The 57671-nt window shown below is 45.0% G+C and carries 46 protein-coding genes and 3 pseudogenes (1 of these 49 running past the window's edge); 29 read left to right on the forward strand and 20 right to left on the reverse strand.

Features of this window, described 5'->3' with window-relative positions:
* Nucleotides 1-74 precede the first annotated feature (74 nt).
* The 3 genes and pseudogenes from AB4503_RS07850 to AB4503_RS07860 all read left to right on the forward strand — a co-directional run.
* Complete coding sequence (locus AB4503_RS07850; RefSeq protein ID WP_004730320.1) at nt 75-323, forward strand: type II toxin-antitoxin system Phd/YefM family antitoxin; 249 nt, start codon at nt 75-77, stop codon at nt 321-323.
* A pseudogene (locus AB4503_RS07855) lies at nt 313-610 on the forward strand (type II toxin-antitoxin system RelE family toxin). The gene AB4503_RS07850 and the pseudogene AB4503_RS07855 overlap by 11 nt, the downstream one beginning before the upstream one ends.
* A gap of 82 nt (nt 611-692) precedes the next feature.
* A pseudogene (locus AB4503_RS07860) lies at nt 693-842 on the forward strand (IS110 family transposase); the annotation flags it as partial.
* 199 nt (nt 843-1041) lie between these two features.
* Here the strand turns inward: AB4503_RS07860 and AB4503_RS07865 are convergent.
* Nucleotides 1042-1332 carry a hypothetical protein gene (locus AB4503_RS07865; RefSeq protein WP_122047095.1) on the reverse strand — a complete coding sequence of 97 codons (291 nt, stop codon included), beginning with the start codon at nt 1330-1332 and terminating at the stop codon, nt 1042-1044.
* Nucleotides 1333-1488: 156 nt separating this feature from the next.
* Nucleotides 1489-1857, reverse strand: a complete 369-nt coding sequence (locus AB4503_RS07870) for a VOC family protein (RefSeq protein ID WP_122047096.1) — start codon at nt 1855-1857, stop codon at nt 1489-1491.
* Nucleotides 1858-1967: 110 nt separating this feature from the next.
* On the opposite strand from AB4503_RS07870, the pseudogene AB4503_RS07875 reads away from it, so the two are divergent.
* Nucleotides 1968-2206 (forward strand): annotated as a pseudogene (locus AB4503_RS07875) (transposase); the annotation flags it as partial.
* Between the two features lie 1186 nt (nt 2207-3392).
* On the opposite strand, the gene AB4503_RS07880 reads toward AB4503_RS07875, so the two are convergent.
* On the reverse strand, nt 3393-6002 hold the full coding sequence (locus AB4503_RS07880) for a molybdopterin oxidoreductase family protein (protein WP_372114204.1): 2610 nt from the start codon (nt 6000-6002) through the stop codon (nt 3393-3395).
* A 473-nt stretch (nt 6003-6475) separates the two neighbouring features.
* On the opposite strand from AB4503_RS07880, the gene nirB reads away from it, so the two are divergent.
* From nirB to AB4503_RS07900, 4 genes are all read left to right on the forward strand, one after another.
* Nucleotides 6476-9058, forward strand: a complete 2583-nt coding sequence (gene nirB / locus AB4503_RS07885) for a nitrite reductase large subunit NirB (RefSeq protein WP_372114206.1) — start codon at nt 6476-6478, stop codon at nt 9056-9058.
* Nucleotides 9059-9152: 94 nt separating this feature from the next.
* Nucleotides 9153-9497, forward strand: a complete 345-nt coding sequence (gene nirD, locus AB4503_RS07890; RefSeq protein WP_012600889.1) for a nitrite reductase small subunit NirD — start codon at nt 9153-9155, stop codon at nt 9495-9497.
* Nucleotides 9498-9640: 143 nt separating this feature from the next.
* The gene (locus tag AB4503_RS07895; protein WP_102479073.1) at nt 9641-11110 is read left to right on the forward strand and encodes a NarK family nitrate/nitrite MFS transporter; all 1470 of its coding nucleotides are present in this window, start codon (nt 9641-9643) and stop codon (nt 11108-11110) included.
* A gap of 167 nt (nt 11111-11277) precedes the next feature.
* Nucleotides 11278-13068, forward strand: a complete 1791-nt coding sequence (locus AB4503_RS07900) for a protein kinase domain-containing protein (RefSeq protein WP_372114208.1) — start codon at nt 11278-11280, stop codon at nt 13066-13068.
* Nucleotides 13069-13118: 50 nt separating this feature from the next.
* Here AB4503_RS07900 and cra read toward each other — a convergent pair whose 3' ends face one another.
* Nucleotides 13119-14123: a catabolite repressor/activator gene (cra, locus tag AB4503_RS07905; protein ID WP_102576688.1), complete on the reverse strand. Its 1005-nt coding sequence runs from the start codon at nt 14121-14123 to the stop codon at nt 13119-13121.
* 364 nt (nt 14124-14487) lie between these two features.
* On the opposite strand from cra, the gene fruB reads away from it, so the two are divergent.
* From fruB to fruA, 3 genes are read left to right on the forward strand one after another with little or no spacing between them, the layout of a single operon-like run.
* A complete protein-coding gene (gene fruB / locus AB4503_RS07910) occupies nt 14488-15621 on the forward strand; it encodes a fused PTS fructose transporter subunit IIA/HPr protein (protein WP_050646611.1) in 1134 nt (377 codons plus the stop codon).
* Nucleotides 15622-15630: 9 nt separating this feature from the next.
* The gene (gene pfkB / locus AB4503_RS07915; RefSeq protein WP_017060871.1) at nt 15631-16608 is read left to right on the forward strand and encodes a 1-phosphofructokinase; all 978 of its coding nucleotides are present in this window, start codon (nt 15631-15633) and stop codon (nt 16606-16608) included.
* A gap of 15 nt (nt 16609-16623) precedes the next feature.
* A complete protein-coding gene (gene fruA / locus AB4503_RS07920; RefSeq protein ID WP_372114210.1) occupies nt 16624-18366 on the forward strand; it encodes a PTS fructose transporter subunit IIBC in 1743 nt (580 codons plus the stop codon).
* Nucleotides 18367-18531: 165 nt separating this feature from the next.
* Here fruA and AB4503_RS07925 read toward each other — a convergent pair whose 3' ends face one another.
* The 5 genes from AB4503_RS07925 to yghU all read right to left on the reverse strand — a co-directional run bounded on the left by AB4503_RS07925 (nt 18532) and on the right by yghU (nt 23056).
* Nucleotides 18532-18855, reverse strand: coding sequence for a DOPA 4,5-dioxygenase family protein (locus tag AB4503_RS07925; protein ID WP_017060873.1), 324 nt, complete (start codon nt 18853-18855; stop codon nt 18532-18534).
* A 166-nt stretch (nt 18856-19021) separates the two neighbouring features.
* The gene (locus AB4503_RS07930) at nt 19022-19819 is read right to left on the reverse strand and encodes a metal ABC transporter permease (protein WP_372114270.1); all 798 of its coding nucleotides are present in this window, start codon (nt 19817-19819) and stop codon (nt 19022-19024) included.
* A 2-nt stretch (nt 19820-19821) separates the two neighbouring features.
* Nucleotides 19822-20727: a metal ABC transporter solute-binding protein, Zn/Mn family gene (locus AB4503_RS07935; RefSeq protein WP_108189298.1), complete on the reverse strand. Its 906-nt coding sequence runs from the start codon at nt 20725-20727 to the stop codon at nt 19822-19824.
* A gap of 16 nt (nt 20728-20743) precedes the next feature.
* A complete protein-coding gene (locus AB4503_RS07940; RefSeq protein ID WP_372114211.1) occupies nt 20744-21880 on the reverse strand; it encodes a hypothetical protein in 1137 nt (378 codons plus the stop codon).
* Nucleotides 21881-22198: 318 nt separating this feature from the next.
* Complete coding sequence (yghU, locus tag AB4503_RS07945; protein ID WP_372114213.1) at nt 22199-23056, reverse strand: glutathione-dependent disulfide-bond oxidoreductase; 858 nt, start codon at nt 23054-23056, stop codon at nt 22199-22201.
* Nucleotides 23057-23340: 284 nt separating this feature from the next.
* Between yghU and AB4503_RS07950 the strand changes: the two genes are divergently transcribed.
* Nucleotides 23341-23685, forward strand: a complete 345-nt coding sequence (locus tag AB4503_RS07950; RefSeq protein WP_017060876.1) for a YajD family HNH nuclease — start codon at nt 23341-23343, stop codon at nt 23683-23685.
* Between the two features lie 180 nt (nt 23686-23865).
* Here the strand turns inward: AB4503_RS07950 and AB4503_RS07955 are convergent, their stop codons facing one another.
* On the reverse strand, nt 23866-24246 hold the full coding sequence (locus AB4503_RS07955; protein WP_017064770.1) for a hypothetical protein: 381 nt from the start codon (nt 24244-24246) through the stop codon (nt 23866-23868).
* 594 nt (nt 24247-24840) lie between these two features.
* On the opposite strand from AB4503_RS07955, the gene AB4503_RS07960 reads away from it, so the two are divergent.
* The 3 genes from AB4503_RS07960 (at nt 24841) to AB4503_RS07970 (ending at nt 30364) form a co-directional block, all read left to right on the forward strand.
* Nucleotides 24841-26079, forward strand: coding sequence for an OFA family MFS transporter (locus AB4503_RS07960; RefSeq protein WP_372114215.1), 1239 nt, complete (start codon nt 24841-24843; stop codon nt 26077-26079).
* 57 nt (nt 26080-26136) lie between these two features.
* A complete protein-coding gene (locus AB4503_RS07965) occupies nt 26137-27801 on the forward strand; it encodes a VRR-NUC domain-containing protein (protein WP_372114217.1) in 1665 nt (554 codons plus the stop codon).
* A gap of 208 nt (nt 27802-28009) precedes the next feature.
* Nucleotides 28010-30364, forward strand: coding sequence for a fatty acid cis/trans isomerase (locus AB4503_RS07970; RefSeq protein WP_372114219.1), 2355 nt, complete (start codon nt 28010-28012; stop codon nt 30362-30364).
* 101 nt (nt 30365-30465) lie between these two features.
* Here AB4503_RS07970 and AB4503_RS07975 read toward each other — a convergent pair whose 3' ends face one another.
* Nucleotides 30466-31404, reverse strand: a complete 939-nt coding sequence (locus tag AB4503_RS07975; RefSeq protein WP_372114221.1) for a LysR family transcriptional regulator — start codon at nt 31402-31404, stop codon at nt 30466-30468.
* 93 nt (nt 31405-31497) lie between these two features.
* On the opposite strand from AB4503_RS07975, the gene AB4503_RS07980 reads away from it, so the two are divergent.
* Genes AB4503_RS07980 through AB4503_RS07990 form a run of 3 tightly spaced genes read left to right on the forward strand, consistent with a single transcriptional unit; the run spans nt 31498 to nt 35538 of the window.
* Nucleotides 31498-32823: a cytosine permease gene (locus AB4503_RS07980; protein WP_017064775.1), complete on the forward strand. Its 1326-nt coding sequence runs from the start codon at nt 31498-31500 to the stop codon at nt 32821-32823.
* Nucleotides 32824-32828: 5 nt separating this feature from the next.
* Entirely contained in the window at nt 32829-33953 is a 1125-nt protein-coding gene (locus AB4503_RS07985; protein WP_372114223.1) for a DUF917 domain-containing protein, read from the forward strand.
* Between the two features lie 4 nt (nt 33954-33957).
* The gene (locus tag AB4503_RS07990; RefSeq protein WP_372114224.1) at nt 33958-35538 is read left to right on the forward strand and encodes a hydantoinase/oxoprolinase N-terminal domain-containing protein; all 1581 of its coding nucleotides are present in this window, start codon (nt 33958-33960) and stop codon (nt 35536-35538) included.
* Between the two features lie 135 nt (nt 35539-35673).
* On the opposite strand, the gene torS is transcribed toward AB4503_RS07990, so the two are convergent.
* Complete coding sequence (torS, locus tag AB4503_RS07995; protein WP_017060885.1) at nt 35674-38679, reverse strand: TMAO reductase system sensor histidine kinase/response regulator TorS; 3006 nt, start codon at nt 38677-38679, stop codon at nt 35674-35676.
* Nucleotides 38680-38771: 92 nt separating this feature from the next.
* Here torS and torT point away from each other — a divergent pair, with 92 nt between their 5' ends.
* The gene (gene torT, locus AB4503_RS08000) at nt 38772-39800 is read left to right on the forward strand and encodes a TMAO reductase system periplasmic protein TorT (protein WP_029235253.1); all 1029 of its coding nucleotides are present in this window, start codon (nt 38772-38774) and stop codon (nt 39798-39800) included.
* 60 nt (nt 39801-39860) lie between these two features.
* Nucleotides 39861-40316: a methylglyoxal synthase gene (locus AB4503_RS08005; protein WP_017064778.1), complete on the forward strand. Its 456-nt coding sequence runs from the start codon at nt 39861-39863 to the stop codon at nt 40314-40316.
* Between the two features lie 121 nt (nt 40317-40437).
* On the opposite strand, the gene AB4503_RS08010 is transcribed toward AB4503_RS08005, so the two are convergent.
* Together AB4503_RS08010 and helD are read right to left on the reverse strand one after the other, a co-directional pair.
* A complete protein-coding gene (locus AB4503_RS08010) occupies nt 40438-40788 on the reverse strand; it encodes a VOC family protein (RefSeq protein ID WP_017060889.1) in 351 nt (116 codons plus the stop codon).
* An 87-nt stretch (nt 40789-40875) separates the two neighbouring features.
* A complete protein-coding gene (gene helD, locus AB4503_RS08015) occupies nt 40876-42951 on the reverse strand; it encodes a DNA helicase IV (protein ID WP_372114227.1) in 2076 nt (691 codons plus the stop codon).
* Nucleotides 42952-43128: 177 nt separating this feature from the next.
* Between helD and yccS the strand changes: the two genes are divergently transcribed.
* The 5 genes from yccS (at nt 43129) to AB4503_RS08040 (ending at nt 48683) form a co-directional block, all read left to right on the forward strand.
* Nucleotides 43129-45312 (forward strand): YccS family putative transporter, encoded by a 2184-nt coding sequence (yccS, locus tag AB4503_RS08020; protein WP_372114229.1) that lies wholly within the window; start codon nt 43129-43131, stop codon nt 45310-45312.
* A 332-nt stretch (nt 45313-45644) separates the two neighbouring features.
* A complete protein-coding gene (locus tag AB4503_RS08025) occupies nt 45645-45830 on the forward strand; it encodes a hypothetical protein (protein ID WP_017064780.1) in 186 nt (61 codons plus the stop codon).
* A 121-nt stretch (nt 45831-45951) separates the two neighbouring features.
* On the forward strand, nt 45952-46272 hold the full coding sequence (locus AB4503_RS08030; protein WP_102332914.1) for a hypothetical protein: 321 nt from the start codon (nt 45952-45954) through the stop codon (nt 46270-46272).
* A 161-nt stretch (nt 46273-46433) separates the two neighbouring features.
* The gene (locus AB4503_RS08035) at nt 46434-47696 is read left to right on the forward strand and encodes a hydroxymethylglutaryl-CoA reductase (protein ID WP_372114231.1); all 1263 of its coding nucleotides are present in this window, start codon (nt 46434-46436) and stop codon (nt 47694-47696) included.
* 75 nt (nt 47697-47771) lie between these two features.
* Nucleotides 47772-48683: a LysR family transcriptional regulator gene (locus AB4503_RS08040; RefSeq protein ID WP_372114233.1), complete on the forward strand. Its 912-nt coding sequence runs from the start codon at nt 47772-47774 to the stop codon at nt 48681-48683.
* Nucleotides 48684-48758: 75 nt separating this feature from the next.
* Here AB4503_RS08040 and AB4503_RS08045 read toward each other — a convergent pair whose 3' ends face one another.
* The 3 genes from AB4503_RS08045 to AB4503_RS08055 all read right to left on the reverse strand — a co-directional run bounded on the left by AB4503_RS08045 (nt 48759) and on the right by AB4503_RS08055 (nt 52225).
* A complete protein-coding gene (locus AB4503_RS08045) occupies nt 48759-49673 on the reverse strand; it encodes a YjjW family glycine radical enzyme activase (protein WP_372114235.1) in 915 nt (304 codons plus the stop codon).
* A gap of 56 nt (nt 49674-49729) precedes the next feature.
* Nucleotides 49730-51295 (reverse strand): YjjI family glycine radical enzyme, encoded by a 1566-nt coding sequence (locus AB4503_RS08050; RefSeq protein ID WP_372114237.1) that lies wholly within the window; start codon nt 51293-51295, stop codon nt 49730-49732.
* Nucleotides 51296-51625: 330 nt separating this feature from the next.
* Entirely contained in the window at nt 51626-52225 is a 600-nt protein-coding gene (locus AB4503_RS08055; protein ID WP_017064785.1) for a class I SAM-dependent methyltransferase, read from the reverse strand.
* A 161-nt stretch (nt 52226-52386) separates the two neighbouring features.
* Between AB4503_RS08055 and AB4503_RS08060 the strand changes: the two genes are divergently transcribed.
* Nucleotides 52387-53265: a LysR family transcriptional regulator gene (locus AB4503_RS08060; RefSeq protein WP_016797108.1), complete on the forward strand. Its 879-nt coding sequence runs from the start codon at nt 52387-52389 to the stop codon at nt 53263-53265.
* A gap of 57 nt (nt 53266-53322) precedes the next feature.
* Here AB4503_RS08060 and AB4503_RS08065 read toward each other — a convergent pair whose 3' ends face one another.
* The gene (locus tag AB4503_RS08065; protein WP_017060899.1) at nt 53323-53673 is read right to left on the reverse strand and encodes a hypothetical protein; all 351 of its coding nucleotides are present in this window, start codon (nt 53671-53673) and stop codon (nt 53323-53325) included.
* Nucleotides 53674-53991: 318 nt separating this feature from the next.
* Here AB4503_RS08065 and AB4503_RS08070 point away from each other — a divergent pair, with 318 nt between their 5' ends.
* The gene (locus tag AB4503_RS08070) at nt 53992-54888 is read left to right on the forward strand and encodes a cation diffusion facilitator family transporter (protein ID WP_017064786.1); all 897 of its coding nucleotides are present in this window, start codon (nt 53992-53994) and stop codon (nt 54886-54888) included.
* A 47-nt stretch (nt 54889-54935) separates the two neighbouring features.
* On the opposite strand, the gene yddG is transcribed toward AB4503_RS08070, so the two are convergent.
* Complete coding sequence (gene yddG, locus AB4503_RS08075) at nt 54936-55868, reverse strand: aromatic amino acid DMT transporter YddG (protein WP_372114239.1); 933 nt, start codon at nt 55866-55868, stop codon at nt 54936-54938.
* A gap of 173 nt (nt 55869-56041) precedes the next feature.
* Complete coding sequence (gene yjjG, locus AB4503_RS08080) at nt 56042-56716, reverse strand: pyrimidine 5'-nucleotidase (RefSeq protein ID WP_017060902.1); 675 nt, start codon at nt 56714-56716, stop codon at nt 56042-56044.
* A gap of 213 nt (nt 56717-56929) precedes the next feature.
* Between yjjG and AB4503_RS08085 the strand changes: the two genes are divergently transcribed.
* Nucleotides 56930-57082, forward strand: a complete 153-nt coding sequence (locus tag AB4503_RS08085) for a hypothetical protein (RefSeq protein ID WP_017060903.1) — start codon at nt 56930-56932, stop codon at nt 57080-57082.
* Between the two features lie 260 nt (nt 57083-57342).
* Nucleotides 57343-57671 carry the 5' portion of an L-threonine dehydrogenase gene (yiaY, locus tag AB4503_RS08090; protein ID WP_017069430.1) on the forward strand. It continues 820 nt past the right edge of the window, so only the first 329 of its 1149 coding nucleotides appear in the window; it begins with the start codon at nt 57343-57345; its stop codon lies beyond the right edge, outside the window.

The raw sequence follows: 57671 nt of genomic DNA on the forward strand, positions 1-57671 counted from the left end.
TTAATCCTTATTTGTTATACCGCTTGGTTGAGGCTAAAATGACCAAAATAAAGACCACTTAAGAGACCTATTAAATGACCACTAGAATTTTAGCCGATGTTGCTGCAAGCATTACTGAGTTGAAAGCTAACCCTATGAAAGTTGCAACTAGTGCTTACGGTGAACCTGTTGCTGTACTGAACCGAAATGAGCCAGCATTTTATTGCGTACCAGCCGAAGCGTACGAAATGATGATGGACAGACTCGAAGATCTTGAACTACTAACTATTGCGAAAGAGCGTGAATCTGAAGAGAGTATTTCAGTAAATATTGATGACCTATAAACTCGACTTTAAAAAGAGTGCACTCAAAGAGTGGAAAAAGCTTGGCTCAACGCTTCAACAACAATTTAAGAAAAAGCTAATCGAGCGTTTAGATAACCCGCATGTTCCGGCTTCACAACTCTCTGGAGCTGACAACATGTATAAGATTAAGCTGCGCCAATCGGGCTACCGTCTCGTCTACAAAGTTGAAGACGATGTCATCATTGTAACCGTCTTAGCAGTCGGAAAACGGAAAACGCGAACGTAGCGATGTTTACCGTAAAGCTATGAAAAGGTTAGATGATTGATTGCGGTATCAACGAATGACATGGATTCCCCCTACCGTGGATCTGCCACACTTGTGTGGTACTTAAATGCATCGGAGGCACCATGTCTGATTATTCTTATTTCTGCGGTATCGACCTAGCTAAAAACCACTTTAGTCTTCATGCCGTAGACCAAAATGGTAAGGTCATACTTCATAAGTCAGTAACTCGCTCTAAACTACTGACTAAAATAGAAAATATGCCACTGATGCGTAGATCCACATGATGACACAATCTTATCTTGGCCTCGCTCGCCTTGAGAAAAGCCTCAAAGCGGTGTGCCCTTCAAGTTCAATCGTACAATTTACTTAATAAAGTGGCTTCGGGCTTGTTCAACACTTGGGATTTAGTTTTGGCTGCGCAACACCTTAATCCTTATTAGTTGGACGTAGATACACTAAGCGAACGAGTCTCTATGTGACAGAATCGAGCATTGCTTTCAGTTGACTCTTGCTCTTTTCATCTCCAAATGGAAATCGTTCGCAACTATATATATAGTAAAAGCAGTCAGTTACCTCTCCAGTATTCTTTCCTACTTCGTGCCAACCACTAATGGTTTCAATATTTCGTTCTTTTGCGCTATTTACTACTATCTCTCGATATTTTTTTATTTTGTCTTCTGAGCCATTAAAAGCAACAAAACCATGTTGGATTAAAAATGCTAATGCATCCTCCACCGGATCTGAATTATGATATGATCTCAAATTTATTCTCCTATAATTACCTAATCCCAAATGAAGGTGTGAACAACGCCTCCACCCAAACCTAAAGCATTGTGCCATAAACACTAAACTGGCTGAAATGAAAGCGCCAAGCGTTGTGAATCACTCTTAAATTTATTGTTATATGCGTACTCGAAGCTACATTGAAACTGCTTCGATTTTGTTTCCGTCTAAGTCACGTACGAATGCTGCGTAGTAAATTTCACCATACTCTGGTCTTAATCCTGGCTTACCTGCACACGAACCACCTAACTCAATGGCTGTAGTATAAAACTGGTCAACAGCTTCTTTTGAAGGCGCATTAAAAGCAATATGAGCACCATTACTTGATGTAGCATTTCCTTCGCAGGGACTTCCGACCCAAAATTCAAAGTTTTCACCATAAGCCGCTGCAATATTTTCTATATAGTGAGCACGCTTAATAGACAACGTAGAAAGAACTGAGTCATAAAAACCAACTGCTTTTACCACATCAGAAGCGCCAACTGAGACGTGATTTAGAATCATTTTTAAGTCCTTTTATTGTTTGAAACTTGAAAGCATACAACGAATGACATGGATTCCCCCTACCGAGGTTCTGCCACACTTATGTGGTACTTAAATGCATCGGAGGCACCATGTCTGATTATTCTTATTTCTGCGGTATCGACCTAGCTAAAAACCACTTTAGTCTTCATGCCGTAGACCAAAATGGTAAGGTCTTACTTCATAAGTCAGTAACCCACTCTAAACTGCTGACTACAATAGCAAATATGCCACTCGTGCGTATAGGCGTTGAAGCGTGTGGTGGTGCACATTATTGGGCAAGAACACTCATAGACAGGGTTACGACGCACGACCTATGAATGCTAGCTTTTCGTGCGTTGGGGTGAGCCGCCCCACCTAGCCGAAAGGCATTTGATAATAAGGAGAATGGCATTGACGAAAACAGAGGAGATGTGACGAAAAAAGAAACGAAAAACAGCTAACTGCTTGATAATATGACTATCACAACCTTGCCTCACTCACCTTGAGAGAACCTCAAAGCGATGTGTCTTTCAAATGTAATCGTACAATTTACTTAATAAAGTGGCTTGGGCTTGTTCAACACTCAGGATTTAGTGTTGGCTACGCAACACCTTAATCCTTATTTATGATGAAGCAACGTCCAGATCACAGGTATAAAAAAGCCTCCGGTTGGTAAACGGAGGCAATTTTATTGGGTACGCAAGCGTGCCCTTCCAAACACTGTCAGTTTAGTGCTAAGAACTTTAATTTACAAGTTGTTTGAAAGTCTCGTTGCATATACAATACTTAACTGTTTGAGAGGACACGCAAAAAATGGACATCCAACTCAAAAACCTCATTTTGGTTTTTGTTTTAATATATAGAAATTCCGAAACGATAACCATCGTGAGGAAAGTTTTAATATTACTAACGGAGTAAGAAGGAAGCGAATTCGCTACATACCTTCAACATAATGTCCCACAAGGTCTAGCAACATCAGACCGAGTCAACTTGTACCGAGTGGTGTCGGCAAGTACCCAAACCGGAAGTCTAAGCGTGCCCTTCCAAACAAAGAGGATAGCTAACTTAGGCGCGAACAAGGGTTGAGTTAGTTAGCTTAGTCTTCCTCGTACCAGAGGAAGCTGTTATGTTACCTTACCCAAAGTGGAAAGATGACCTAGCTAAGTTGTTGTGTGGAGTGCTCTTTAAAGACATTCTGACTCAACTTTTAAAAACGCTAGTGCAGTAAAGACGAGATAACCCCCAACCAAATCGGAAGGGGGTTTATTTTTTCTTCATAACGCTTAAATATTTATCCGTTGTCGTAGCACAATGGATAAATACCTGTTGGATTTGGCCGCTTCTATCTATGGAATTTGCTTTTTAAGACTGACTTGCGTTCCACCCTTATCATTAAGACCGGTACCCCGTCAGCCGTTCACTTTCCACTTCTAGCCACCAATTTATCTACAGCGACTTACCCGTTGAATAATATTTTTAAAAGCGAACAATGCCCCTCTCTCGCCATGACATAGCGATAGTTTTATTCTTTATATTCAAGTAACTAGGTCGGTCGGTGCTCTCTGCCTCGCCAAGGCACTCAAAAACTCGGCTTCGAACTCTTCATCGGCTTCTCGGGTTAGGCATTCCACCAGCCAATCGATGCTTTGATGGTCTAGCTTACTGTTCACCACGAATGCTTGCTTTACACCAGATTGACCCAGCTTGGCAGAGCCGTAGTTCTTGAATGATTTATTGCCGTGGTAATGGAGTGATTTGATCGCTTCTGCGTTAGGTTCTGGCAAGGCATCGAGGGTATTAGCAAGCTGAATCACCAACTCCATTGGGTTCTTAGAGGAAGATATTCGATACAGAAAACCGCCCTCTACTCTTTGGCGAACCCAATAATCAAAGCCGCTGCAATCCATCACCTTGTCACTGACCAGTGCGGCTTCGCTGCGATAGCCACACGGTTCAACCACCACTGGGGTGTGTTTGAATTCTGGCTGGCCTGATGCGGCATCGGTATGAGGCAAGATCAGGTCACATGGTTTACTGTCTTTGGCGGTCGGTGCGTTCCAATGAATCGGCATGAAAACTTGTTCACGGCGCATCTCTTTGGTCACCACTAATCGCGCTTGGCACTCCCCTTGTGCGCTGCGCACTTTCACCACTGGATTAATAGTGGCGTGGTTGAAAGCATCTAGCCCAAACTCATCCAAGTTCAGTTCTGAAACGGTATCTGGGTGCATCGCAACAAAAGGCTCAGGGGTATGCTCACCTAAACCTGCCGCCAAGCCTGTGCGGCTCATGGTGTGCCATTGGTCTCGGATTCGGCCTGTGTTCATGATAAGTGGGAATTCAAGGCTGGTATCGGCAATCGGTTTGTCGTGCTCAACTGCAATAAACTGCGCTTTGCCTGATTCAGTAAAGAACTCGCCATTGGTGAACATGCGTTGCTCAATGATCTCTGGTTGATACTCTAACACTGGCCATTGCTGTGGAGTGAGTTCGCCATAGCCTTTTTCATCCAGTTTGGTTAATCCAATTAAGCACAAATCACGCGCTTTGCCCGTTTCATTGCCGAGCGCTGTCATCTCGCAATACTCTTTGAAGATCTCACCTTCGTGACGGAACTCAAATTGCTCTTTGAATCCCATTTTTTGTGCGACTTCTTTTAATATCCACCAATCGGGTTTGGCTTCCCCTGGGCTTGGTAACACGCGGCGTTGACGTGAGATTCGGCGTTCAGAGTTGGTCACAGTGCCCGATTTCTCGCTCCACCCTTGCGCGGGTAGCACTACATCGGCCAAGCGAGTGGTTTCCGTATCGGCAATGCAGTCCGACACCACCACAAATGGGCACTTCTCTAATGCAGTTTTGATTTTTTCGCTATCAGGCAGGCTCACAACTGGGTTGGTTGCCATGATCCACACGGCTTTGATTTTGCCTTCATTCATGGCATCAAACAGGTCAATCGCTTTTAAACCCGCATGTGTGGCTAAGCTATCGGTTTGCCAGAACTCGCTGACGGTTTGGTGTGATTGCGGATCACCAAATTCAAAGTGCGCCGCTAAGGTATTGGCTAAACCGCCCACTTCTCGCCCACCCATCGCGTTCGGCTGGCCCGTTACAGAAAATGGCCCCATGCCCGGTTTACCGATTTTCCCGGTGGCTAAATGGCAGTTAATAATGGCGTTTACCTTGTCGCACCCTTGTGTGGATTGGTTCACGCCTTGGGAGTAAATGGTCAGCACCTTCTCGTTCGATGCAAACAAACTGTAGAACTGTTTTAGCTGCTGCTCTGTTAACCCTGTCAGCTCAGGAACGCTTTTGTCGCCCCAGCCTGATTCGGTATAGCGATATTGAGTTGCAGATCGAATCGATTCAGTAAAGCCTTGAGTGTGGTTTTCTATGTAGTCTGCATCTAGCTTGTCGTTATCGTCGAGATAGCCCAATAAGCCGTTAAACAGCGCCACGTCTGAGCCAGATTCCAATGCCAAGTGAATATCTGCAATTTCACAAGTGTCGGTATAACGCGGGTCGATGACGATAACTTTCAATGCGGGGTTGGCTTGTTTCGCGGCTCTTAATCTTTGGAAAAGTACCGGGTGACACCATGCTAGGTTAGAGCCTGTAATCACGACTAGATCGGCTTGCTCGAGATCTTCGTAGCATACCGGTACGGTGTCTGCGCCAAATGCACGCTTATGCCCGACCACAGTTGAAGCCATACATAGCCTAGAGTTACTGTCGATGTTGCCACTACCAATGAAGCCTTTCATCAGTTTATTGGCAACGTAATAGTCTTCGGTAAGCAGCTGACCAGACACATAGAACGCAACCGAATCGGCCCCAAATTCTTCGATGGTTTGATTAAATTTGTCTGCGACCAACTGAGTGGCACTGTTCCAATCTAGCTCTTGTTTTTGCTCATTCTGAATATGAGCAGGCTGTGTAAGACGACCTAAAGGCGTGACGGTGTCGCCGAGCGCAATCCCTTTAGTGCATAGCTTTCCATAGTTTGATGGATGATCTTTATCACCACGCACTTCTAGTTTTCCTAACGATGTCGGTCTCGCTTCTATTCCACACCCTACACCACAATAAGCACAGGTCGATTTTATCCAGCCGCTGTTTGAATCGGTCATCCGTTTCTCGCTCAATTATCCATAATTGTAATAACTGAAAATAAGCAAATAACACGCCACTTCATAGCAATCAACAAGCAAGAAATATTTAACTATAAAAACAAGAACTTAATAAACACAAACCTATCAGAAATGAGCAAAATAGAAATTAACCACGATAGAAACTTAATTTTTGCACCATCTTGCAGAAAGTTGCACCACAAATGCTCATTTGTATAAATCTAACAAAAAATTTACATACTACTTTAGGGGTAATTATGTGTTACCCGTATTTTTTAAGACATTGAAAAAAATGCATTAATTTTTATTTAAATGAACAAACCGTAATCTGGCACCCTCCTTGCTCAACTAAAAACCAAGAGTTGGAAAAAACATTTTTTGTTTTTCTTGATGATTATGAATTGAGTGGAATCTCAACCCGGTATTCATCTGCTAACTACTAGAAATTAGATGCTAGTGATGATAATGCCGAGAATAAGGAATGGATTATGAGCAAGAAGAAAATCGTCGTTGTTGGTAACGGCATGGTTGGACACAAATTTATCGACAACATCCTGCAATCAGACAGTGATGAATTTGATGTGATTACTTTTAGTGAAGAGCCAAGGTTAGCGTACGACCGTGTTCAGCTGACGGCTTACTTTAATGGTAAAAGTGCTGATGACCTGTCATTGACCAGTGAAGAGTATTACCAAAGCAACGGCGTGAACTACTTGTTGAACCAGAAGGTTGCCAAGCTAGACACTGCCAATCAACAAGTCATCACTGAAAGTGGTCACGTTGAAAGTTACGACAAGCTAATCTTGGCGACGGGCTCTTTCCCTTTTGTTCCCCCTATTCCCGGTAACGATCAAGAACACTGTCACGTTTATCGGACTATTGAAGACTTAGACGCAATTGAACTATCAAGCAAAGGTAGCAAATCTGGCGTGGTGATTGGTGGTGGTCTGCTTGGCTTAGAGGCCGCAAACGCAGTCAAAAACCTTGGCTTAGAAACCCATGTGGTTGAATTTGCGCCTCGCCTGATGGCGGTTCAATTAGATGATGGTGGCGGTGCCCTACTGCGCAGAAAAATTGAAGACCTTGGTGTGCAAGTTCATACCGAGAAAGCGACCTCTGAAATAGTCGATGGCGAAAATGCTCGCTACCGCATGAACTTCGCCGATGGCACCCATTTAGAAACCGATATGATCGTATTCTCTGCGGGTATTCGCCCTCAAGATGAGTTAGCTCGAAGCTCTGATATCGCCATTGGTGAACGTGGCGGCATCGTGATTAACGATCACTGCCAAACCAACATCGACAACGTGTATGCGATTGGTGAATGTGCCCTTTGGGATAACAAGATCTTCGGCTTAGTGGCTCCCGGTTATTCGATGGCAAAAATCGCGGCTTCGCATATTGTCTCTGACGGAACGAGCGACGCTTCATTTACTGGTGCCGACATGAGCACCAAGCTCAAACTGCTTGGCGTCGATGTGGCCAGTATTGGTGAAGTACACGGCAAGACGGAAGGCGCTCAATCGTATACCTACAACGATGAAATTGAACAAGTTTATAAGCGCCTGATCATTTCGGCTGACGGCACAAAGATTGTCGGCGCAGTATTGGTCGGTGATGCAGAAGCCTACGGTTCGCTACTGCAAATCAAGCAAAATGATATGCCCCTTCCTGAAAACCCATCAGTGCTAATTTTACCTAACGTGGCCGATGATTCAGGTTCGGCAATGGGTGTTGAAGCTCTGCCTGATAGCGCTGTGATCTGTTCATGTTTTGATGTGACCAAAGGCGATATTAAAGAGGCCGTTTCAGCTGGCTGCACCACGATGGCTGCATTGAAAGAAACCACGAATGCTTCAACAGGTTGTGGCGGTTGTTCTGCCCTTGCTAAACAGGTTCTCGATAGCGAGCTAAGTAACCTAGGTGTAGAAGTCTCTAACGATATCTGTGAGCACTTTGCTTATTCTCGTCAAGAGCTTACCGACATCATCCGCGTCAACAAAATCAAGACCTTCGACGAGCTGTTAGATTCTCACGGCAACGGATTGGGTTGTACTGTGTGTAAACCGGCTGTCGGTTCGATTCTGGCTTCGTACTGGAACGACTACATCCTTGAAGATCAACATATCGAGCTGCAAGACACCAACGACATCTACCTTGGCAACATGCAAAAAGACGGCACTTACTCGGTGGTTCCGCGTATTGCTGGCGGTGAAATTACTCCAGATAAATTGATCGTGCTTGGTGAAGTCGCTAAAGAGTTCGACCTCTACACCAAAATCACGGGCGGTCAGCGTGTCGACTTGTTTGGCGCACAGCTTAACGAACTGCCTATCATCTGGAAAAAGCTGATTGATGCAGGTTTTGAAACGGGCCACGCCTACGGTAAATCGGTTCGTACCGTGAAATCGTGTGTCGGTAGCACTTGGTGTCGATACGGTGTCGACGACAGTGTTGGCTTAGCGATTCGACTTGAGAACCGCTACAAAGGCCTGCGTTCACCACACAAGATCAAGTTTGCGGTTTCTGGCTGTACTCGTGAATGTGCAGAAGCCCAATCAAAAGATTTTGGCATTATCGCCACCGACAAAGGTTGGAACCTCTACATCTGTGGTAACGGCGGTATGCGCCCTCGCCATGGTGACCTTTTCGCTACCGACCTTGATGAAACCACACTCCTTAAATACATCGACCGCGTTTTGATGTTCTACACACGTACCGCAGACCGCTTACAGCGTACATCGGTATGGATGGAGAACCTCGAAGGCGGCATCGAATACCTCAAGCAAGTCGTGATTGAAGACAAGCTCAACGTTGCTGAAGAACTTGAGGCCGATATCGCCCTCAACATCGAAAAATACCAGTGTGAGTGGAAAACCACCATCGAAAACCCTGAAAAGATGAAACGCTTCCAGCACTACATCAACAGCGAAGAAATGGACACTAGCCTGTCATTCATCAAAGAACGAGAGCAGCGTTTTCCTAAGCCGAGCTTGAGCTCTTCTTCCGATTCAAAACGCGATGAAAAGCTCGCTAAAGCAGACCAAATCGAAGTGACTGAGGTTTCATAAATTTCATCAGGTTCATCAGGTTCATCAGGTTCATCAGGTTCATCAGGTTCATCAATAAAAAAATAAAAACTCAATTTTAGACTAGGAGAAAGTCATGGAAAATTGGACAACCGTATGCAGCACCAGCGATCTAACCCCAAACGGGGGAATTTGCGCCAAAGTAGACGATAACCAAGTGGCTATTTTTTACTGCAAGCGCAGCGACACGCTTTATGGGCTCTCTAATTACGACCCTATCGGCAAGGCGAATGTGATGTCACGTGGTATAATTGGTTCATTAAGCGGAGAACCTTACGTGGCCTCACCCTTATACAAGCAGCATTACCACTTAGAAACTGGCGAATGTCTTGAACAGCCTGAGCTCAAGCTCGTGAAATTTGAAGTTCGCAAGCAAGGAGAACAAGTTCAAGTTCTCGCACCACTTGCTATCGCCAGTTAACTAAACCGCCGACACCATCATGCAAACGCTTATTAGCGTGCGCAATTTCGGCACAGGGTTTATGCACATTAAAAGCGTTCTAAGTTCGGAAGTAACGCAGGTGCACAAACCGGGTAATTTTCCAGATTTAAAGGATTTAAACCATGGATAACACTAAATTTTCGCTGCTTTCATTTACGGGTAAGATGAAGGTATTACACCTAAGCTGGATGGCCTTTTTCATTACCTTTGTTGTGTGGTTCAACTTTGCCCCACTACTGCAAATGGTAAAAACTACGCTTGGTCTTTCTACTGAAGAGATCAAAACACTGCTTATTCTCAACGTTGCATTGACCATTCCGGCACGTGTCGCAATAGGCATGCTAACCGATAGATACGGCCCAAGGTTGGTTTACTCTTCGCTACTCGCGGTCTGTTCAATCCCTTGTTTTATGTTTGCTATGGCAGACTCTTTTATTCAAGCGGCGATTGCTCGTTTCCTATTAGGCTTCATCGGTGCAGGCTTCGTTGTCGGTATTCGTCTAGTGTCTGAGTGGTTCCCACACAACGAACTGGGTACTGCAGAAGGTATTTACGGCGGCTGGGGTAACTTCGGTTCAGCAGCAGCGGCGTTCACACTTCCAACTCTCGCTCTAGCGTTTGGTGGTGAAGACGGCTGGCGTTATGCGGTCGGTATTACCGGCGTAATGAGCTTAGCGTTCTCATTTATCTTCTACAAAAACGTGTCAGATACACCAAAAGGTTCGACTTATTTCAAGCCTGCTCAAGTAACAGCAATGGAAGTGACATCAAAGGGTGACTTTTTCTTCCTACTTATTATGAAGATCCCTATGTATGCCGCTTTAGCGCTACTGACTTGGAAGCTATCACCAAGCAACATCAACATGTTGTCTGACATGGCGGTTTACTCTGTGTATGCAGGTTTAGCAGCACTTTACGTGTACGAAGTGTCGCAAGTTTGGAAAGTAAACAAGAACGTATTTAAAGAAGAAGTGCCTGAGATTCACCAGTACAAGTTCAAGCAAGTAGCGGTACTTAACGTATTGTACTTCGCAACATTTGGTTCTGAACTGGCTGTGGTTTCTATGCTGCCACTGTTCTTCTCTGAAACCTTTGAATTAACACCGGTTCTTGCAGGTATGGTTGCATCGGCTTATGCCTTTATGAACCTAATGTCTCGCCCAGGTGGTGGTTGGATTTCAGATAAATTCGGTCGTAAACCAACACTGCTTATTCTAACGATTGGTCTTGCTGTGGGTTACTTCGCAATGGGTCAAGTCGACAGCACATGGCCTGTATGGCTAGCGGTTGTTGCGGCGATGGCGTGTTCTTTCTTCGTGCAAGCGGGTGAAGGTGCGGTATTCGCAACGGTTCCTCTAATCAAGCGTCGTATGACAGGTCAAATTGCAGGTATGACGGGCGCTTACGGTAACGTGGGTGCAGTAGTTTACCTAACTGTGTTGTCATTCGTGAGCTACCAAACCTTCTTCTTAGTGATTGCTGCAACAGCGGTACTTGGCTTTGTGACTCTACTGTTCATGGAAGAGCCTAACGGTCAAATCGCCGAAGTAAACGACGATGGCAGTGTCACGCTGATTAATGTTTCAAGCTAGGTCTGTACTATGAAGCATTGATATTATTGAATCGGGAGAAGCACCTTAGCGGATACATCAATGCTAGGTGCTTCGTTCAAAGGCTCTAAGTTCACTAGGGCTTTTGTTCTTCCTAGGATGTTCTGTCAAGGAAGCGGGAAGAAGAGCAGTTAAGAAGAAGACCAGTTATGACAATTTCATTCAGCCAAGGGCAAGTCATCACGCCAGAATCCAACAACCAGTTAACGCTTAAGTTTGGTGGTTATTCGAATCAAGGCGTACGAGATGAAAACCAAGATGCCATCATTGTAAAACACCCAAAAACTCGTGCAGAGCAAGAGTTGAAAGGCAGTGTTGCCTGCATAGCAGACGGCGCAAGTTGCAGTGAACACGGCCAGAAAGCCAGTCACACCAGCGTGATGCAGTTTATCGACGACTATTACGCAACTCCCCAAAGCTGGAGCATCCAACGTTCGGCGCAAAAGGTCTTAACGTCCCTCAATTCTTGGCTCTTCAACACGTCTGTTTCTAATATTCATCCCGCACAACAAGTGAACCACAATGCCCTCGTTTCGACGTTCAGCAGCGTGATACTCAAATCAAACACCGCGCATATCTTCCACGTGGGCGACAGCCGTATCTACTTACTAAGAGATGGAGAATTACGCCAACTGACCCGCGACCACACGCGTAAAAATATGGGACAGAAGCATTATCTAACACGCGCCTTAGGCATGGACAACCAACTCAACGTTGACTATCAAACCCTACCTATAAAGAAAAACGACTGCTTTATCCTGACATCTGATGGCGTGCACGAGTTTGTCTCTCCCAACACCTTCAAGGAACACATCGACAAACCCGGAGCGGATTTCGAATACGCGGCACAAACCATCTGTAACACGGCTTTAAGCCACAATAGCTCGGACAACGTGAGCTGCTTGATTGTGCAAGTCAGCCATCTGCCTAAACCTTCGCTGATTGAGTTCCATGAGAAGCTGGCTAAACGTGCTATCCCACCCGCTTTAAAGCTCGGGCAAAGTATCGACAACTTCATGGTACTTGAGGTGTTGTATGCAGGGTCAAGAAGCCATGTGTATCGTGTAATACAGAAAGATACACAAACCGAGTTCGTGCTGAAAGTCCCTTCCGTTCAATATCACGATAGCCCTTCGCAACTTCGAGCTTTCTTTAATGAACAATGGGCGGGGATCTTGCTGAAAAATAAGAGAGTAATGAAGGTTTACCCGACGCCAGAGAACTCGCAATTCTTATATCAAATCTGCGAATGGGTAGAAGGCATCACCCTAAGACAATGGATGTACGACAATCCAAAGCCGTCACTCAATGAAGTGCGCGACATACTAGAAAAAATCACACAAGGCATTCGAGTATTACAACGTGCAGACATGGTGCACCGAGACTTAAAACCGGAAAACATCATGATTCAACGTGATGGTGAGGTAAAAATCATCGACCTTGGTGCGGTGTTAGTGAGAGGCCTTGAAGAGGGAGAGCTCACCGACAAAGACGACACACCATTAGGCGCGGTCAATTACATAGCGCCAGAGACCATCAAGCACAACAGCGCGACCACCAGCTCAGATCTGTTCTCTATCGCTGTGATCGGCTATGAGATGCTAACCGGTGCATTGCCCTACTCTGAAATGACTGCCCAATCGCTTAAACAATCTCGCCACCATCAATGGGAATACCAACCCATAACTCAGAAACGAGCGGACTTACCAAGTTGGGTGGATTTAGTGTTACAAAAAGCCTGCGCGGAATCGCCAAGCGAACGTCATCAAGTGTTGGGGGATTTTGTCGCTGACCTTTACACACCAAACCAAAGCTTGGTGAAAAGCAAAGCCAAGCAACCTTTGATAAACCGAAACCCCATCCAGTTTTGGAAGGTGTTGGCTTTGTTGCTCGGCATTGTTGCGGTCGTAGAACTGGGTTTATTGCTTAGCTCGAGTTAATTCCAAGCTCGAGCTAAACGCGAGGCTTCTAGCTAACAGTAAAACTCGAGCTAGCCTCGTTTCACTAAGCTTCTTGGCACGAGTTCAATACCCGCTTGATAACGTTTCGCGGAAGCATTTAACGCCAAGGCAAAAGCACTATCGGCAATCACTTCAAATTGTTGCGGCAGTGAATGGACTTTAAAGGGTAAGAAGTCCAATAAACGGTTATCACCAAAGGTTGCCAGTTTTACTTGATTGATCAGCTCTGGCTTTTCGACCATCACATCCAACACACCCTCTAATAAGGTGTAAGACATAGTCACAATCGCATCAGGAACTGTGCCTTTAGCTATCCAGTCTTCAAAAACCTCGCGCCCTGATTCTCTATCAAAGTGCTCGCCATAACCCACAACCATCGGCTTATTTTCTGTTAGCCCTGTTTGTTGAGTATGTGCTTTATTCGCCGCTTCAAAACCCAACTGACGTTCACGTGAAATGTTCAGATCAGGCAGTGCACCAATCAAACCAACACTATGAATACTGTCATCAAGAATCGAATGCGTCAGTTCAAATGCAGCTTCGAAATCTTCACTGATCACACAGGCAAAGTGCTCATCATCTAAAGGACGGTCAATCGCAATAACGGGTGTGCCTGAGTTTTGCAACTTCAAGTAGAACTCATTGGCGTCTGGCATTGAGCTCGCCACCAGCAAGGCATCAATACGACGGCTTACCAAGGCTTCAGCGACCTTTCGCTCGGTTTCAGCGTCATCATCTGAGCAACCAATCAAAATCTGATAGCCCACTTTACGTGAGTTCTGCTCTATCAATTTTGCTAAACGCGCGTAACTGCTGTTTTCCAGATCAGGAATAATCAAACCAAATGAACGGCTATTACCAGCGCGCAGCGAGGAAGCAGCATGGTCTGGTCGGTAGTTATACTCTTCCACCACTGCCATCACTTTCTGCTGTGTCTTTTCACTGATTCTGTATTTCTGCGCCTTGCCATTGATCACATAACTGGCTGTCGTTTTCGATACACCGGCTAGTTTGGCAATCTCATCTAGTGTCATATGGGTGACCTGTATTTTGTGCGTAGGATCATATAACCAATGATCTGATCCTCGGATTAGTTGAATTATATGCTGAATCGATTCAGTATAAAAGCTGAAAGGATTCAGCAAAATCTGAAAAGTGACTTCAATCATCCTTTTGAATGGATTGAGCGTCATTTGTCGTGATTCAGCTTCTTGTTGTTAACGAAACTGGAATTACGACACGCAGCAAAACTATTTTGAAAACCAAAATCGGCTTTGCTGAATTTTTTTTACACTGATTGCTGAACCGATTCAGCAAGCATAAAGCAGCGGGCAAATATTGCTCTAGACTGAATCGTAGCGATACACAAATTCTCAAGCGATACGCTAAAGAGGCACCATGCTTAAATTATCAAAATCTGACATCACTCTAGGCCAAACTGCCGAAGACAAATTCAAAGCAATCCAAAACATTGCTGGCGACCTGACAGCTAAAGGTTTAGTTGACTCTGGTTACGTTGAAGGAATGCTGAACCGTGAAAACCAGAACTCTACGTTCCTAGGTAACGGCATCGCGATTCCTCACGGAACGACGGATACTCGTGGCCTAGTAAAAGAGACAGGCGTTGCGGTACACCACTTCCCTGAAGGTATTGATTGGGCAGACGGCAACCGTGTTTACGTAGCAATTGGTATTGCAGCGAAATCTGACGAGCACTTAGGCATTCTTAAGCAACTAACAAAGGTTCTAGCGGCAGACGGTGTTGAAGAGAAATTAAAGCAAGCTAAATCAGAAGACGAAATCATCGCCCTACTTAACGGCGAAGTTCAGCTAGAAGCCGACCTAGACGCTTCTTTAGTTCAGCTACTGTTCCCTGCGAGCGACATGATTCAAATGTCTGCCGTTGCGGGTGGCCTACTTAAGAACACAGGTTGCACAGACAACGCATTCGTTGCTGACCTAGTAACGAAAACACCAACTCACCTAGGCCAAGGCCTGTGGTTGTTGGGCAGCGACAAAGGCGTAACACGAACTGGCGTATCTTTCGTTTCAACAGCGAACCATTGTGAATACGAAGGCACACCAGTGAAAGCACTAGTCGCATTCGCAGCTTGTAACAGCGCGCACCAATCTATTCTGGCAAACCTAAGCAAGATGGTTTTCGAAGGTAAACAGCAACAACTGTTAACAGCTGACGCAGCGCAAGTGATTGGCCTTCTGAAAGGTGAAGCGGTTTCTACAGCGTCTCAAGACGATGACAACTGCGCAGTATTCAAAATCAAAAACGCACACGGCCTGCACGCTCGTCCGGGTGCAATGTTGGTTGCTGAAGCGAAGAAATTCGAATCAACAATCCGCGTTTCAAACCTAGATGGCGACGGAAAAGAAGTGAACGCGAAGAGCTTGATGAAAGTCATCGCACTTGGCGTTAAACACGGCCACCAGCTTCAGTTTGTTGCTGAAGGTGACGATGCAGCACAAGCACTTGAATCGATTGGTAAAGCTATCGCTTCAGGCCTTGGCGAAGGTTAAGGAGTCGATATGTCTGATAAACAAATCAAAGCCGTTACCGTAACGCTTAACCCTGCTCTAGACCTGACAGGCGCTATCGACGCACTAAATGTAGGTTCAGTTAGCCTAGTAAACAAAGGCTCTCTGCATGCAGCGGGCAAAGGCGTAAACGTCGCAAAAGTTCTTTCAGAGCTTGGCGCGAAAGTGACCGTAACAGGTTTCCTTGGTCGCAATAACGAAGAAGCGTTCTGCCAACTGTTTGAAGAGATGGGCGCAACTGACCGCTTCATCCGTGTTGATGGCGCAACTCGCATTAACGTGAAATTGGTAGAGAATTCAGGCCAAGTAAGCGACATCAACTTCCCAGGTGTTCCTGTTGATGCTGACGCGATTAAAGCGTTCGAAGAAACCCTATTAGAACTTGCTGAAACGCACGATTATTTCGTCATTGCAGGCAGCTTGCCACAAGGTATCTCTCCTGAGCTTTGCGCTTCTTGGGTTCAACGCTTACACGATTTAGGTAAGAAGGTGCTATTTGATAGCAGCCGTGACGCACTTAAAGCCGGTATCAATGCACAACCATGGTTAATCAAACCAAACGATGAAGAGCTGTCTCAGCTGTTCAATGCAGAGCTGACAACTCGTGACCAATGCCAACACGCGGGCCAAGCCCTAAGTGAAAAAGGCATCGAGAATATCGTGGTATCACTTGGCGCTGAAGGCGTGATGTGGCTTAACCAAGGTGAATGGTTACATGCTCAACCACCGCGCATGCAAGTAGTAAGCACGGTAGGCGCAGGTGACACATTGGTTGCTGGTCTATGTTGGGGTCAAATGCAACAGATGCCAAAACCAGAACTTATTAAATTCGCAACCGCCCTATCTGCTCTAGCAGTTTCACAGGTAGGCGTGGGCATCACCAGCCAACAAGAGCTGGATTCAGTACTACAAAATATCCAATTACAGGCGCTTAGTGCTCCAACTAGCCAGTTAGACACAAGCAAATAGGACAAAAGGTTTATTATGAATATTACCATTATCACAGCTTGCCCAAGTGGCGTAGCAAACAGCATCATCGCCGCGGGCTTGTTAGAGCAAGCGACAAAAGCACTAGGTTGGAACGCTGCTATTGAATGTCAATCAAGCGTGTTACCTGATTCAACTGTATCGCAAGACGCTATCGACAGCAGCGACGTTGTAGTTATCGCAACTAACAAAAATGTTGATAAAGCACGTTTTGTTGGTAAGAAAGTGTACCAAGCGGCTATCTCTGAATGCACTGCTGATGCAAAAGCGTTTCTAGAGAAAGCGGTAGCAGAAGCAACGGTATTAGACGCTTCTCAAGCTGAAAGCACTGTTGAAGTGACCGGTACGTCACCTGCTACAGGTAGCAAAAAAATCGTAGCGATTACCGCTTGCCCAACTGGTGTTGCACACACCTTTATGGCAGCTGAAGCGCTTGAAGCAGAAGGCAAACGCCTAGGTCACCAAATCAAAGTGGAAACTCGCGGCTCTGTAGGTGCGAAGAACCAACTGACAGACCAAGAAATCGCAGACGCTGATCTTGTTATCATCGCTGCCGACATCGACGTTCCTCTTGATCGTTTTAACGGCAAAGCGCTATACAAAACGACAACAAGCCCTGCTTTGAAGAAAACAAAGCAAGAGATGGAAAAAGCATTCGCAGAAGCTAAACCATACCAACACACAGCGTCTTCAAATTCAGCGCCTGCTGACGAGAAGAAAGGCGTATACAAGCACCTGATGACAGGTGTATCTCACATGCTTCCTGTGGTTGTTGCGGGTGGTTTGATCATCGCACTCTCTTTCGTATTCGGTATCGAAGCGTTTAAAGAAGAAGGCACACTGGCAGCAGCACTGATGACTATCGGTGGTGGTTCTGCATTCGCACTGATGATTCCTGTTCTTGCTGGTTTCATTGCATTCTCAATTGCTGACCGTCCGGGTCTGGCTCCAGGTCTAATCGGCGGTATGCTGGCTAGCTCAACGGGCGCAGGTTTCCTAGGTGGTATCGCAGCAGGTTTCATTGCAGGTTACGCAGCGAAATTCATTGCCGACAAGGTTCAACTTCCACAATCCATGGAAGCCCTCAAGCCAATCCTGATCATTCCGTTTATCGCGAGTTTGTTCACTGGTCTTGTGATGGTTTACATCGTGGGTGGCCCTGTTTCTGGCGTGATGAGCGCAATGACGACTTTCCTAAACAACATGGGAACGTCTAACGCGATTCTTCTGGGTGTGATTCTAGGCGCTATGATGTGTTTCGACCTTGGTGGTCCAGTAAACAAAGCAGCTTACACATTTGGTGTTGGTCTATTGGCTTCGCAAACTTACGCACCAATGGCAGCAATCATGGCAGCAGGTATGGTTCCTGCTCTAGGTATGGGCCTTGCGACTTTCTTAGTGAAAGACAAGTTTGAAGCGGGCGAGCGTGAAGCGGGTAAAGCATCATTCGTTCTTGGCCTATGTTTCATCTCTGAAGGTGCAATCCCATTCGCAGCAAAAGACCCAATGCGTGTTATCCCAGCATGTATGGCAGGTGGTGCACTAACTGGCGCTCTATCAATGATGTTTGGTGCTCAGCTAATGGCTCCACACGGCGGTCTATTCGTACTACTGATTCCTGGTGCTATCTCTCCAGTTCTAATGTACCTAGTAGCGATTGCAGCAGGTACGCTAGTAACAGGCTTTGGCTACGCAGCACTTAAAAAGATGAGCGGCTCTAAAGTAACGGCAGAGGCTTAATCCCCCTACTCTGGTTAACGGTTCAGCCCGATAACCAGAGGCTCTTGATAACCGGTTTCTTGGTAAAACGGCTCCTTAAAACAAAGGCTCCTCATTTGAGGAGCCTTTTTATTGTTCATGTATTTTCCGGTCGGAATGAGTTAAGTGCAATATTGGTATATTTGATTAGCTAGTAAGCGTTTCTTCAAAGACACCCAATTCACGACCAAGCCAGATCGCTCGTACTGTGTGATCCAAAGTTTCTTCACCGCCAGTTACAGGGTGAATAAGCACCGACATATCACCGCGTTCTTGCTCAAGCCATTCAACAATACCCGACTCTTTGTTCGCAAAGTGAATCTCAAACATTGGCATCTTATGTGGACCAACCAAACGCTGTATTAATGGGAAAACCTCTAATACATCTTTACGTTCCGCTAAAATTTTCTGACGCAGTGTTTCTGCTTGCTCTGCAAATCGCAGAGGGAAATAGATATGACCGTGGTACATAGCACCATCCTTTAGAATTATGATGTCGCGATTTTATACCTAAACCGCCTTTAATAGCTAAATCTAAATATAATATGCCAGCGCTATCGGTTCTAAACAGAGAAAGCGCCATGGTCTTGTTAACGTCAGGTTCGTTGCCTCCAAGTTAAACCTTAGAGGCCTTTTCCTAACCACAAGCTCGTGTCGAACTATCAGTACAAGTGCTTCTAATCAACTTCATCACAATATTAAACATCACCCCCACCAAAAACAGTGTGATGACAATGCTGGCGCCACTTGGCAAATCGTAATAAGCCGACACTGCTAAGCCCGATAAAATACCGATAGTGCCAATCCCGATACTCGCGATAAAGAAGCGAACGCCTTTATACGCAGCTGCACATAACGCAGGTATCACCAGTAACGCAAACTCCAAATATATCCCAGTCAGCTTTACGGTGATCGGCATCAAAATAGCGAAGATAAGATAAAAGCCACTTCCCTGCATAAATTCAGGCTTTACGCTAATCAACACCAACATCGCGGTCGTGATTATTGCCAATGGCCAGACATCATCCCAGGTAGACCACAATAGCTGCCCGTTGAGAATGCCTTGAATAAAATCGGCGCCATGAGGATCTTTGCTGACCAATAGAATCGCTAATGAAGCCGATACCACAAACAAACTTCCTATCATTGGTTCTAAGTGTTGTTTGTAACGCTTTTCCATTAACGCAATTAATCCGCATAGCAACAATGACATGACCCACGGGCCAATCATCTCTGCAAACCAAGAGCCGCTAAACTGTGCATATCGGCTCAGCCAATACTGGCTCAAGGCAGCGCCAAGGGCAGCCACTTGCGCGACAGCGAGATCAATAAAGATGATCTGGCGCTTGAGGACTTGCTCCCCAAGCACGATGTTGCCAACTAATGCTATTAATCCACACAATACTGCAGGTGCCAGCCAACCATATTCATTCAACATTATGATCTCGTTGATGTGTCTGGGTTAACGAGCGTTCTAAGCAATTCATCAATGACTTGATCGTACATTTGGTCAAGGCTCTGACCTTCTGCAACCGTCAATGGTAGCTGTATCGTAGGCTTGTTGATTTGCTGGTTAAGCCAATTAGCAGGACGTTGGTCTTGATGTGATGAATACACAATCGCATCAAACGAAGCAGGATCCAACTTGGTCAATGACTGTAAATGTGACGTAGTCGGTGATATCCCAGGCTTAGGTTCTAAATCAGCAATTTGCGCCATATCTAACCAGTCAAAGAGGTAACGATATGTAGCATGATACCCGACCACTTTTTTACCTTGTAACGGCTCTGCTTTCGTTTCCCACTCTGCCAATTTATTACGCCAGTTGGCACGAAACTTCATGCCATTTCGCATGTAGATATGTGCATTGTCAGGATCAAGCAGTTGTAAACGCTTGGTGACCTCTCTCGATATAGGAATCATATATTCAGCAGCAAACTGAACATGTGGGTTTCCGTGAGCATGGATGTCTCCCATGCTTCGATCGACATGGTCATGGGTGTCAAGCATACCTACCATATCGCTCGCGTATAACATGGTGGGCGCGCTATCTTGAACCGCAGGATTACCACTGCGTACTTGCAGCATTGGTAACCAGCCTACTTCTAATTCAGACCCTGAACACATTGCCATATCTGCTTGACGCATTTTGGCAATAAGTGATGGTCTTGCTTGAACATAATGCGGGTCTTGCTTAGCCGTAGTCGCCGAATAGATGTTGGCATCAGGAGCGTGACTATGAACAAGAGCTTGCCATTCAGGTTCACAAACGAAAATATTCAACGCCATTGCAGACGAAGATGCCATTATAGATGAGGATACAATGGCAACACCTGTTGCCATTGTAAGTAGGAGTTTCCTAGAATGCATGAGCACCGTGCGCCCCAAAGGTCATCACATACTGAAGGGTAAATACGTTATCTGTCTCTTTACTTTGGTTTTCAACGCGAGAGTATTGCGCTCTAACTGTACCAAAATGAGATGAATCCCAAGCGATCATTGCATCTGCTTCTTTGTCGTTCATTGCAGTAAAGTGCATGTGGTCACCATGTGCGTGTCCATCATAGCTTTCTGCTTCACCGTAACGCAGGCCAGCAGACCAGCTTGGGCTAAGTCGGTAGACACCCGAGACATAGTAGCCTGCTAATGTATCTGGTGATTCTGCGTCATTTTTGAATTTGTCATCGACGATGCCATCTAACAACATGTATTCAGCAGCAAGCGTGAAGTTTTGGTATTTGTAGTTACCGTTTGGAGCCCACTTCCATACAAAGTCAGCACCGTATAAGTTTGAGCCCGTTACCGCCGCTCCGTGGCTATGATCGTGGTCATGGTCATGCCCGTGATCATGGTCTCCAAACTCACGAACTTTACCGTTTTCATTTCGTAAGTAGCTCAAACCAAACTGCCAGCTTGATGACTCTGAAAAGTCGTCACCTAGCTTAAGAGTTGTAGTGTAAACACCAACGTCAGAGCCATCATCAACAGACGACATCTTACTGCCACTTAGCGCTTCAACACCAAACTTCACATACAGATCTGTAGGAAGAACGATGTTTGCACGAACACCATCATCGTAATAATGAGAGCCTAAAAATGTACGGTAAGCGGCAGGACGCTCAACAAAGCTATCGGTATGCATATGTTGGTTATTTAGGTAGCCGAAATCAGACAAGAAACGACCACCTCGAATGCTTAAACCGTAAGGCATCGTCAGTGTTTCAATGAAAGCTTCTTCGAGCAGTAATTCAGTCTCATCATCGTGAGTTTCAATAACCGTAGTCAAAGAGCCATAAAACTTATCATCGATATTCGCAGACATGTTCAGTTCTGTATGACCAAGACCAAAGCCTTCGCCGCGCTCTGAGTTATTACGTTGACCGTCTTGATAATACCCATCAAGAACGACACCAATTTGAGGGTTCGACAACGTGTCGGCAAAAACAGGGGAAACGAGAATGCTACCAACCGCTAGAGAAACCAATTTTTTATTCACAACTTTTTCCTTTCTAAGATACATCACCAATTAATTTATTGTTATGTTATAACATTACAATAAATAGTTAATCGTTGAAATGTAACAAAGTATGAAACAACTCTAATAACAGGGTATTAAACAGGGTAAAAGCCGTTAATATTCAATCACATAAATAAAAACAGCAATTGACAAGTGAAAGCTAATAGTAACTGTATTTATCGAAAGGCTGATATAAGGAAGGAATGATTCGATGGAACAAAAAACTAGAGTTTGAGTTAACGTTGGCCGCTAAAACAAACTCTAGAGATACTGGTGTCGACTATCGTTTTAAAATCACTAAGGGCGTAGCTTTAAAACACGGTCAATGTCTTCTGCAGAATGGCGCTCTGGTACTTGCTCCCACTCTTCGCCAAATGAACGATTAACCACTCGGCCGCGTTGGAAACCTTCACGCGCTTCTAGCTGCTTCGCCCAGCGCACAACGTTGGTGTAAGACTCAACTTGTAGAAATTCGGCTGCGTCGTAAATTTTGCCAAGTACTAAGTTACCGTACCAAGGCCAAATCGCGATATCAGCGATGCTTAACTCGTCACCCGCCACAAATGTGTTATTTGCGAGCTGTTTGTCTAACACATCTAGTTGACGCTTAGCTTCCATTGCGAAGCGGTTAATTGGGTACTCTTGCTTTTCATCCGCGTAAGCGTAGAAGTGGCCGAAACCACCGCCTAGGAATGGTGCCGAGCCTTGTGCCCAGAACAACCAGTTAATGGTTTGCGTTCTTGCTGCCCCTTTTTTTGGTAAGAAGTGACCAAATTTTTCTGCTAGATGCATCAAGATAGATGCCGATTCGAATACATTCACGTCTTCGTCACCAGACTTGTCGACAAGTGCTGGTATTTTGGAGTTTGGATTCACGCCAACAAAGCCAGAAGAGAACTGATCAGCCTCACCAATGTTGATCAAGTACGCATCATATTCAGCTTCTTTAACACCCGCCGCTAACAACTCTTCCAGCAAGATAGTGACTTTTTGACCGTTAGGTGTGCCAAGAGAATACAATTGAAAAGCATGGTCACCAACAGGAAGCTCTTTATCAAAGCGAGCTCCAGATTCAGGACTATTGATGTTTGCCCACTTGTTACCACCAGCAGTATCGTTAACCCAAACTTTTGGCGGAGTGTATTGTTCTGACATGATATTTCCTTATTAATATAGGGTCTCACAAACTGATATTAGGTCACATGCCTGCGGTTAAAACCCCTGAATACGATTTATTTTCAAACTGTTAAGCATGGCTTATTCCAGAAAGACATAACCCGCTTAAGCGTTAGTGTGTAGAAGGTAAGTCTGTATTCAAACTTCAATCTAATATCGATAAGTCCACTGCATCATTTAGCAATGATTTTACGAACGACATACCGACAGCTTCAAGAAAGCTGTGATAAAATCGGGATATTACAATTGATAAGGATTTGGCAATGTCTTCTGATTTCACAGGTTCGAGTGCAGCGTATGCTCGCCAAGAGAAAGGCTACCGCGAAAAAGCACTAAAACTGTACCCTTGGGTTTGTGGTAAATGTGCGCGCGAATTTGTTTACTCAAACCTCCGAGAGCTTACCGTTCACCACGTGGATCACGACCATACAAACAACCCTGAAGATGGCAGCAACTGGGAGCTACTGTGCCTGTACTGTCACGATCATGAGCATTCAAAATACACTGACCATGAGCGTTATGGTGTGGATGCAAAAGCGAGTTTAGATGATCATCAGTCAGCGACACACAACCCGTTCGCCGATCTCGCTAAGATGATGAAGAAATAACACACCTTCAGAGTAGTCTTTGGTAGATGGTAACTGCTAGATAATAGATACATAACAAGTAACCCCAGTATGTCACCATACTGGGGTTTCTTTTATCTGCCGTCATAACCAAATAATAGAGTTCAGGTAGGCAGGATCAAAAAAGCCTTCCGAAGAAGGCTTTTTAAGAATCAAATCGAATTATGCTGCCGCTTGCTTGCGAGACTCTTCTACCTTCTTAGCGCGTTGTTTTAGCGTCAATTTATCGCGGTATGCAAACCAAACGTAAGACACAACCACTAAGAAGAACAGGTATGACAATGAGAAAATGAACGGCGATTGAATGATATCGTTCGAGATACCCCAAGAAACACCGATAACAGTCACTGCAATTTTCGCAAAAAAGCCACACATCAATAGCACTAATGCCAACTGTGGGAAACGCGTACTGCGGAATGCAAGCCAGTAGCAACTACCAACAGCTAGAGCCGCAACATAGAAGCCGAATAGGAAAGAGTGAATATGGTCAGCTGCCGCTACACCACCAGAAATTGACATCAATAAAATTAAAAACAGTTTCATAATACTCGCCTCACCATAAGTTGGAAACGCATCCTTTCAAATTTGGAATCTCAGTTTGCATACTATTTTCCCACTTTTTACGGACAACACAACCCCTCCAATCGAACAAAATGTAAGCAAAAGTACTAACAAAAATCACCCTTAACAATTGCTTAACATTCTGTTTTTAATAAAACTCCGTTACTCCTTGTCTCATATGAACAAAGCGCTGTTACGATTTATTTTGTTACACAAATTTAACCTTGGAAATTAATTAAAATTATTTGTAACTCTGTGATATCCGCACGCAATACGCGTCTATTCAAAAACCATCACCTCAAAATCCCTGAAATAATAAGAAGACAGAGCGAAAAAGAACAAAATAGAGAGGTGTTAAAAACATTTCAAAAACCAATGAAAAACAACTTATTAACAAATTGAATTTAATTTACCAAAAATGGAAAAAGAGATTCCAATCACATTTTAATTGGTTATAATCCGCGCTCTTTTGCGCTATCTGTTGATAAACGCAAACTAATTTTGAAGAAACAATCACAATAACCCGTCTTTAGTTAAGTGGCTCTCCACTAACCGATGACAAAACTGAGAATAAAAATGAGCAAGATTGATAAAGCAACACGTATCCTGCTAGCAGGCTTCTGTATCAACCTTTGTCTTGGCATCCTGTATGCTTGGAGTGTATTTAACAAAGCGCTAGTAACTGAAGCTGGTTGGAGTGCTGCTGAAGCATCTTCACCTTACGCTATTGCAACTATCACATTCTCTGTTTGTCTTCTTGTTGCGGGCATCCTACAAGACCGTATGGGTCCACGTAAGATCCTTATCCTAGGTACAGCGCTTACAGGCCTAGGTATGATTGCTTCTGGTTTCGCTACAACGCCTATGATGCTGAACATCACGTTCGGTATTATAACAGGTGCAGGTATCGGCTTCGGTTACGCATGTCTGTCTCCATCAGCAATGAAGTGGTTCCACTCTTCTAAGAAAGGTATGGTTAACGGTCTTATCGCAGCAGGCTTCGGTCTTGCGGCTATTTACCTAGCACCAGTAACTTCTGCGCTAATCGACAGCATGGGTATCCAAACTAGCTTTATGATTCTTGGTGTTGGTGTACTTGCAATCGCAGTACCTCTAGCAGCAACAATCAACAACCCACCAGCGGATTACACGCCAGCTGAGCCTAAAGTAAAAGCAGGCCAAGCTCCTAAAGCGGTTAAGAAGACTGAAGACCTAACTTGGAAAGTAATGCTGAAGACTCCTCAGTTCTACTCTCTATGGATCATGTACGCATTCGCTGCATCTGTTGGTCTAATGATCATCGGTAACATCACTACAATTGCTAGCGTTCAAGCTAACCTGCCAAACGCAGTTTACCTAGCGTCTATCCTTGCAGTATTCAACTCAGGCGGCCGTGTTGCTGCGGGTATGCTTGCAGATAAAATCGGTGGCGTACGTACTCTACTTCTAGCGTTCATCCTTCAAGGCGCGAACATGGCTCTATTCGCTACGTTCAACTCTGAATTGACGCTAATCATTGGTACGGCTATCGCAGCGGTTGGTTACGGTACGCTTCTAGCAGTATTCCCAACACTAACTGCTGAGTTCTACGGCCTGAAAAACTACGGTACTAACTACGGCGTGCTTTACACGGCATGGGGTATCGGCGGCGCTATCGGTGCAGCAGTTGTTGGCTTCTCAATGTCAAACGGCGAAGGTTACGGCCTAGCTTACACAATCTCTGCAGTTATGATGGCAGTGTGTATTGTTCTAGCAATCATCACTAAACCAATCTCTGAAGCTAAAGTTGCTGAACTAAAAGCATCACAAGCTTAATCAACAGAAAAGATTGAATTTGTTACTGAAGAGCTTAACCTTAGGGTTAGGCTCTTTTTGTATCAAGCGACTTCTCCATTGACGACCGAAACCACTCTTCAGCTCTCCCCCACTTATTATCTCGACAACTTCAATCGACTGGTTGAACACGCTCAAACGCTCTACCCCGATCTTCTGAGTGATGATGAATGTCGTTGGTTGTCCGCATACAAACGTCTTTCTGTTTCAAGCCAATGCCTAATGGTTCGTTTGCTTTCTCGTAAAGGCCGTTGGTTTCGCAGCGATAAACTCAACTATGTTGAGATCCCAGATCTAAAGACCGTACTGCAAGAGCTAAACAGCTCAGGCTTCATTGGGTTGAGTCATCCCGAAGAACAGCATGACCTCGCCATTAGTGAGGTCGAGCTCGGGTTTCACTTGCTCACCAAACCAGAGCTGTTGAGTGTATTCCCCGCCCTTAAGAGCCATAGAAATGCCAAGAAAGACGAGCTGTTGTTACGGCTTGATCAGCAACCTTTTGATCAATTTCAAAACCTCTCTTTCGACTGTATTTACGTCATCGAATCTCAAGTGATTGATGTATTACTGTTGCTGTTCTTTGCCAACACCTATCAAGACTTAAGTCAGTTCGTGTTAAGCGACCTTGGGCTAAACACCTTTGAGAACTACCCATTAAGCAAGCAACACCGCTTCTTCACCTCTAGGGATCAGCTCAATCAATTAATCCAGATGCGCGATATTCAACGCTTGTATTCAGAAGGTGACCGCAAAGATGGCGAGTTTCTGGAACTGCTTTTAAATGCGATTCCTGAAGAATCAGAACACAGAAGTATTGCCAGAAAACGATCGCGTTTGATCAATGATATTGCTCGCGATCTTGAAAGGCTTAATCTAAACGACCAAGCTATCTTTTGGTTCAGACAATCTACACTTCCTCCGAGCAGAGAACGACTTGCACGCATCTATGATAAGCAAGGTACGCTAGACTTAATGTATGACATTGTCACGCAAATGAAAGCTACTCCATCGGATGTGTCAGAGTTGGAAATCGCTATTAAGCTTGAAGACCGGCTGCTACGGAAACAGGGGCACAAAGTTTCACGAACCATAAAGCCGAGCTGCAAAGAGTTAAAACTGGAATTAGACCTCAGCCAAACTCGAGTCGAGCTTGCGGTAAAGCAGCATTTTGAGAACCAAGGTTGGGACGTCTATTTTTCAGAAAACAGTTTTCTGTGTGGCTTGTTTGGTTTGGCTTTCTGGGATGTCATTTTCGCAGACGTTGAAGGCGCCTTTATCAATCGTTACCAACATCGACCATTGGATCTGTACCATTCAGATTTCGTAGACAAGCGAGCCGAACAGATTGAAGCCGTGTTTCAGACGATATCCAAACATGGGCTGAACCATTTTCTTGATACTTACGATGAAAAGCAAGGTATCGCGAACCCCTTTGTTCATTGGAATTATTTTCCTAAGGCACTCATCGAACACGGCATGGCTTCAATTCCAAATGCCTTGGTTGTAGACCTCTTCAAAGTGATATTGAGTGACTTAAAGCTATTTAGAACTGGGATGCCGGATTTGATTGCGTTCAAGGGCGATGAGTTTCATTGGATTGAAGTCAAAGGCCCTGGCGATAAACTGCAAGACAACCAGTGGCGCTGGATCAAAGAGTTTGAGCGATTGTCTGCCCCCTTCTCTGTTTGTTACGTCAATCAATGAGTCTTAACTCTTAACTCTTAACTGCTAGCTTTTAGCTCTTGGGACTTAAATCTAGCTAAGTCTAAACACCAATTTCTGAGCACTAGCGAGTGACGCGCATCGACAAGTCACTCGCCCCATCAAGATCTTGTCTACAAAATTGTTAGAACATGAGCATTTTCAATCATTTTCGATATAATTATAGAAAATGCCTAATATTTAAATACGTATGAATTTAAAAAAACTCTTCATTTTAGCTTTTGTTAGCGTCTTCTCAGGTTGTGCCGTCTACGCGGGTTTAAACTTCGACGAACTGTTTGGTGAACAACAAGTACGCGATCGCCAAGCACCTATTCTTTCGGCTCAAGCACAGCACTTCATTGACGAAATAAAGCCCATCATTGATAACCGATGCGTGGTTTGCCACGCTTGTTATGATGCCCCTTGCCAACTCAAAATGTCTTCAGTGGAAGGTATAGACCGAGGTGCGAGCAAAGCACTCGTTTATCAAGGCACCCGCTTAACGGCATCAGCCCCTACTCGCTTGTTTGAAGATGCTTTAACCACGCAAGAGTGGCGCGATGCGGATTTTCATCCTGTCCTCAATGAGCGTATGCAGAACTCAACGGCTAACCTCGATGCTGGTCTTGTTTCTCGTATGTTGATCCAGAAAGAGAATCACCCTCTGCCCGATCAAACCCAGCTTGAAGGTTTCGACTTTTCAATCGACCGCGACCAACAGTGCCCAACCATTGAGGAGTATGCCAAATATGAAAAAGATTACCCAACTTGGGGAATGCCTTATGGGATGCCAAACTTAGACAAAACCGAATACGCGACTTTAATGAGTTGGTTGGAAAATGGCGCGTTAATGAACGACCACATTCCATTGACTGATGCAGAACAAGAGCTCGTTAATGTCTACGAAAGCTTTTTAAACAAGAGCGACAATAAGAGTCAACTTTCAGCACGTTATATCTACGAGCACCTGTTTTTATCTCATGTCTATTTTTCTGATTTAGCTCAACCAACGCGTTTCTTTACTGTTGTTCGCTCTGCAACACCACCAGGTGAAGCGGTACAACGCATCACGACTCGTCGCCCTTATGACGATCCAAAAGTAGACAGTGTTTACTACCGTCTGATTCCAGAACAAGGCACTATCGTCGACAAAACGCACATGCCTTTCGCGCTTAATAAAGAGCGTCTACAAAAGTGGAACACCTGGTTTGTCGACGTAAATTACGAAGTAAAACAACTACCTAGTTACGACATCGATGTTTCAGCAAACCCAATGACATCATTTGAAGCACTGCCAGTAAACTCGCGCTTCAACTTCATGTTAGATAACGCGCAAAACACCATCATGGCCTATATCAAAGGACCTGTGTGTCGTGGTCAACTTGCCTTGAACGTAATTAACGACCGTTTTTGGGTTTTCTTCATCGACCCAGAGAAAGCCGATGTTCCGGAAATCAACGCCTTCTACGCAAGTCAAAAGAAAAATTTAAAGCTACCTAGCGAACTAAAAAGTAACACCGTACCTGTGACCAACTGGGTAAGATACGCAAAGCAACAAGCGCAATACCTAAACGCGAAATCAGACTTCACTAACCAATGGTTCGAGAGTGGCGTCCACCTAGACACTGGCATCATTTGGGATGGCGATGGCATCAACCCGAATGCTGCTCTCACCGTCTTTAGGCACTTCGATAGCGCCTCTGTTGTACAAGGGTTAGTTGGCACGCAACCTAAGACTGCGTGGATTCTTGATTATGCTCTTCTAGAGCGTATTCATTATCTTCTCGTTGCAGGCTTCGATGTTTACGGCAACTTTGGCCACCAGCTGATTACACGCATGTTCATGGACTTCTTGCGTCTTGAAGGTGAGAGTAACTTCTTAAGCCTTCTTCCTAAAGACGTTCGTCACATTGAACACTCTAGTTGGTACCAGAACCAAAGCGCACAACTGAGTGACTATTTGCAGCGAAACATTGCACCTTTTGATCAGCCGACCAGCGTGGTTTACAAAACGGCGGATCCGAAACACGAACTGCTTGATATGATCAAAGATAAGCTCGCACCTGTTCTCGATAATCGCTTTGAGATTGTTGAAACAGGTTTTGGTAGGAAGAATGAAGCACTGCTTAACCAAGTGAATTTGATAAAGGGCGAAGGCCTGCGTCATGTGCCTCAATTAGTGATGATCATGATTGAAGGCGAAAACGGCGAAGAGCAACTGTTCACCATGATTCACAATAACGCGCACAGCAACATTTCTAGCTTGTTTAATGAAGAAGGTAACCGTGATTACGCCAATGATGACCTTACCCTCGTACGAGGCGTTGTCGGTAGCTACCCTGCGGCTTACCTATCATTAACCGAGAGCGAGATTCCTACTCTGGTTAAAACGCTGCAAAACTTAAGCACTGAAGAAGACTACGTGGCGCTGCTGGATAAGTTTGCGGTACGACGCAGTTCTAGCGAGTTCTGGCCATTCAGTGATCGCGTGCATCGTTGGTATCAACAAGACCAACCGATCGAGTTCGGATTGTTGGATTACAACCGCTTCGAGAACCGTTAGTTTTCACTCATAAAGCATAAAAGCAAAAATCCTCTGTCTTGGCAGAGGATTTTTTGTATATGAGAAAGTATCTTAAGTGCTATTGAGAAGCGACGAGTTCTCTATATTGAATCCGATGCTTCCGGTTGGTGTAGCTCATCAAAAAACGCACGCGCGGCGGGGGAAAGGGAATCTACAGGTTGCTTCAACACCACATAAAACTGACTCTTAAGGCTCCACTTCTCGGGCTGAAGCGGAATCAAGGCTTGGTCATAATGGCCACGGTCGATTAAATGAGACGGTAAAAAACTCAGGTGTGTGCCCGCCAAGGTTAAAATTACACCCGACTCGACATGCCAGCCATCAAAAGGCTTTACGGAATCGTACTGCTCAATATTCAGTAATCGGAACATCTCATCTTTGGCATAGCCGCCCATGTTGATACGACAGCCATTCAATGAGAAATCCCTGTCCATGATCTTCTCGGCCAGATCTTTGCGCGCATACAGATAACTGTGCTCTTCAAACAGTGGGTATTTATGTTGAAACGCTGATTTTTGATGTGACCCTAGAACCACTATCATCATATCAATCTGGTTCTTTGCTAGCTTCTCATTCAACTGGGTGAAATCGCCGACATCAACACTCACCTCTACACTGTTACTGCGTTGATAAAACGTCTCGATCGCTTTGGGAAGTGGGTTATAAGGCAAAGTGACGGTGTTATCCAAACATCCAATTCGCACATGCCCAGAGAGTTCCGTCTGTACACCTCGTAACTTATAAGCGAAGTCGGTTAAGGTCGATTTTAGTTGGTTCGCATATTTATACACTTGCTCACCTTCATGAGTCAGCTTAAAACCACGTCGACCACGTTGGCATAATGTTAATTCTAAGCTTTTTTCCAAGGCAATAAGCTGATTACTCAGCACTGGTTGACTAATCCCAGTGCTTGCGACCGCCTGATTGATGCCTCCTTGTTCAACAATTTCACAAAAAAGCTCTAATCTACGTAGGTCTCTTTTATCTAACTTATTGTTTGGATTCACTTTGCCACTCACATTTGTTTTTTGTTATGTTTACATCTGATTATATTCATTTATTAACAATAAATACATCAGCATGCTTTATTCACACTTATGGAATAACAATGCATGGATGGCACTATGGCGGCAGAAGCTTACGTGAATAAACCCGAAGCAACACACAGCCACAAAAAGATAGATGACTTCGAGTTGGAACCCGTTCCCGAGAAGGCCAAACGATCTTGGTGGGTCATCAGCCTTATTTGGTTGGCAATCGGCATCGACATTTCGGGACTGTTTCTCGGCTCGATTCTAAGCAGCGGTATTGGTTTTGAAGACGCACTGCTTGCCACGTTTATTGGTTCAGGCTTATTGGCGATCATCGCGATGCTGTGTGCCAACATTGGCTTTCAAGCTGGCGTGTCTACCCCGCTGGTGAGCAGCGCGGTATTTGGCCGTAACGGCGGTAAAATTCTTGGCTTCATCAACGGCATCTCATTAGTCGGCTGGTTCGCATTCCAGGCTGATTTCTTCGCTTTCATCATGGTCGATGCACTGGCGAAATACGACATCATAATTTCACACCTCACCGCTCTTATTGGCGGCAGTGTGTTAATGATGATGACGGCTATCTATGGCGTTCGTGCTTTAGGCAAACTCAGTACCTATTCTGTTCCATTGATGGTGACGTTGATTACCATCGGTTTGTTTATGGCTGCTGATTATCAAGGTGGCGCAGCGCCATCGATTGAAGATCCTTTGACGCTTGGCCAAGCCATCTCTTTTGTTATGTCTATCTGGATTCTAGCTGCGGTTGCTGCACCTGATATTGCTCGCTACGCCAAAACACGCCGTGATGCGATTTTAGGAGCGGGTATCGGTTTCCTCGTCGGCAACAGTGCCATCATTCTTATCGCATTGATCTTGACCAAAATGACCGGCACCGACGACCTAGTCGAAGTCTTCTTCACCCTAGGTTTAGGCATGGCGGCCATTATAGTACTGGTATTCGCACAATGGACCACCAACAGTAGCAACCTAACCTCTGGCGGCTTATGCATGTCGATGGTTCTACCTAAGATTCCGCGCCCTGTTCTGGTTGTGATCATGACCATCGTCGGCATTGGTATCGCTCAACTCGGCATGGTGAACAAGTTTACCGACTTCTTAATGCTACTCAGCGTAACCATTGCGCCTGCTGCGGGTGTCTACATCGTTCAATATTATGTTTTAGATTCGACAAAAATGAGCTTTGAGAACATCCAACAAGTTCCAGCTTGGATGTTTAAAGGCTTGGCTTCTTGGGCATTTGGTACTGCATTCAGCGCTTGTACTGCACCAGAGTTTTTCAACCTGTTTTCGTTCACCAGCATCTCGGCGTTAGACGGCATTCTTGCCGCTGGTGTGATTTACCTCGCCCTAATGAAGCTTTCTCCTTCAAGTGATAAGGAATAGTAGTTGTGATTATTACTGAACAAATGATTGATGATATCGCGCTGGGTGCGACGGTATTAGGTACTGGCGGCGGCGGTGACCCATACAGCGGTGCCTTGATGGCGAAAGTAGCCATTGCAACGGCAAAGCACCCTGTACGCATGATTCCTTTAGAAGACGTGCAAGACGATTGGATGACAGTGCCCTCTTCAATGATTGGCGCACCAACAGTCGCAGTAGAGAAACTCAATTCGAAAGATCAAATGTTGATTGCTTTCGAAGCGATGGAAAAAGCGCTCGGCACTGAAGTAGCGGCAACGTTTCCTATCGAAGTAGGCGGCTTCAATTCATTGATTCCAATTCTCGTTGCAGCACAAAAGAACATTCCTGTGATCGATTGTGATGCGATGGGACGTGCGTTCCCAGAAGCTCAGATGGTGACCTTCTTTCTTGATGGTCTCCCTTCGGCACCGAACACATTGGCCGATGAGCGTGGCAATGTCGTCACGCTTTATCCGATTGACGGTATTTGGTCTGAAAAGTTTGCGAGGCCGATTACCGAACAGATGGGTGGCTCTGCAGCAATGTGCGATTACCCAATGAACGGTAAGAACCTAAAACGCAGTGCACTGCCTGCGACACTGACCCAAGCAATGAAGATTGGTGAAGCGATTAGACTGGCGAACGACAACAATAAAAGTGGCACACAGGCCGTATTAGACATTGTCGGCGGCCATACCATCATCAGTGGCAAGATTGTTGATATTCAACGTGAAACCGATGGTGGTTTTGCAACAGGTGGTGTCGTGATTAAAAAGCTGGCTCAGTTTGAAGATACCGGCGTCGATAACGTGTTTGTGCAGTTCCAAAACGAATTACTTCTCGCGCACAAAGGTACAAGCCGCGCAGACATGAGCCAAGATAACCTGCTGGCATCAACACCGGATCTTATTTCGATCTTGGATCATGAAACGGGTAAGCCAATCACAACCGAACAACTTCGTTACGGGCAGCGCATCGACCTTATCGCTTACCCTTGCGACCCCAAATGGCGCACTGACAAAGGTATTGAAGTCGCGGGCCCGGGTTACTTTGGCTACACCGTCGAGTATCAAACCATTGAACAACTAAAGTCTGCATTGAAGAGGTAGTCGCATGACAAACATTACGCTTGATTACTGCCGTTTGGGCATTGACGTAGGTGGCACCAATACCGACGGTGTGCTGCTCGACGCAGACTTAAATGTGATTGCCAAAGTAAAAACCGCAACCATACATGATGTTTCAACAGGGATCGACAACGCGATTTCTGCGCTATTAAACCAAGCAAACATTGATGGTCAGCAAGTGAAACACGCGATGCTTGGCACCACTCAATGCACCAACGCAATCGTTGAACGAAAAGGCTTAGACAGAGTCGGCATGATTCGCTTAGCGCTTCCCAGTGGTGATAGCGTCCCGCCCCTTTGTGGTTGGAGTGAAGCGTGGCAAAACCTGCTTGGTCAGCACTTCTACCAAGCACACGGCGGCTATGAATATGACGGCCAGTTGATTGCCGACATTCAAGAGTCTGAGATCCGCGAGCTTTGCCAGAAAATGAAAGGCCAAGTGGATTCCATTGCTATCTGCGGAGTGTTCTCTCCCGTCAACGGCGACCAGGAGCTTCAAGCAGCAGAATGGATTCAACAAGAACTTCCGGGCGTGAACCTATCGTTATCCCATAAAGTGGGCAGTTTAGGGCTTTTAGAGCGTGAGAACGCCACTATCCTCAATGCGGCTCTGCAAGGGACAGCAAAACGATTCGTTGACGGCTTTTGCAGTGCACTCATCAATCATGAAATCCACACCACGCCTTATTTCGGTCAGAACGACGGAACACTGATGTCACAGCAGTTCGCATTGATGTACCCGATTCTTACCGTGGCTTGTGGGCCAACAAACTCGATTCGTGGAGCGAGTCACTTAACTAAGTTAAAAGACGCGATTGTGGTCGATGTGGGCGGCACTACGTCTGATATCGGCGTACTGACTCACGGCTACCCAAGAGAATCGAGCTTAGCAGTAGAAATCGGTGAAGTGAGAACCAACTTCCGTATGCCTGATATTTTGGCGTTAGCCATTGGTGGTGGTACCAAGGTTCGCTTTGAACAGCAGCGTATAGAGCTAGGCCCAGAAAGTGTTGGCCATACCTTGACGCAAACGGCGCGTAGCTTTGGTGGTGATGAACTTACGCTCACCGATATTGCACTCAAAACAGGACAAATGCAGTGGCAGGCAGAACATCAACTGAGTGATGAGATTGGTGTTTCAGCCGAACAAGCAAGCAAGATTTATCAACAAATGGTCACGGATGTTGAAGAAGGCATCGATAAGATGAAGACCTCTGCGGCGAGTGTACCCGTAATCATGGTTGGTGGTGGTAGTGCCCTATTCCCAGATCATTTTGAAGGTGTGAGCCAAGTGGTTCGTCCTGAGCACTTTGAAGTGGCTAATGCGATTGGTGTTGCGTTGGGTGAAATATCAGGTCAATTCGATAAGATCGTACCGATTGACCCAGCATCACGTGAAGAGACCTTAAAGGGCTTGGAAGCGCAATCAAAGCAACTGGCGATTGAAGCTGGCGCATGCAGCGATAATGTCGCGATCATTGAACGCAGCGAGATTCCATTAAGCTACCTACAAGGCAATATGGTTCACGTTAAGATCAAAGCTGCTGGACATATCAAGATGGCTTAGAGCCGTTCCTTGAAAGCCTTACTTAGATTCTTATTCGACAATAAAAAAGCAGGTCACTTCTTCATATTAAAACGGAGAAATAGCCTGCTTTTTGTTTTCTGTTCTTATTTTGGGGCTTTCCGCCCAATAGCCACTCTATAGTTGCTCTCGGAGCGCTGCTAACGAGTCTTTCACCAATTCAGGTAATGAGTCTGCATTATCGCGATATTGAAGTAATGGATCCTCGCTCGCTTCAATGCTCTGGCATAAAGCAAACAGTGCAGATAATCCTAGGCTGCCGGCAGACCCTTTCAGTTTATGAGCTAAAGACTTAATTTCACGAGCGTTGTCAGCGGCACTTGCCACAATCAGTTCATCGAGAGTGACTTGGCTGCTTTGGTCAAACAACCCAACAATCTGCACTATTTTTTCTCGACCGAGAATAGCCAAGTCGTCTTTGATAATCTTAGGGTTAATCATCTGCACAATCGGTTCTCCTTGATTATGTTCCGCGTCTTGGTTTGCTCGTTGTGTCGAGCTTGCAAATGCCAATGCTGATAAGTCTAGCTCGGTTTCCTGAGGTTTAGAGTTTAGCTGACAGCAAACAGCATCTGACGGATCCGGCTGAGGCAGCAACAGCGTGTGACCGTCCAACTGCTCAACAATCAATTCCGATAATGCTTCCTTCTCTAACGGCTTAGGTAAGAATCCATCAAAGCCAGACGACAAATAGCTTTCCACTTCTTCGTTAAACACATGAGCCGATACTGCGATCATTGGGGGTACTTTTCGAATTACGTCTTCTTCACTTTTATGCTGAAGCGCATCGTCTTTGAGTTGTTGAATTAACTCGACGCCATCGCAGTCGGGTAAGTTAATGTCCACCAGCGCAATATCGAACTCTTGCTCACTGAATATGGCTCTCGCTTCTTGTCCGGTTGTCGCAATCACAACCTCGTGCCCCAAGTTATGCAAGAAGCCTTCAGCAACGATGCAGTTTACGGGGTTATCTTCAATCAGAAGTACTTTAGCTCGAATACACGCTTCAATGACCGGTACTTTCGTTTCTATCTTCTCACCGGCTTCAAGTGGCAGTGAGAACCAAAACTGGCTACCCTCGCCTTCTTCAGAATGAACGCCAATATCCCCGTTCATTGCCAACATGATGCTTTTACTGATCGCTAATCCAAGCCCTGTGCCGCCGGTTTTGTTGCGACCGCTATCGGTTTGGGTAAAGGCATCAAACAGACAAGCTTGTTCGCTAGCATCAATACCGACACCTGTATCTGACACTTCAAACATCACTCGATTTTCATCTTCGATATCTAAGCTGATAAAGATATCGACCGAGCCACTTTCCGTAAACTTAATCGCGTTACCGACCAAATTATTCAAGATTTGGCTGATTCGCGTTACGTCACCACGCCAATAGCGTTGCACATCACTTTCAATATGGAAATCAAAGTTCAGCTTCTTCTCAGCGGCACGCCCTTCCATCAATTGGTAGGTATCTTGAACCATCTGATGAAGATCAAACGAAGCAGTGCGGATTTCTAAATGCCCTGCTTCAATCTTTGAGTAATCCAACACGTCATTCAAAATCGCGAGTAGGTTCTTACCGCTGCGGTTAATGATGTCTGCATAGCCGGATTGCAGCGGGTCTAACCCGGTATCTTTGAGCAATCTTGCAGTACCTAATACACCGTTCATCGGCGTTCGTATTTCATGACTCATCGTCGCAAGGAAAGCGGATTTTGCGCGGCTTGCTTGTTCTGCGGCGTTACGAGCCTTAGCGTGGTTCCCTACCTCGATGTTCAGCTTCTCATTGGTCTTTTGCAGCTGGTAGGTTCGGTCTGTGACCAACTCTTCTAAGTGTTCTTTGTGCTCTTCAAGTTCGCGTTTCGCCTTTGCTTCACCCACCGCAACCACTTGTAGCGCCTGCGCGGTGTTTCTGGCAGTGATGATCGCCTCGCCCATATGAGCCAGCTCATCATTACCCTTTACCGAGATATCAATATTCAGGCGACCTTGTGCGATAGACATCAAGGCCGATGAGTATTCAGTAAGACGTTTAACAACCGAGATATACACCACTCGCCACACGATAAATGCAACGATAACCAAACCAATAACCGAAATCACAGACAGTGACCATTGAGCCAAATTCAACGTGCTGGTCAGCTCATCAACCGCTTTTTTGGTACTGCGGTTTGAATCATCAACCAGTTGGTTAACCGTTGTATTCAGCTGAGAGAACAGCTCCAACGTATTTTGCATCAGAAACTCTGACTTTTTGGTGTTCTCATATTGTTCTAATGAAATATCGAACACGACTTGGCGTTTTCTGAGCTCTTCTAGAAGCTGAGACATCTGCGCTGAACGAGTAGGATCTTCGACCGCTTTAACGCGGCGCGCCATGATTCTTAGGTTGGATTCAAATTCTGATTGGATTTGATGAATACGCTCTACGTTGGTAACGGTTTGCGTTTCTTCAATTTGGTTAAGCATTTTGAACGCCAGCAAATGCAATTCGTGTAGGCGCTCAGACAAATCAAGGTCAACCTCTACAAGCGCATCTAAGGCTTGGTAGGCTTTATCCGTTTCTTTGGTTTCTAGCAGGTCATAGATATGCGTGACGTTAGCAACCGCAATGGTAGCCGTGTTCAAAACTTGGGTTCGCGTCAACTGCTCTAGCTCTTCGGCCAATAGGCGCATCTCTTCGACACGAGACGACAACTCTTTGCTTAACCAAAGCTTACGCTCAACCGACACACCCAACTCAGCCAGTGTGTTAATAACGCTTTGAACATTGTTTTCGAGTTTATTGAGGAGCTGAGAATCGAAACTGTCGACACCAAGCTCTTTGATATGTTGAAGAAGCGACTCAAGTTGGTCAAACAGTACGGTGCCAGCCTCTTTTCTTTCAGCTTCGTTTCTCGCATTAGAAAGTGTTTGTACTGACGAAATAATACGGTTACTCAACTCAGAAACCTGACGAGCTTCGATCATGGCAGGAAGCGCCGAATCAACGACGTTTCTTTCCGTTTTTGCTACAAAGCTAAAACCAGAAACACCGATCAATGCAGACAATAGAACCAACAGTGCCATCACTAAGAATGAGGCCAGCAGCTTGCGTCCAATACTCGCTGAAGCTAACAACATAAACTCTAAACCTTAAAACGTTCTTCTTTACCCATGCAGAATACGCTATATTTTGCAGTGTTTCTTATCTAAAACCAATAAAACGGCAATTCATGCTATCTAGACCTTTCGCTTCAATAATTCTTCTCTCACTACTGGCCTCAGTGACTACTGTCGCAGGTGCTAGTGAGCCTTTGAGCCCAATAAAACCCGCCAATGCCACATCACAAAAAGAGAAAATCTGTGCCATTTATCCGCACCTCAAAGACTCATACTGGTTGTCTGTGAACTATGGAATGATCTCTGAAGCAGAAAAGCAGCAAGTTGAGCTAAGAGTATTGGAAGCTGGCGGTTACCCCAACGTGGCCAAACAAGCCTCGCAACTGGTGCTTTGCACGCAATGGGGAGCCGATGCCATTATTTTAGGTACGGTTTCACCCGATGCGTATCATGACAATCTCAGCGATTGGGTTGGCTCGACGCCTGTGTTTGCTACGGTAAATGAGTTAACCGTCAATGAAGAACAACAGAAGGTATTAAAAGGTACGGTCGGTGTCGATTGGTACCAAATGGGATACCAAGTCGGAGATTTTTTGTCGAAACGACACCCGAAAGGATCAGGCGAAACACCTATCGCCCTGTTACTTGGCCCGCAAGCTAGTGGCGGCACTAAGCCTGTAGCACTGGGGTTTTATGATGCGATCAAGTCGAGTGATATCAAAATTGCGATCAGCTATTGGGCAGATAACGATAAAGAATTGCAAAGAAACCTAGTACAACAGGTGATCGAAGAACCTGATATCCAATATATAGTCGGAAGTGCCGTCGCGATTGAAGCAGCGATCAGTGAACTACGCGCGGCCGATAAAACCGAAGAGATTGGGTTAATTTCAAGTTACTTAAGTCACGGAACCTACCGTGGTTTACTTCGTAACAAGGTACTTTTTGCGCCAACAGATAAAATGGTTGAGCAAGGTCGCTTGTCGGTAAAACAAGCCACGAGTTACTTACGCGGTCAACCTTACGAGCAACACAGCGCACCGATTATCGAAGCGCTGACACCTGCAACTCTCAAAGATCAAATTATCGCCGACTCATTGTCACCTTCTGAGTTTCGTCCGGTATTCAGTGTGAATCCTTAGTGCTATATTGGCTGAAGAACTCAAAACAATAAAAACGAAACAACAATTTAGGGAACATTCATGCAAAAAACGACGCGCACTATGCCAACACACAAGCATATCGCTTTGGTCGCTCATGACCACTTCAAACCTGAGCTACTAAGATGGGTCAAAGAGAACAAAGAAAAACTACAAAAGCACTTCCTTTACGCAACGGGCACGACTGGTTCTTTACTAAGTAAAGAGACTGGCTTAGCAATCAAGAGCATGATCAGCGGCCCAATGGGCGGTGACCAACAACTTGGCGCGCTTATCTCTGAAGGCAAAATCGATATGCTGATTTTCTTCTGGGATCCACTTAATGCTGTACCACACGACCCAGACGTAAAAGCACTGCTTCGTATCGCAAGTGTTTGGAACATTCCTGTGGCAACTAACCGTGCTACCGCTAACTTCCTGTTTAACTCTTCACTGCTTGAAGAAGAAGTAATCATCGAAATCCCAGACTACGAAGCGTATCTAGCAGAGCGCACGTAATCGCACGTTATATGTGATCTCTACTGAACAGACTAAAAAGCCTGCATTTGATCGCAGGCTTTTTTATGTCTCGTTTTCAGGCGTTAAGCAATTCAATCCTCAAACAGTGCAGTGAGTCTCTCTACTTGTCACTCCACACTGCCATCTCGTTGCCACTTGGCTCTCTGAAATGGAAACGTCTGCCGCCGGGAAAGCTAAAGATCTCGCGGTTTATCTGACCACCAGCATCAATCACATCGCGCTCAGTTTGCTCAAGATCTTGGCTATAAAAAACCATCAGCGCCGCGCCGTTATCCGTATTCGACGCCAGATCCGCCAAATAGAAGCCGCCCATTAAGCCTTTGCCTTCAAACGCAGAATACTCAGGGCCATAGTCTTCAAAGCTCCAACCAAACACTTGACTGAAAAATGCCTTAGTTGCTGAGATGTCTTTCGCAGCAAATTCAATGTAGTTAATAGAGCCGTGTTCCATAGCAAATTCCTTATGCTTTATGCGTCTGCCTTGTGATATTAGGGCAGGGATTGAAGATCTAATCTTAGACAATCAAGTCAAGTAACATCACTTTTTACGAACAACTGGGTAATCAGAACCATGCAGCTCCTGCACAAAGCCAGAGCCGTCGCCACTGTGCGTGATCCATACTTTCTCTTTTGCCCGCGTCATTGCTACATAGAATAAACGACGCTCTTCAGCATAAGGGAACGCGTCTGATGATTCAGTCAATGCGCCATCAATATGCAGCTGTTTCTTCTTGGTCGGGAACTGTCCTTCGTCAACACAAAGAATAATGACAAAGTCCGCCTCTTTACCTTTACTGCCGTGGCAAGTCATGAACTTGATATCAATGGAAGTGAAGATCTTCTTCCAGTCTTCCAACAACTCTGGCTTGTGGTAATGATTACGTCCAAGTAGCAGCACCAATTTATTGGTTTTGCCTTTGGATTGACGGTTCAGTTGATCAAGAATCTTCTCAACTTCTTTACTTGGCGCACTGTACACCGCCTTCTGCTTCTGTTGCTTGAAGCTGTTCAGTTCTTTCGGAATCTGAATTGGGTTTTCTTGTACAAAGCGATTAGCCACCGCACCTAACTGATTGTTAAAGCGGTAAGTCGTATCTAGGTGATGAATGGTCGAACTTTCAAAACGATCCTTAAAGCCCGTGGTCAAATCCACATCCGCACCTGCAAACTGGTAAATCGACTGCCAGTCATCGCCTACTGCAAAAATAGAGGCTTGATGCTCGGCTTTAGACTGATTACACAGTGCTTCAACCAAGGCAAGACGATCAGGTGAGATGTCTTGGTACTCATCGATCATGATGAACTTCCAAGGTGAGATAAACTTGCCCTTCTCGACATACTGGGTCGCTCGACTGATCATGATTGAGAAGTCGATATGATTCTGTTCTTTCAGCTCCTTTTGCCACGCGGTTACACATGGCCAACACAGTGAAAGCTCGCTGTTGAGGCGCGTATAGTCTCGATGATCAATCAGCTGTTGCTGTACTTCTTTTTTCGTTAAGCCCGACGCATTCAACTGTTCTAGCTGCTTTTCAAGCCAACCGATCAATTTGAGGTTTGAAACGTGGCTACCAAGCTCATCGTCACCGGTTAAATAAGCGATTGGCCATTTAGACAAATGCTTTTGCCAACGTTTAAAGTTGGTCGGTGTCATCCAGTGCTTCTTCAACCAATCAATGCACCATGCTTGGCGTTGGTTGTCATCGAGCGCTAAAGGAGAAATAACCACACGTTCGGGTTCAACTTGATTCAGTATCTTTAAACCCAACTGGTGGAAAGTGCTGACTTGCACCTTCTCTGCTGATAAACCAATTTTGCTGTCGAGACGTTGCTTCATCTCTTCTGCCGCTTCACGACCAAAAGCGAGCAATAGCAACTCTTCAGCTTGAGCTTGATGGCTTTGCAGTAAATACGCGACGCGAGCCGTTAGAACACTGGTTTTACCCGAGCCTGCACCCGCTAAAATAAGGTTGTGATCATCATTCATCAACACCGCATATTGCTGCGATAAGTTCAGTGGTGACGACTCACATTGCGCAAACAACACTTCCCAGTTTTTTCGCTCGGTCTCTAGCCATTGCTGGTTTCTTTCAGCTTGCTTGATTTCCGTTTCAGATAACCATGGCTGCATTCTTGCGATGCGGTTTGGCATGCGTTGTGCGGCCTCTTCTAGCGTCATTGTCATACTCTCTAAGCCTGAGTTGACCATATCAACCCAAGTGTTGACCTTAGAATGCGGTAGAAAGGCTGGTAATTGCTCAAGACGTGTTAATTCAGCTTCCCACTGAGGTACGTGTTCAGCCAATTGTTCACATTGAGTGTCGTGCCACTTCTGATAAGCACTAACTGACGCGCGTGCAAATTGACGGCATTGATCCCAAGGTAAGCCTTGTACTAACCAACTGCGCTGTGTTCCATCTTGTTGATTAGCAAAAAATTGTAGCGATCCCCAGAACAATCCGCGCTTTATCGCGATCTTGCCACTCCAAATAGTAAATGGGATACGCTCTTCACTGCCTACTGAAGATAACAGCAAGCGTGGAGCATCAAGTTCAACCTGATGATATTCATTTTGAATAAAAAACTGTGCAGTCTTGTTAGCGCTTAGCTGCATTGGAGTGTGCTCTTAATTGGGAATATTGAATTTATATCATGATGCAATGAGAATTAATAATATCTCATATCTTATCGACGCTTTCATGACCACCTACGGGCAATTATGGATAAGTATCAAATTCTTGTGCTTGATTTCTGTTAGGATTATGGTTTTTAGTGTGTCAAGTGAGCGACAGTGGACTTTTCAGCCAAATTACGCCTCTATTGGGCGAATAAAACCATAAATTACAGCGTATTAATTCTCATCACTCTGCTCGGCGTGGTGGTGCCTGCTTGGTATTATGGACAAAACACACTGATCACGCCTTTGATCTTAGGCGTTATTGCTGCGGCTCTTGCGGAAAGTGATGACAGCTTTACCGGGCGCTTGAAAGCACTCACGCTGACCTTTATCTGTTTCGCCGTTGCGGCTTTCTCTATTGAGCTTCTCTTCGATACGCCTTGGCTGTTCGCGATCGGGCTTTTTGTTTCAACCTTCTCTTTTATCATTCTCGGGGCAATTGGCCCTAAATACGCGAGTATCGCGTTTGGTTCTCTCTTGGTTGCCATCTATACCATGCTTGGTGCACACGAGAGCACCAACCTTTGGTTTCAACCGCTTCTACTGTTAACTGGCGCCGCTTGGTACTACTTCATGTCGATGATTTGGCAGATAGTGTGGCCAATGCAACCCGTGCAGCAAAACTTAGCCACGGTATTCGATCAAATCGGTAACTACATCGATTCAAAAGCGGAACTCTTCTACCCCGTTTCTGACTTGATTCCCCAGCCACACCGAATCATTGAAGCCAAACTCAACGCGAGTACCGTTAACGCACTCAACATGTGTAAAGCGACGCTGCTTAATCGCTCTAAGCGCGGACACATTGACGGCCCTAGTGACCGATTTCTTAACACCTACTTCATCGCACAAGATATTCATGAACGCGTCAGCTCTAGCCACTATCGCTATCAAGAGCTAGCAAAACACTTTGAGCGCTCTGACGTGTTGTTTCGATTTAAGTATCTACTGGAAGCGCAGGCCACTGCGTGTAAAGAAGTGGCGAGCTCGTTGAAAGTTGGCGCTGAATACCAGCATGGTGACAAGTCTGTATTGGCACTCGATGAGCTGATGTCTTCGCTCAATCATCTGCACCAACAGAATAATCCTAAATGGAAATCACTGCTGAACCAGTTGGATTACTTATTCAATAACCTAGCAACCGTTGAAAAACAGCTCTCGAATATCAGCAACCCAGATGCAGAGAAGATTGAAGAAGGTGTATTGGACGATACCAACCCTCATACTTTGACGGCAATGTGGCACAAGATCAAAGCTAACTTGCACACCGATTCTATGCTATTCCGCCACGCGATTCGCATGGCGATCACTTTGACGCTGGGCTACGGGATTATCCAGGGTTTTGATATCGAACGAGGTTATTGGATTCTACTGACGACACTGTTTGTGTGTCAGCCAAACTACAGTGCAACCCGTCAAAAACTGACGGCGCGTGTCATTGGCACGGTCGCAGGCTTATTGATCGGAGTACCGTTACTGACTTTCTTCCCGTCGCAAGAGAGCCAATTAGTGTTCATTGTGATCAGTGGCGTGATGTTCTTTGCGTTTCGAATCAATAACTACGGGTTTGCGACCGGCTTTATCACACTGCTTGTGCTCTTCTGCTTTAACCAATTAGGTGAAGGCTACGCGGTAGTATTGCCAAGGTTAGCGGATACCTTTATTGGTTGTGCTCTCGCCGTGCTTGCTGTCATTTATGTGTTACCTGATTGGCAGTCGAAGCGACTGCACAAAGTGATGGCGAATGCGCTCGATTCCAACAAGAACTATCTCGCTCAGATCATCGGCCAATACCGTGTCGGTAAGAAAGATAGCCTAAACTATCGTATCGCTCGTCGTAACGCTCATAATAATGACGCAAACCTGACTGCCGCCATCAGTAGCATGTTGGTTGAACCGGGTAAGTACCGTACCTCTGAAGATGAGAGCTTCCGATTCTTAACACTCAATCATGCTCTGCTTAGCTATATCTCGGCTCTGGGTGCTCACAGAACGCGTATTGATGATGAAGCGACACACAAACTGGTGCTAGATGCGCACAGAGTAATCCACCAGCATCTCGACGCTCTAAATGATCAGCTCTATTCTCATAAAGAGCATTGTGAAGTGAAAAACGCTTATGACCCGGAGCTGGATAAACGTTTGAGTGAATGGCGAGAAGAAGATGAGAATTCTGTCAAAATGGTTCTACAACAGCTCCATTTGATCTATCGCATGCTTCCAGAACTGCATACCTTAGCGACCAAGTTTGCAGTTAAGGTTAAGATCGACAAGTCGTTTGAAACAGAAGCTTCTTGAGCAACAAACAAAATACCGTAAAAACAAAAAGATAACGCCAATTGCTTATCTTTTGATCATCACAAATATTTATACATTGCTTTACCCATACCCCTAATTGGGTAGAGAAATTACTTACCTACCCTTGTGCCACAAGGGTTGAAGGCGTTTTTACATTGTAGGAATTTTCTGACTTTGATTGACCAAGCCTTAACTTTTCCTAACATTTCTCGGACAAAAAACGACCACAGGAATTTATAGTTGTCTTAGTTTCAAGAAACTTCAAACATCATTTAAAATTCACTTAATCTTGTTTGATTTCCTGAATCAGTAGGCTATGCTCTAAAGAGCATATGAATTTGAACAAAGGTCACACTATGAATACACAGCAATTTGAAGCATTTAAGCAGCAAATACAGCTTCTTAGCCCACAACAATTAAAAGCACTTCAGGGTGAGATCGACGGCAACCTCGAAACAGAGAAGCCTTCTTTGCTTACTGATGAAGAGTTAAACGCGCTAAATGACCTGTTCAGTTAATAGACAGACATCACTATTTTAGCTTAAGTTCACATTTTTACCGTAAATTTCATCTGTTCATCATTGCGCTCAAAATATCGTCCGCCTAGACTCATTCCATACGTCAATAAAAGGTTCTGATATGTCGATATCTGGTATTCAATCTGGTTACGCCATTATTCAGCAATCCACCAACATGGCTGAAGAAGCCGCAATCGAGCTCAACCAAGCCTCCAAACACGCTCTAGAATCCGACGACACTTTCGAAGCTAGCGATCTCAGCTTTAATCAAATAGAGCCTGAACAAGCCATTTCCTTTAAAGACAAAGAACCTGAACCTGCTTCATCTTCAACCGATTCCTTGATTAAACTGACACAAAGCGCAAGTTATAACCGCGTTGGTGCAAGTGTGGTTGATCGTCAAAACGAAGTCATCGGTAGCCTTCTCGACATTCATATCTAAATTTCGCTCAAATACAGCCTATATTTCGCGAAACTTCGCTGCTTTTTGCTTCAACAACCACACAAACTGTAACTCATTATATCAGGCGCTTGTTTCTGGTTTATTACTCGGTAGAATCAGCGCAAACCAATTTGCTGCACAAACTTTACTTCATACTATTTATGCCAAAACTAAATCTGCATCGCCGTGACTATGTTTCTATTTTAGGAGGCGACATCTCCGCAGACGAATTAGAAAAAAAGCTTCAGCCTCATTTTGAAAAGCCAGTAAATAAGCTGACACCTAGCCCCTACCTGACAGAAAAGAATCTCACACGTCGCTGGACAGCGCTCGATAATGCAGATTCACAGCAAGAACTGCTCGACCCTCATACACAAAGTCAGTTCCAAGCTTATGAGAAAAACATTGAGCACTTTATTGGCACCGTTAAAGTCCCTGTGGGAATATCTGGCCCTTTAAGAGTCAATGGCCTATTTGCTACGGGCGATTACCTCGTACCACTCGCGACCACAGAAGCTGCGCTTGTCGCGTCTTATAACCGTGGTTCTAAGCTGATTACGGCTTGTGGTGGCGCAAGTGCTATGTTGCTCAATGAAGGCGTAACACGTACTCCTGGCTTTGCATTTAAAGGATTAGTTGAAGCCGGACAGTTTGTGGCTTGGGCTGTGACTCAGTATGACCAGTTCAAGATCTTGGCAGAATCAACAACATCACACGGCAAGCTGACCGACATTAATATCAACATCGAAGGTAACCATGTTTACTTGGTGTTCGAATTTCTAACCGGAGACGCTTCTGGTCAGAATATGGTGACCATCGCAACCAATGCCGTGTTTGAGTACATCATCGAAAATACGCCAGTTAAGCCTGACCACGCTTTCCTTGATGGCAACTTGTCAGGCGATAAGAAAGCCAATACCCAAACCTTGCGCAGCGTTCGTGGCAAAAAGGTAACTGCTGAGGTTAATATCCCTGCAGAGCTTGTCGCGAAGTACCTACACACGACACCAGAGAAGATGGTCCAGTTTGGCCAAATGACCACAGTCGGTGGCGCTTTGAGTGGTACTATCGGTATCAATGCCCATTATGCGAATGCGTTGGCGGCACTCTATATCGCTTGTGGCCAAGACGCGGCCTGTGTCGCTGAGTCAGCGATTGGTATGACGCGTATGGAACTCAACAAAGAAGGCGGTTTATACGCTAGCGTGACACTGCCTAACTTAATGGTTGGGACTGTCGGCGGTGGTACCGGCTTGCCAAGTCAAAAAGCCTGTTTAGATTTACTTGGGCTGCATGGTAACGGTAAATCACAAGCACTCGCTGAAGTTTGTGCTGTACTGTGTTTAGCGGGTGAACTATCGATTGTGGGCGCATTTTGCGCAGGCCACTTTTCACGAGCGCACCATAAGCTAGCTCGTAAATAACCTTTATCCAATTTGGCTTGTTCGATTTTGTCGTTCATGCAAAATCACAAGCCAATCTGAATGCGTGAGTCATAAATGGATTACTTACACTTATCTAGGGTGAGCCTTAAGCACCTCACTGCGCTTCATATTATGCTGAACACCCACAGCGTCACTCAGACCTCAGAGCAACTCTGTGTCAGCCCTTCGAGTGTAAGCAAAACCCTGTCTCAGTTGCGTGACATCCTGAATGATGAGCTTTTCTATCGAGATGGTACCAAGCTTATCCCGACTCCCTTTGCTCTGAAGATAGCGCCCACTGTTCACGCAATTCTTTCAAGCATGAATGGACTGCTTCATCAAAAGAGTTTTACCCCTCAAGAGTACCAAGGCAGTTTTTCACTTTCGATGCGTGAAAGTACCTTCGAAGTATTTGCCTCTAAGATAAGTAAAATCACTACTGAACTGGCGCCAAACGCGAAGCTCAACATCTATTCGAAACAACAGCTCGGCTTCGATGCTTTACTCAGTGGCAAGGTCAATTTGATCTTGTTGCCTCATGATATATCTCAGCCGCCGACCGATAACAAAGAGCTGGTTTGGGAAACAATTCTTCCAGATGAAATGGTTTGTTTGATGGGCGCACACCACCCTCTCGCTCAGCAAGAACTGACGGTAGAAGGCTACTTAGATTACAAGCACATTGGGATTTTAGATAACGAACTGTCTCAGCCTTACTTTGAACAAAACTTGGTTCAATGCCACCAACCAAGAGAGATGGCAATATCGGTCGCGGACTTCGGCGCTGCGGCTGTGTTGTGTCACCACACACCTTTCCTGTTCACTTGCTCTAAACAGTGGGCTGAGCATGCTAAACAAGCTCAGGGCTTAGTGATCAAGCCCTTGCCTTTTGATTACGGTAAGGTGGCGTACAGCTTGGTGTGGAATAAACCCAACATGAATGATCAAGCGATCAAATGGTTGTGTGACCTGTTTTTAGAAGCTTAATATTTTTAGAGACTTAATATCTTTAGAAAGTTAACGTTCTTAGAAGCCTGATTGACCGCCTAAGAAATCTAAAGACTAGGTATAAACCTCAGGAGTTTGCATCGGTCTTTGAACTATGGTGTAGAGCTTATCGTGAAAGCTCTGCATCTGTTTTTCGGTGCATTTCGGCCAATCTAACGCGTCGCCAATGACACCATGATGCTGAAACGCATTCAGCCGAATTCGAATATCACTTGGTAGAGTCTTCAAGTAACGCCCCACTTGTTCAATTTCGTCCTCAAGATCGCTTTTATTTGGGATATGTAGCAACCTAACTTCGTGCAGTTTTCCTTTATCTGCTAAGTAGTTAATGGTTTCAAATACTCGATGGTTTCCTCTACCTACTAGCCATTGGTGTGTTTCAGATTGCCATGATTTTAGGTCAATCATCGCGCCATCAAGGTAAGGTAATACTCGCTCCCACCCTTGTTGAGGCAACGAGCCGTTACTGTCAATAAAACACGTTAAGTGTGCCAATTGCGGATCGCTTTTAATCGCTTGAAATAGCTCGATGATAAACGGCAATTGCATGGTCGCCTCACCACCTGAAACGGTGATACCACTCAGGAAAAACTGATTATGCCTGACAAGCTCCAGAACCTCTGAGACCGTCATTGTGGTAATTTTCGGGCTCGACTTATGGTCGCAGATATCGACGCACTGATCGCAGTTGGTACACGCGACCGGATCCCACTTCACCTTACCATCTACAGAGCTTAATGCGCCGCTTGGACACCCACTTATGCAGTCTCCGCAATGGTTACAGTGATTAATAGTGTGTGGGTTATGGCAGGTTATACAATCGAAATTGCACCCTTGTAGAAACAGCACTAGGCGATTTCCCGGTCCATCAACACAAGAAAAGGTCAGCACACGGCTGACCTTCGCTTGTTTTTCTGTCTTATTATTTTTAACCCTAGCCATTTGAGTTGTTAGATCAGAAATTTTCATAATTCACATTGTTCGTATTCGAAACGCACCATACACATAACGCACGCACGTTAAAGCTATTCGTATGTCGGCGACATCTCTAAACTCGCCACGCGTGGTTTACGCTCTAATATGCCCGTGTTCTTCGCAGCTTCGGCACCTAAAAAGGTGGTATTGGTGCGTGAGCCTTGCTCGTCATATTTGGCAATGTCAGATAGCTTAATCATGTAACCCGTGACACGAACCAAATCATTTGATGCAACGTTAGCCGTGAACTCTCGGTAACCCGCTTGAATCGCGCCTTTACACAGGTTAAACATCGCTTCAGGGTTAGATTTCACTGTTTCGTCGATGGTCAGAATGTCACTGATGCCCGAGGTGTAGAACTTATGGTGACCCGCGGTTGCACGAACGTAAGAGACAGGATCCGGTTCGGTACCATAAGGAATACGGACACCCGGCGTCACATCTTCATCTAAGCTAATACCGCCTTGAGCATGCAGCAGAGCTTTACCTTCTAATCCATATTTCACTTCAGAGCGTTCAACGATCTCAGCCAGCTTTTCAGAGATACGATGACCAAGCTGATTCGCCAGTTCATCGTGACCATAACGCCCTGCTTGACCTTCTTTCTCCAACAAGATGTTGACTGCTTCCGCCATGCCGTAAATACCAAACATTGGCGCAAAGCGATCCTCTTCGATCAAACCTTCTTTGGTTAAGAAGCCTTCGAAGAAGTTAGACTCTTCATGCAAGAAGCGGCTTCGAACGTTCATCAACTCAACCATGATGCCACTGTAGTTCGGCAATACTTGTTGTAAGAAATCAGCACTGTCCTCAGACTTCAACGCCACTTGCTTAAGGTTCATACGCACCAAGGTGTTTGAACCACCCGCTAACGGCAGAGAGTTGTAGCAGCTCACAATACCAAAACGCTTATCGCCGTAAGCCTCGGCATGCGCTGGATAGTTTGCAATATGTGGTTTACTGCATTCACAGATGTTGCTCGCCGCATGACGAAGTAGATCATCAGGTGTCACGGCTTGGTCGTACATAAAGGTTAAGTTTGGCGCGATCTGCTTCAATTCAGCGTCTACACGTAAAATCGTACGGCAGATAATGTTGTCTGTCGGGCCGATATTCACATGCATAAAGGCGTCTGGCAGTGTGCGATCCAACATGATCCAGAACAGCTTAATCTTTTGGTATACCTGCTCTTCTGTTAAGTCGCCCACGAAAGGCATCAACACATCATCCAACTGACCTAGGTAAACCGGAATTGAAGTGACAGACGGAACATGGTGGTAAAGGATGGTAAGCATGTTCAATGCTTCATCGAAGTTGGTTGCCGCGCTAAGCTCTAAATACTCTGAGCCTTGATGTAAGTATTTAGAATAATCTGGAAGTACATAGCGCGGCTTAAATGGGGCGTGCCCTTCAAACATGTCACACAGCACACCTTGTTGTAAGGCTTGCTCTACTTCTTTGCTTACCGGCATATACGGTAAGCTGGCTTCAGCTTCTAAGGCAAGATAGCTCGACTTCTGTTTTGGTGACAGGTTGGCATCTGAAATGATATTGCTAAAGCGTTGTTGTTGCTCTGAAAGTGGTGAAGAAGTAGATGACGCAGATTGGTGGCTCATGATTAAACCCTTAGTGTTGTTATGGGCTTATTTTATATCTCACCGTTATATTTCCACTAATGAAATGTATGCAAGACTACATTTCCAAAATGGAAATAAATAATTTGTAAATTAGCGGTGTTGAGTTTTCTATGAGCGAGATGAGAAACAGAGAAATAGAGAAATAGAGAAACCAGAGTTAGTAGTGAAGAAATGAGAAAGCGCTAATTCGTTCTGTTTAAAACGATAGCGCCAAAAAGAGAAAACCCACATAACTGACGTTAGAGTCGTTAATGTGGGTTTAGTAGTTTAAATGAGCATTCTGAATGCTAGCTCAAGGCATACACACGATTACAGATCTGGAAGCGCTTGTTTACGTCCAACACCCATTAATACCTTTAACTCTCCTTGTGGAGTGTCAATCGAGAACGGTGTAGAGACTTCAACTACTGCAAAGCCCGCTGCACTCAATACATTTTCTGAGCGCTGTTGGCTTACACCGTAGTCTTCACTGTCGCTTTCCAAGTACCAATCCCAGTGTACAAACGTACCGTCGTTTTCAAGCAGCGTGTAAATCAGACTGACTGTGTCTTGTAGGTTCGGGATAAAACCACACACCGAAGAGGCTACCACTAGGTCAAACTGGTTTCTGAATGCTGGATGCTGCGCTGCAAGTCCGCGCGATAAAATATCAACTACCGGTTCAACGTTAGGTAACTCTTTCTTATCTAACTCTTCAATCATCCCTTCAGAGATATCAAGTGCGATGATCTCTTTTGCTAAAGGAGATATTTTCTGGCTGAGTAGTCCTGTACCACAACCAAAATCAAGGACACGGGTTCCGTTTAAATCAACGAGCTGTGTTAACTGGTCAAATACGGACTGTGCGAATACTGCGGTCGCGGGATCTTTATCCCAATCAACGGCGTATTCGTCCCATTGTTTCGCCATCATGGCCTCCATCTTTACTTCTTGTAGGTTCGGAACTTCCCCAGAGTAAACCAAATTAGTCAATTCGTCATAGAGTTATCATGCAAAGATGGACTATTTCTAAGATAGTCAGCACAATATTCAGATAATATGCACCGACCCCCGCTCAATATGGAAATGAAATGAACCTTTCTCAAGTCCAAGCCTTTTGTTCCGTTGCTGATTTAGGATCAGTTTCTGAAGCTGCACGCCAGTTAGAATGCAACCGAACCAAACTCAGCATGTCGATTAAAGCCTTGGAAAAAGAGTTAGATGTCGAGCTGTTCGTCCGCAGCGGAAACCACGTTGAGCTTTCAGAAGCGGGTAAAGCGATTTACAAAGATTGCGAAGGCATGTTGGTGACAGCCGCGCGTATTAAACAAACCTGCTTGCATGTTTCGGGCGAATTCAACGCAGAAATTTGGATAGCACGAGATGACTCCCTACCCGATGAAATGTGGCAGGACTTATCTCACGCCTTAAATAACAAGTACCCTTCTACCTCATTCAACTTCGTTCTCGCATCGAGCGGTGACTTAGCTAACCTAGTTGAAACTCAGCAAGTCGACTTCGCATTTGGTGTCGATTACGAACGCGTCGATGACCCAAGAATTATCTACAACCCGCTTGGTAAGATTCGAATGATGTCTGTATGTAAGAAAGGACATGATTTGAGTGCGATGCGACGAGTGTCTGATGAAGTACTGAGAAATTCGATGCAAGCAACCATGGTTTATCTTAATGAAAAGGATAATCCTGAGCTTGAGCCCTTCTCGCGTCGTTACATTGGCTTCTCTAGCTTCGACTTTATGTTGGATACGATTCTACGTGAAGAAGCATGGGGCGTAATGCCTGAGCCATTGATTCGCCATTTACTGCGTGAACAAGAGCTTGCCGTGATCAAACACACCTACGGTTTAACACAAGAAGACTACTGTATGTTTACCGCGGCTGGCATGGCAGAGCACCCAGGAATGAATTGGTTGGCCGACCAGCTTAGTGATTATTTGTTTGATTTCTAGCTCGCGCTTATTGCTTATCGTCGATAACAAAGGGAAAAACCACAAACAGCACTACTCCTAAAAGACCATCACGTGATCCACTAAATAGCGTCCGTCTTCTTCAACCAATACCATTTCAGCGACAAACTCACCTTTGGCGATGGTGTAAGCTTGTTTCCACACAAAGGCGATGGAGTCTGAACGTCTAAATAAAGCAACTTGCTCACGCTCAGCAAAAAAGCCATTACTGTGCTGATAATGGTGACACACCTTTTCTAAATATTCTGGCGTAACAATGTCTTTCATCCTTTGCGTAAAATCTCGACAGTGCTGTTCATGATCAACCTTAGTTGAACCATCCATCAGATTATCCATGATCGGGTTAGCAATCGCCCACAGCTCATTATCACTGATATCGTCAAACTTCATATTGATTCACTCCTTGTCCATCGCAGTCGCAGTCGCAGTCGCAGTCGCAGTCGCAGTCGCAGTCAAATCTAGAAGACCAATAAGACCTTAGCGACTAATGTGTTTTATTAATCATAAACGATCCTATTTCAGTTGCACACCATCACCAAAAAACACTCAACGTCAACTTTATTGACACCACACCATTATCTTAAGTCACTGAATTTTATTGATTTATATGTTAGAATTAAATAAGACATATAAACATCATCAGATAACGTTTGTAAAGTTAGCTCATTATTAGAACAATGAAGTTATCAAAAACATCTGGAAAATATTATGTGTGACAGGAAAAGCCAAAACGAAAATCGAGTACTATTGTTCTCAGCCCTTTTAGCATCAGGCTTCGCAATTGGCGGATTGGTGTTGGGTCTTCTCGTTGGCTCTCTGGTCATAGTATTTGACGGTGTCTATTCTCTTATCAGCTTACTGTTAACTTTATTGTCACTAGCTGCCTCGAAATACATCAATCGCCCTTCGGACACTGAGTTCCCGTTTGGTCGAGCAATTATCGAACCGATTGTTATTGCCATCAAAGCCGTTGTGATTCTTCTTGTGGTTGGTTATTCACTTTACTCTGCGATTGGTGCCCTAATGACGGGTGGCCGTGAAGTTGATGCTTCTATTGCAACTCTGTTTGGTATTTTCAACGTGTTGGGTTGTGGTTACGCTTGGTGGTACATCGCGAATAAGAGCAAACGTATTTCTTCAGGTCTGATTCAGGCTGAATCTAAGCAGTGGCAGATGGATACGCTACTGAGTGTAGCGGTAACAGCGGGTTTCGTAGCGGCTTGGTTAATTACTTTTTCTCCGCTTGCAGAATACGCAGTGTATGCCGACCCAATGATGATGTTGCTAATGTCTTTCTACTTCATCAAAGTGCCTTTCGACATGTTACGTGAGGCGATGCGCGAACTGCTTATGATGTCGGCAAACAAAGATATTTGTGATGCGGTAGATAAGAACGTTGTCGCGGTAGACAAAGAAGCGGAGCAAGATTTGGAGCTGATGGGTGTGACTAAGGTTGGTCCAGAATTACGAATCAATGTTGATATTCATACCAACGACCAACAAGCGATTGCGGTCGATGATATTGAACGTACGCGCCGCCAACTTAAGCGACGCTTATCGAAGATGCCTTATGAGCTTCAATTGAATCTCAATATCGCGAGTTAAGAGTCGAGAGTTAAGAACCAAGAGCTAACCAATCAACCTCTCGCTGACTAAGACTCTGATTGAACCTTTTTAGAAGCCGACGCCGTAACCGTCGGCTTTTTGTCTCTGGTTACCCACCAGCAAGCTAAAGAGCCAATCGTTACCATACAAACGCCCTGCCAAAACGTCATGCTCAATGACAAACCCAAAATAATAGAAGACAGTAAGGTCGCAAAAATAGGCGTGAAATACGACATGGTCGCCAAGAAGACCATATTGCCGCCAAGTATCGCTGTATTCCAAAGCGCGTAACCTGCGCCCATACACACGCCTGCCAACACTAAGTCAATCGCAGCACTGGTTGTCATCACCATGCCGGTTTCGTTACTCAATGCGTATTTGATCCACAAGGTGATTGCCGTTGCGATAAAGAACAACACAATCGCATTCTGCCCTTTCGCCACTTTCTGAGTGTAATTACAGTAAACCGCCCAAATAATCGCGCCGAAAAACGCCATTGAATAAGTTTTTGGGTTAGTAGCAACATTGGCAGCGATTTGTTCAACAGAAAGCCCCTGATCGCCGCTGATGCTCCAAGCGACGCCAAAGAAGGCCAAGAAGATACTTGGGTAAACCAACCAGTTAATTTTCTTGTCGCTCAGCAGCACCGCAAATAACACCGTCAGTGCTGGCCATAAGTAGTTGATGACAGCCATTTCCAAGGCTTGATGTCTATTGTTTGCCATTCCTAAAGCCAGAGCCAAGAAGATCTCATAACAAACGAACAAGGTGCCGCCAATCAGCAAATAAGACTTAGAAAAGCGTGACAGCTTTGGTAGACCCATAACACAGATCAACAACAGCGCACTCACCGTGTAAAGGCTGGCCGCACCACCGATTGGGCCCAGTTGTTCATATACGCTTCGAGACAGCGCGATTAAGCAGCTCCAAAGTAGAATGGCAGCAATGCCGTAGCAGCTATAACGATGAGATTTCAGCACGCCTCTTCCTTATTTTTATTGTAATGGGGTAATCAAAGCGAGCTTAAAGCAAAGGTAGGCTTAAACGCCACTATCGATAAGTTGCAGTAAGTAAAAATAAGTAGCCGAGCACATAACTGTACTCGGCTATCAATCATTCACTCAAAAATCTAAAAGCAATTAGCAATTAGCAATTATGCTAGTAAAAGAGCTTGCAGGTCAGCCAGAGACTTAACCTGATAATGAGGGTTAATTCCGGCTGGCGTTGCCTTTTCTTGACTATTTAACCAACAGGTTTCAATACCAAAATCTAATCCGCCTAGAATATCGGAATGTGGGTTATCTCCGACCATCAATACTCGTTGCTTAGATGGTAACCCGATCAGCTTATGGGCATATTCAAAAATTTGTGCATCCGGTTTGGCTACCCCAACCTCTTCAGAAATTATCACGTGCTCAAAGTAATCCGTCATTCCTGTACGCTCTAAACGAATTGACTGCAGCTCTGTAAAACCGTTAGTGATGATGCCCATGTTCACTTTGCCTTTTAAAGACTCCATCAACTCTTGTGCACCCGGTAATAAAGAGCAGATATCCGCCATCGCTGTTAAGAATGCACTGTTTAAAGCAGCGGTTGTTGTCTCTAATTTCTCAGCCCAGCTTTCGAAGCGCGTGTGTTTCAGTTGATCAGCCGTAATGCGACCATCTTGATAGTCTACCCATAGTGGTAGGTTAACTTCTTGATAAAAGGAATAATCCTGTTCGTTGAAGTCCACACCAAAACGAGAAAACATCAGCTTCATTCCCTGATAAGCATCAAAATGGAACAAGGTTTCATCTGCATCAAAGAATATCCAGTCGTACTTCATTTTATTTCCTATTAATCACGCTGTTGAGCTGCGTTTATCTTTAGTTGTTCATTGGCTCAAAGACCAGATGTTCATTCTACTACCAATTTTGTGAGCCTGAATATAGTTCTAATAATTTATAGAAAACAAGCCACAAGTCATGATGTATCGCAAATTTTGCCACATATTAAACCAATACCATACAATAAATACACTTAGGTACCGGGAGGTACTATGAAGCACTTTTTACCATCGTCTGTCATGCTTACCCCTTTTCTTGTCAAATACTATGACGAGGAGTCAGAAGACACCCTTGATTCTGAAGAGTCACAAGAACCTGAAATTGAATGCAGCGATGACTCAGATAAAACGTCGACACCAGCCTAACTAGAAGAGTTTTCAATGAAAAACCTTATTTTTCATTGTTATAGAGCTCCATACTGTCTCTAATTTAGTCGATTTATCGCGATCTATTACTGACAATCAACACAGCCAAAAACCATGAAAACGATTGCTATATGAGCCCTATCACAACGACTAGCCACAAAGTGGTAGTTCGAATTCAAAGTTGTTCCAGATCAATGGTCGACCACTTGAATGCCGACAACATGTAGGAAATTAAAAATCATAATTAACGGAGTTTTCCAATGTCTACTGCATTTTACATCCCTACAATCAACTTCATGGGTACTGGCTGTCTGAAGGATGCTGCTGATAGTATTCAGTCTCAAGGCTTTAAAAAAGGTCTGATCGTAACTGATAAGATCTTGAATCAAATTGGTGTAGTTAAGCAGGTACAAGACCTTCTTAGCCAGCGAGGCGTAGACGCAGTTGTATTCGATGGCACTCAACCAAACCCAACCATCACGAACGTTAACGATGGTCTTGAATTGCTGACTGACAACGATTGTGATTTCGTTGTTTCTCTAGGTGGCGGTTCTCCACACGACTGTGCAAAAGGCATTGCTCTGGTTGC

The sequence above is a fragment of the Vibrio sp. 10N.222.55.B11 genome, assembly GCF_041473705.1.
GTDB classification, from domain to species: domain Bacteria; phylum Pseudomonadota; class Gammaproteobacteria; order Enterobacterales; family Vibrionaceae; genus Vibrio; species Vibrio crassostreae_C.

What these genes read in the sequence shown, in the direction of transcription:
- fruA (WP_372114210.1), top strand. Translation starts at nt 16,624, where the DNA reads ATGAATATTACCATTATCACAGCTTGCCCAAGTGGCGTAGCAAACAGC.
- AB4503_RS07960 (WP_372114215.1), top strand. Translation starts at nt 24,841, where the DNA reads ATGAGCAAGATTGATAAAGCAACACGTATCCTGCTAGCAGGCTTCTGT.
- AB4503_RS07925 (WP_017060873.1), bottom strand. Translation starts at nt 18,855, where the DNA reads ATGTACCACGGTCATATCTATTTCCCTCTGCGATTTGCAGAGCAAGCA.
- yjjG (WP_017060902.1), bottom strand. Translation starts at nt 56,716, where the DNA reads ATGAAGTACGACTGGATATTCTTTGATGCAGATGAAACCTTGTTCCAT.
- AB4503_RS08085 (WP_017060903.1), top strand. Translation starts at nt 56,930, where the DNA reads ATGAAGCACTTTTTACCATCGTCTGTCATGCTTACCCCTTTTCTTGTC.
- nirB (WP_372114206.1), top strand. Translation starts at nt 6,476, where the DNA reads ATGAGCAAGAAGAAAATCGTCGTTGTTGGTAACGGCATGGTTGGACAC.
- AB4503_RS08065 (WP_017060899.1), bottom strand. Translation starts at nt 53,673, where the DNA reads ATGAAGTTTGACGATATCAGTGATAATGAGCTGTGGGCGATTGCTAAC.
- AB4503_RS08045 (WP_372114235.1), bottom strand. Translation starts at nt 49,673, where the DNA reads ATGAAAATTTCTGATCTAACAACTCAAATGGCTAGGGTTAAAAATAAT.
- yghU (WP_372114213.1), bottom strand. Translation starts at nt 23,056, where the DNA reads ATGTCAGAACAATACACTCCGCCAAAAGTTTGGGTTAACGATACTGCT.
- AB4503_RS08060 (WP_016797108.1), top strand. Translation starts at nt 52,387, where the DNA reads ATGAACCTTTCTCAAGTCCAAGCCTTTTGTTCCGTTGCTGATTTAGGA.
- AB4503_RS08070 (WP_017064786.1), top strand. Translation starts at nt 53,992, where the DNA reads ATGTGTGACAGGAAAAGCCAAAACGAAAATCGAGTACTATTGTTCTCA.
- AB4503_RS08040 (WP_372114233.1), top strand. Translation starts at nt 47,772, where the DNA reads ATGGATTACTTACACTTATCTAGGGTGAGCCTTAAGCACCTCACTGCG.
- AB4503_RS07990 (WP_372114224.1), top strand. Translation starts at nt 33,958, where the DNA reads ATGACAAACATTACGCTTGATTACTGCCGTTTGGGCATTGACGTAGGT.
- AB4503_RS07850 (WP_004730320.1), top strand. Translation starts at nt 75, where the DNA reads ATGACCACTAGAATTTTAGCCGATGTTGCTGCAAGCATTACTGAGTTG.
- AB4503_RS08025 (WP_017064780.1), top strand. Translation starts at nt 45,645, where the DNA reads ATGAATTTGAACAAAGGTCACACTATGAATACACAGCAATTTGAAGCA.
- AB4503_RS07935 (WP_108189298.1), bottom strand. Translation starts at nt 20,727, where the DNA reads ATGGCAACAGGTGTTGCCATTGTATCCTCATCTATAATGGCATCTTCG.
- AB4503_RS08030 (WP_102332914.1), top strand. Translation starts at nt 45,952, where the DNA reads ATGTCGATATCTGGTATTCAATCTGGTTACGCCATTATTCAGCAATCC.
- AB4503_RS07895 (WP_102479073.1), top strand. Translation starts at nt 9,641, where the DNA reads ATGGATAACACTAAATTTTCGCTGCTTTCATTTACGGGTAAGATGAAG.
- nirD (WP_012600889.1), top strand. Translation starts at nt 9,153, where the DNA reads ATGGAAAATTGGACAACCGTATGCAGCACCAGCGATCTAACCCCAAAC.
- fruB (WP_050646611.1), top strand. Translation starts at nt 14,488, where the DNA reads ATGCTTAAATTATCAAAATCTGACATCACTCTAGGCCAAACTGCCGAA.
- torS (WP_017060885.1), bottom strand. Translation starts at nt 38,679, where the DNA reads ATGTTGTTAGCTTCAGCGAGTATTGGACGCAAGCTGCTGGCCTCATTC.
- AB4503_RS08055 (WP_017064785.1), bottom strand. Translation starts at nt 52,225, where the DNA reads ATGGCGAAACAATGGGACGAATACGCCGTTGATTGGGATAAAGATCCC.
- AB4503_RS08035 (WP_372114231.1), top strand. Translation starts at nt 46,434, where the DNA reads ATGCCAAAACTAAATCTGCATCGCCGTGACTATGTTTCTATTTTAGGA.
- AB4503_RS07950 (WP_017060876.1), top strand. Translation starts at nt 23,341, where the DNA reads ATGTCTTCTGATTTCACAGGTTCGAGTGCAGCGTATGCTCGCCAAGAG.
- AB4503_RS07955 (WP_017064770.1), bottom strand. Translation starts at nt 24,246, where the DNA reads ATGAAACTGTTTTTAATTTTATTGATGTCAATTTCTGGTGGTGTAGCG.
- AB4503_RS08050 (WP_372114237.1), bottom strand. Translation starts at nt 51,295, where the DNA reads ATGAGCCACCAATCTGCGTCATCTACTTCTTCACCACTTTCAGAGCAA.
- pfkB (WP_017060871.1), top strand. Translation starts at nt 15,631, where the DNA reads ATGTCTGATAAACAAATCAAAGCCGTTACCGTAACGCTTAACCCTGCT.
- AB4503_RS07970 (WP_372114219.1), top strand. Translation starts at nt 28,010, where the DNA reads ATGAATTTAAAAAAACTCTTCATTTTAGCTTTTGTTAGCGTCTTCTCA.
- helD (WP_372114227.1), bottom strand. Translation starts at nt 42,951, where the DNA reads ATGCAGCTAAGCGCTAACAAGACTGCACAGTTTTTTATTCAAAATGAA.
- AB4503_RS08005 (WP_017064778.1), top strand. Translation starts at nt 39,861, where the DNA reads ATGCAAAAAACGACGCGCACTATGCCAACACACAAGCATATCGCTTTG.
- torT (WP_029235253.1), top strand. Translation starts at nt 38,772, where the DNA reads ATGCTATCTAGACCTTTCGCTTCAATAATTCTTCTCTCACTACTGGCC.
- AB4503_RS08010 (WP_017060889.1), bottom strand. Translation starts at nt 40,788, where the DNA reads ATGGAACACGGCTCTATTAACTACATTGAATTTGCTGCGAAAGACATC.
- AB4503_RS07900 (WP_372114208.1), top strand. Translation starts at nt 11,278, where the DNA reads ATGACAATTTCATTCAGCCAAGGGCAAGTCATCACGCCAGAATCCAAC.
- AB4503_RS07870 (WP_122047096.1), bottom strand. Translation starts at nt 1,857, where the DNA reads ATGATTCTAAATCACGTCTCAGTTGGCGCTTCTGATGTGGTAAAAGCA.
- cra (WP_102576688.1), bottom strand. Translation starts at nt 14,123, where the DNA reads ATGACACTAGATGAGATTGCCAAACTAGCCGGTGTATCGAAAACGACA.
- AB4503_RS07980 (WP_017064775.1), top strand. Translation starts at nt 31,498, where the DNA reads ATGGATGGCACTATGGCGGCAGAAGCTTACGTGAATAAACCCGAAGCA.